At 67.2% G+C, this 55,926-nt stretch carries 56 protein-coding genes (2 of these 56 cut by a window edge); 38 read left to right on the top strand and 18 right to left on the bottom strand.

The genetic code is table 11. From position 1 onward, the window contains the following. From HT579_20575 to HT579_20565, 3 genes are all read left to right on the top strand, one after another. A protein-coding gene (locus HT579_20575) for an ATP-binding protein (GenBank protein QKS31742.1) crosses the window boundary here: on the top strand, positions 1-1,623 show its 3' portion. It extends 219 nt beyond the left edge of the window; the window shows 1,623 of its 1,842 coding nt (coding positions 220-1,842); its start codon lies beyond the left edge, outside the window; the stop codon is at positions 1,621-1,623. Positions 1,624-1,633: 10 nt separating this feature from the next. Further along, the gene (locus tag HT579_20570) at positions 1,634-2,080 is read left to right on the top strand and encodes a TerB family tellurite resistance protein (GenBank protein QKS31107.1); all 447 of its coding nucleotides are present in this window, start codon (positions 1,634-1,636) and stop codon (positions 2,078-2,080) included. Positions 2,081-2,255: 175 nt separating this feature from the next. Further along, positions 2,256-3,008, top strand: coding sequence for a c-type cytochrome (locus HT579_20565; protein QKS31106.1), 753 nt, complete (start codon positions 2,256-2,258; stop codon positions 3,006-3,008). Between the two features lie 122 nt (positions 3,009-3,130). On the opposite strand, the gene HT579_20560 is transcribed toward HT579_20565, so the two are convergent. From HT579_20560 to HT579_20530, 7 genes are all read right to left on the bottom strand, one after another. Next, the gene (locus HT579_20560) at positions 3,131-3,427 is read right to left on the bottom strand and encodes a hypothetical protein (GenBank protein ID QKS31105.1); all 297 of its coding nucleotides are present in this window, start codon (positions 3,425-3,427) and stop codon (positions 3,131-3,133) included. After that, the gene (lnt, locus tag HT579_20555; protein ID QKS31104.1) at positions 3,424-4,986 is read right to left on the bottom strand and encodes an apolipoprotein N-acyltransferase; all 1,563 of its coding nucleotides are present in this window, start codon (positions 4,984-4,986) and stop codon (positions 3,424-3,426) included. The genes HT579_20560 and lnt overlap by 4 nt, the downstream gene beginning before the upstream one ends. Before the next feature lie 46 nt (positions 4,987-5,032). Beyond that, positions 5,033-5,818, bottom strand: coding sequence for a CBS domain-containing protein (locus HT579_20550; protein QKS31741.1), 786 nt, complete (start codon positions 5,816-5,818; stop codon positions 5,033-5,035). Between the two features lie 134 nt (positions 5,819-5,952). Continuing rightward, complete coding sequence (ybeY, locus tag HT579_20545) at positions 5,953-6,423, bottom strand: rRNA maturation RNase YbeY (GenBank protein QKS31103.1); 471 nt, start codon at positions 6,421-6,423, stop codon at positions 5,953-5,955. After that, complete coding sequence (locus HT579_20540; protein QKS31102.1) at positions 6,404-7,435, bottom strand: PhoH family protein; 1,032 nt, start codon at positions 7,433-7,435, stop codon at positions 6,404-6,406. Before HT579_20540 ends, ybeY begins: the two co-directional genes overlap by 20 nt. Then, positions 7,426-8,793, bottom strand: coding sequence for a tRNA (N6-isopentenyl adenosine(37)-C2)-methylthiotransferase MiaB (gene miaB, locus HT579_20535; protein ID QKS31101.1), 1,368 nt, complete (start codon positions 8,791-8,793; stop codon positions 7,426-7,428). Before miaB ends, HT579_20540 begins: the two co-directional genes overlap by 10 nt. A 15-nt stretch (positions 8,794-8,808) precedes the next feature. Beyond that, on the bottom strand, positions 8,809-9,165 hold the full coding sequence (locus HT579_20530; protein ID QKS31100.1) for a hypothetical protein: 357 nt from the start codon (positions 9,163-9,165) through the stop codon (positions 8,809-8,811). A gap of 150 nt (positions 9,166-9,315) precedes the next feature. On the opposite strand from HT579_20530, the gene HT579_20525 reads away from it, so the two are divergent. Next, positions 9,316-11,922 carry a bifunctional aconitate hydratase 2/2-methylisocitrate dehydratase gene (locus tag HT579_20525; protein QKS31099.1) on the top strand — a complete coding sequence of 869 codons (2,607 nt, stop codon included), beginning with the start codon at positions 9,316-9,318 and terminating at the stop codon, positions 11,920-11,922. A gap of 172 nt (positions 11,923-12,094) precedes the next feature. Here the strand turns inward: HT579_20525 and HT579_20520 are convergent, their stop codons facing one another. Further along, a complete protein-coding gene (locus HT579_20520) occupies positions 12,095-12,991 on the bottom strand; it encodes a recombination-associated protein RdgC (protein QKS31098.1) in 897 nt (298 codons plus the stop codon). Between the two features lie 168 nt (positions 12,992-13,159). On the opposite strand from HT579_20520, the gene HT579_20515 reads away from it, so the two are divergent. From HT579_20515 to truB, 12 genes are all read left to right on the top strand, one after another. Next, positions 13,160-13,990 carry a PHP domain-containing protein gene (locus HT579_20515; GenBank protein ID QKS31097.1) on the top strand — a complete coding sequence of 277 codons (831 nt, stop codon included), beginning with the start codon at positions 13,160-13,162 and terminating at the stop codon, positions 13,988-13,990. A 17-nt stretch (positions 13,991-14,007) separates the two neighbouring features. Continuing rightward, a complete protein-coding gene (locus HT579_20510) occupies positions 14,008-14,634 on the top strand; it encodes a threonylcarbamoyl-AMP synthase (GenBank protein ID QKS31096.1) in 627 nt (208 codons plus the stop codon). Positions 14,635-14,643: 9 nt separating this feature from the next. After that, a complete protein-coding gene (locus HT579_20505; GenBank protein QKS31095.1) occupies positions 14,644-15,297 on the top strand; it encodes a site-2 protease family protein in 654 nt (217 codons plus the stop codon). A 15-nt stretch (positions 15,298-15,312) separates the two neighbouring features. After that, positions 15,313-16,515, top strand: a complete 1,203-nt coding sequence (locus tag HT579_20500; protein ID QKS31094.1) for a tryptophan--tRNA ligase — start codon at positions 15,313-15,315, stop codon at positions 16,513-16,515. A 26-nt stretch (positions 16,516-16,541) separates the two neighbouring features. Continuing rightward, positions 16,542-17,384: a segregation/condensation protein A gene (locus HT579_20495; GenBank protein ID QKS31093.1), complete on the top strand. Its 843-nt coding sequence runs from the start codon at positions 16,542-16,544 to the stop codon at positions 17,382-17,384. Then, positions 17,374-17,973: an SMC-Scp complex subunit ScpB gene (scpB, locus tag HT579_20490; protein QKS31092.1), complete on the top strand. Its 600-nt coding sequence runs from the start codon at positions 17,374-17,376 to the stop codon at positions 17,971-17,973. The genes HT579_20495 and scpB overlap by 11 nt, the downstream gene beginning before the upstream one ends. Further along, positions 17,942-18,919, top strand: a complete 978-nt coding sequence (locus HT579_20485) for a pseudouridine synthase (GenBank protein QKS31091.1) — start codon at positions 17,942-17,944, stop codon at positions 18,917-18,919. Before scpB ends, HT579_20485 begins: the two co-directional genes overlap by 32 nt. Before the next feature lie 140 nt (positions 18,920-19,059). Beyond that, the gene (rimP, locus tag HT579_20480; GenBank protein ID QKS31090.1) at positions 19,060-19,527 is read left to right on the top strand and encodes a ribosome maturation factor RimP; all 468 of its coding nucleotides are present in this window, start codon (positions 19,060-19,062) and stop codon (positions 19,525-19,527) included. A 14-nt stretch (positions 19,528-19,541) separates the two neighbouring features. After that, positions 19,542-21,014: a transcription termination/antitermination protein NusA gene (nusA, locus tag HT579_20475; GenBank protein ID QKS31089.1), complete on the top strand. Its 1,473-nt coding sequence runs from the start codon at positions 19,542-19,544 to the stop codon at positions 21,012-21,014. A gap of 19 nt (positions 21,015-21,033) precedes the next feature. Next, the gene (infB, locus tag HT579_20470) at positions 21,034-23,841 is read left to right on the top strand and encodes a translation initiation factor IF-2 (GenBank protein QKS31088.1); all 2,808 of its coding nucleotides are present in this window, start codon (positions 21,034-21,036) and stop codon (positions 23,839-23,841) included. Then, the gene (gene rbfA, locus HT579_20465) at positions 23,842-24,255 is read left to right on the top strand and encodes a 30S ribosome-binding factor RbfA (GenBank protein QKS31087.1); all 414 of its coding nucleotides are present in this window, start codon (positions 23,842-23,844) and stop codon (positions 24,253-24,255) included. Between the two features lies 1 nt (position 24,256). Continuing rightward, positions 24,257-25,156 (top strand): tRNA pseudouridine(55) synthase TruB, encoded by a 900-nt coding sequence (gene truB, locus HT579_20460; GenBank protein ID QKS31086.1) that lies wholly within the window; start codon positions 24,257-24,259, stop codon positions 25,154-25,156. Positions 25,157-25,207: 51 nt separating this feature from the next. Here the strand turns inward: truB and HT579_20455 are convergent, their stop codons facing one another. The 3 genes from HT579_20455 to HT579_20445 are packed head-to-tail and all read right to left on the bottom strand — an operon-like array spanning position 25,208 to position 27,382. Beyond that, complete coding sequence (locus tag HT579_20455; GenBank protein ID QKS31085.1) at positions 25,208-25,858, bottom strand: energy-coupling factor ABC transporter ATP-binding protein; 651 nt, start codon at positions 25,856-25,858, stop codon at positions 25,208-25,210. Beyond that, a complete protein-coding gene (locus HT579_20450) occupies positions 25,855-26,547 on the bottom strand; it encodes an ABC transporter permease (GenBank protein QKS31084.1) in 693 nt (230 codons plus the stop codon). The genes HT579_20455 and HT579_20450 overlap by 4 nt, the downstream gene beginning before the upstream one ends. Positions 26,548-26,557: 10 nt before the next feature. Then, complete coding sequence (locus HT579_20445; protein QKS31083.1) at positions 26,558-27,382, bottom strand: substrate-binding domain-containing protein; 825 nt, start codon at positions 27,380-27,382, stop codon at positions 26,558-26,560. A 299-nt stretch (positions 27,383-27,681) separates the two neighbouring features. Between HT579_20445 and HT579_20440 the strand changes: the two genes are divergently transcribed. The 15 genes from HT579_20440 (at position 27,682) to HT579_20370 (ending at position 40,192) form a co-directional block, all read left to right on the top strand. Continuing rightward, positions 27,682-28,107, top strand: a complete 426-nt coding sequence (locus HT579_20440) for a c-type cytochrome (GenBank protein QKS31082.1) — start codon at positions 27,682-27,684, stop codon at positions 28,105-28,107. A 177-nt stretch (positions 28,108-28,284) separates the two neighbouring features. Next, entirely contained in the window at positions 28,285-28,677 is a 393-nt protein-coding gene (locus HT579_20435; GenBank protein QKS31081.1) for a hypothetical protein, read from the top strand. Further along, positions 28,674-29,144 (top strand): DUF2846 domain-containing protein, encoded by a 471-nt coding sequence (locus HT579_20430; GenBank protein QKS31080.1) that lies wholly within the window; start codon positions 28,674-28,676, stop codon positions 29,142-29,144. Before HT579_20435 ends, HT579_20430 begins: the two co-directional genes overlap by 4 nt. A gap of 285 nt (positions 29,145-29,429) precedes the next feature. Continuing rightward, positions 29,430-30,467: a quinone-dependent dihydroorotate dehydrogenase gene (locus HT579_20425; protein QKS31079.1), complete on the top strand. Its 1,038-nt coding sequence runs from the start codon at positions 29,430-29,432 to the stop codon at positions 30,465-30,467. Positions 30,468-30,564: 97 nt separating this feature from the next. Further along, positions 30,565-31,149, top strand: a complete 585-nt coding sequence (gene rsxA / locus HT579_20420; GenBank protein QKS31078.1) for an electron transport complex subunit RsxA — start codon at positions 30,565-30,567, stop codon at positions 31,147-31,149. Next, positions 31,146-31,688 carry an electron transport complex subunit RsxB gene (gene rsxB, locus HT579_20415; protein QKS31077.1) on the top strand — a complete coding sequence of 181 codons (543 nt, stop codon included), beginning with the start codon at positions 31,146-31,148 and terminating at the stop codon, positions 31,686-31,688. The genes rsxA and rsxB overlap by 4 nt, the downstream gene beginning before the upstream one ends. Before the next feature lie 12 nt (positions 31,689-31,700). After that, positions 31,701-33,446 (top strand): electron transport complex subunit RsxC, encoded by a 1,746-nt coding sequence (gene rsxC / locus HT579_20410; GenBank protein QKS31076.1) that lies wholly within the window; start codon positions 31,701-31,703, stop codon positions 33,444-33,446. Continuing rightward, complete coding sequence (locus HT579_20405; protein QKS31075.1) at positions 33,446-34,465, top strand: RnfABCDGE type electron transport complex subunit D; 1,020 nt, start codon at positions 33,446-33,448, stop codon at positions 34,463-34,465. Before rsxC ends, HT579_20405 begins: the two co-directional genes overlap by 1 nt. Then, entirely contained in the window at positions 34,462-35,130 is a 669-nt protein-coding gene (gene rsxG / locus HT579_20400) for an electron transport complex subunit RsxG (GenBank protein ID QKS31074.1), read from the top strand. Before HT579_20405 ends, rsxG begins: the two co-directional genes overlap by 4 nt. Continuing rightward, entirely contained in the window at positions 35,127-35,825 is a 699-nt protein-coding gene (locus HT579_20395) for an electron transport complex subunit E (protein ID QKS31073.1), read from the top strand. Before rsxG ends, HT579_20395 begins: the two co-directional genes overlap by 4 nt. Then, positions 35,818-36,504, top strand: coding sequence for an endonuclease III (gene nth / locus HT579_20390; protein QKS31072.1), 687 nt, complete (start codon positions 35,818-35,820; stop codon positions 36,502-36,504). Before HT579_20395 ends, nth begins: the two co-directional genes overlap by 8 nt. Further along, positions 36,501-37,634 carry an FIST C-terminal domain-containing protein gene (locus tag HT579_20385; GenBank protein ID QKS31071.1) on the top strand — a complete coding sequence of 378 codons (1,134 nt, stop codon included), beginning with the start codon at positions 36,501-36,503 and terminating at the stop codon, positions 37,632-37,634. The genes nth and HT579_20385 overlap by 4 nt, the downstream gene beginning before the upstream one ends. Then, positions 37,615-38,043, top strand: a complete 429-nt coding sequence (locus tag HT579_20380) for a DUF1841 family protein (protein ID QKS31070.1) — start codon at positions 37,615-37,617, stop codon at positions 38,041-38,043. The genes HT579_20385 and HT579_20380 overlap by 20 nt, the downstream gene beginning before the upstream one ends. Positions 38,044-38,123: 80 nt before the next feature. Beyond that, complete coding sequence (locus tag HT579_20375; protein QKS31069.1) at positions 38,124-38,966, top strand: MoxR family ATPase; 843 nt, start codon at positions 38,124-38,126, stop codon at positions 38,964-38,966. A gap of 56 nt (positions 38,967-39,022) precedes the next feature. Beyond that, on the top strand, positions 39,023-40,192 hold the full coding sequence (locus HT579_20370; GenBank protein QKS31068.1) for a VWA domain-containing protein: 1,170 nt from the start codon (positions 39,023-39,025) through the stop codon (positions 40,190-40,192). A gap of 114 nt (positions 40,193-40,306) precedes the next feature. Here HT579_20370 and HT579_20365 read toward each other — a convergent pair whose 3' ends face one another. Further along, the gene (locus HT579_20365; protein QKS31067.1) at positions 40,307-42,175 is read right to left on the bottom strand and encodes a 5'-nucleotidase C-terminal domain-containing protein; all 1,869 of its coding nucleotides are present in this window, start codon (positions 42,173-42,175) and stop codon (positions 40,307-40,309) included. A gap of 316 nt (positions 42,176-42,491) precedes the next feature. Between HT579_20365 and lysM the strand changes: the two genes are divergently transcribed. Continuing rightward, positions 42,492-43,004 (top strand): peptidoglycan-binding protein LysM, encoded by a 513-nt coding sequence (gene lysM / locus HT579_20360; GenBank protein QKS31066.1) that lies wholly within the window; start codon positions 42,492-42,494, stop codon positions 43,002-43,004. Here the strand turns inward: lysM and HT579_20355 are convergent. Continuing rightward, the gene (locus tag HT579_20355; protein QKS31065.1) at positions 42,977-44,173 is read right to left on the bottom strand and encodes a poly(3-hydroxybutyrate) depolymerase; all 1,197 of its coding nucleotides are present in this window, start codon (positions 44,171-44,173) and stop codon (positions 42,977-42,979) included. The two genes, lysM and HT579_20355, sit on opposite strands and share 28 nt — an antisense overlap. A gap of 175 nt (positions 44,174-44,348) precedes the next feature. Between HT579_20355 and HT579_20350 the strand changes: the two genes are divergently transcribed. After that, positions 44,349-45,506, top strand: a complete 1,158-nt coding sequence (locus tag HT579_20350) for a pyridoxal phosphate-dependent aminotransferase (protein ID QKS31064.1) — start codon at positions 44,349-44,351, stop codon at positions 45,504-45,506. A gap of 376 nt (positions 45,507-45,882) precedes the next feature. Then, positions 45,883-46,323 (top strand): large conductance mechanosensitive channel protein MscL, encoded by a 441-nt coding sequence (gene mscL, locus HT579_20345; protein ID QKS31063.1) that lies wholly within the window; start codon positions 45,883-45,885, stop codon positions 46,321-46,323. Positions 46,324-46,396: 73 nt separating this feature from the next. On the opposite strand, the gene HT579_20340 is transcribed toward mscL, so the two are convergent. Continuing rightward, positions 46,397-49,138: an insulinase family protein gene (locus HT579_20340; GenBank protein QKS31062.1), complete on the bottom strand. Its 2,742-nt coding sequence runs from the start codon at positions 49,136-49,138 to the stop codon at positions 46,397-46,399. 434 nt (positions 49,139-49,572) lie between these two features. Here HT579_20340 and HT579_20335 point away from each other — a divergent pair, with 434 nt between their 5' ends. Then, entirely contained in the window at positions 49,573-49,860 is a 288-nt protein-coding gene (locus HT579_20335; GenBank protein ID QKS31061.1) for a hypothetical protein, read from the top strand. Positions 49,861-50,044: 184 nt separating this feature from the next. On the opposite strand, the gene HT579_20330 is transcribed toward HT579_20335, so the two are convergent. Continuing rightward, positions 50,045-51,814, bottom strand: coding sequence for a SulP family inorganic anion transporter (locus HT579_20330; GenBank protein QKS31740.1), 1,770 nt, complete (start codon positions 51,812-51,814; stop codon positions 50,045-50,047). Positions 51,815-52,021: 207 nt separating this feature from the next. Continuing rightward, positions 52,022-53,185 carry a CoA transferase gene (locus tag HT579_20325; GenBank protein QKS31060.1) on the bottom strand — a complete coding sequence of 388 codons (1,164 nt, stop codon included), beginning with the start codon at positions 53,183-53,185 and terminating at the stop codon, positions 52,022-52,024. 204 nt (positions 53,186-53,389) lie between these two features. Here HT579_20325 and mobA point away from each other — a divergent pair, with 204 nt between their 5' ends. Then, entirely contained in the window at positions 53,390-53,989 is a 600-nt protein-coding gene (mobA, locus tag HT579_20320) for a molybdenum cofactor guanylyltransferase (protein ID QKS31059.1), read from the top strand. A 41-nt stretch (positions 53,990-54,030) separates the two neighbouring features. On the opposite strand, the gene HT579_20315 is transcribed toward mobA, so the two are convergent. Both HT579_20315 and HT579_20310 read right to left on the bottom strand, forming a co-directional pair. Further along, a complete protein-coding gene (locus HT579_20315) occupies positions 54,031-54,510 on the bottom strand; it encodes a DUF456 family protein (GenBank protein QKS31058.1) in 480 nt (159 codons plus the stop codon). 121 nt (positions 54,511-54,631) lie between these two features. Next, positions 54,632-54,988, bottom strand: coding sequence for a hypothetical protein (locus HT579_20310; protein QKS31057.1), 357 nt, complete (start codon positions 54,986-54,988; stop codon positions 54,632-54,634). A gap of 167 nt (positions 54,989-55,155) precedes the next feature. On the opposite strand from HT579_20310, the gene gmk reads away from it, so the two are divergent. Together gmk and HT579_20300 are read left to right on the top strand one after the other, a co-directional pair. Continuing rightward, positions 55,156-55,764, top strand: a complete 609-nt coding sequence (gene gmk / locus HT579_20305; GenBank protein ID QKS31056.1) for a guanylate kinase — start codon at positions 55,156-55,158, stop codon at positions 55,762-55,764. Between the two features lie 16 nt (positions 55,765-55,780). Continuing rightward, positions 55,781-55,926, top strand: partial view of a DNA-directed RNA polymerase subunit omega gene (locus HT579_20300; GenBank protein ID QKS31055.1) — the 5' portion only. It continues 61 nt past the right edge of the window; only the first 146 of its 207 coding nucleotides appear in the window; it begins with the start codon at positions 55,781-55,783; the stop codon falls past the right edge of the window.

The raw sequence follows: 55,926 nt of genomic DNA, 5'->3' as shown, positions 1-55,926 counted from the left end.
GAGCGCGCCGAGCTCTACCGGCATCTCGAAGGCAAGGGGCTGAGCGGCATCTTCGAGTCGCTCGAACGGCAGATGCGTGGGCAGCGATCGAGCGCCCTGCTGATCCCCTACGCCGGGACGATCTTCCCGGCCGCCGAACTGCATTTTCTCTCGCTCGACGAACGCGGCGCGTTCACTGCGCTGCACCGTTGGTCGCTGGACGCGGAGTTCGCCGACCGCGACAACGTTGTCATCCTGGTCAGCGAATCGCTGGCCGACCTCAGCCCGGCGTTGCTCACCAATCCACGCGTCGTTGCCATCGAGCTGCCGATGCCCGACCATGCCGGCCGGCTGGCGGCGATCCGCCATTACGCGCCGGCGATGCCGCCGGCCGAGGCCGCGGAACTGGCGGGCCAGACCGCCGGCCTGCGCCTGATCCAGCTTGCCAGCATCGTCGCCAGCGAGGCGCCGCAGGGGATGAGTCACGGGCAGCGGCGGACGCTCATCGCCGGACTCCTGCAGGGCAGCCCACAGGCCGACGAGCGCGCCGAAAAGCTGGCAGCGATCACTGCCGGCATGACGCCGGCCGAGATTCGCCAGATCGTCGACCCGACGCGCACACTGCCAGCGGCTGACGACCCGGCCGCCGAGGTGCTGGCGGTGGTCCGCCAGCGCAAGCGCGAGTTGATCGAGAAGGAATGCGCCGGCCTGATCGAGTTCATCGAGCCGCGGCACGGGCTCGAAACGGTTGGCGGCAACGAGCACATCAAGGGCGAACTGCTCGACATCGCGCGTCTGATCCAGAGCGGCGACCGCACGCGGGCGCCGATGGGACTGCTGGCGGTGGGTCCGATGGGTGCCGGCAAGACCTTCGTCATCAAGGCCTTTCTCAAGGAGGCAGGGCTGTCAGGAGTCGCGCTGAAGAACTTCCGTTCCAAATGGGTCGGCTCGACCGAGGCCAATCTGGAGCGGGTGCTGGCGACGGTCAAGGCGATGGGTCCGATCGCGCTGGTGATCGATGAAGGTGACCGCAGCTTCGGCCGGCAGGGCGACGATGCCGACGGCGGCACGAGTTCGCGCGTCATCGCCCGTCTCAAGGAGTTCATGTCGGACCCGGAGAATCGCGGCCAGGTGCTCTTCATCCTGATGACCAACCGTCCGGACAAGCTCGACACCGACATCAAGCGTCCGGGCCGTCTCGACCGCAAGATCCCGTTCTTTTACGCCGAGAACGCCGCCGAGCGTGCGGCCGTCATCAGCGCCGTCTGTGCGCGCTACCGGGTACCGCTCGAGGTGCCAGACGACGCGCTGCTGGCTGCCTGTGAGACGCTCGAAGGCTATTCGAACGCCGATCTCGAAGCGCTCGCCCTGCTCGCCGCCGAGTTCGCCGAACGCGGCGCGCGCGTCGCCGACTTTACGCTGCCGCCGGCAGCCGCCGGCGGCGCTGCGGTGACGCCGGCGCTGCTGGCGCAGGCCAGCGAAGACTTCATGCCACCGCAGGAAACGGCGATGGTGCGTTACATGGAGATGCTGGCGGTGGCCGAGACCTCGCGTCGCTCGCTGCTGCCGCAGCGCTTCCGCTCTCTGTCGGCAGTCGAGGTGCAGGAGCGTCTCGCCGAACTGCGGCGTCAGATCCTACCCTGAAGGAGTTCACATGTTCCCCTTGCTCGCAAACGTATCCCTCGACACCGACCAGACGATCGCCGCGACACGTCTGCTGCTGCACATAGCCCATGTCGATGGCGCGCAGACCGCCGAGGAGGTGGCGCTGATCCGCTCGTTTTACGAAGGCGCCGGCGACGGCGCCACTTGGCCGGATTTCGCCGCCCTGCAGCCGGTCCGGGCCGGTGAGTTCAGCCAGACCTTCGCCGAGCCGGCACAGCGCGACCTCGTCGTCGCCTTCTGCCTCATGGTCGCCTATGCCGACGGCACCCTGAGCGCCGACGAACTGTCCGCCGTGGCTGCGGTAGCCGCCGGTATCGGCATGCCGCCGGCGCGCGTCGACGAATTGCTGGCGCTGGTCAAGGACCACATGCTGGCGCAGTTCGCCCGCCTGCCAGACGCCGCTTCGGTGGCGACGGTGGCGCGCGAACTCGGCTGAAGGCCGGGTGCCGACCCCGTCAACGGGTCGGCAGCCTCGCTCCTCGTATGGCTCTGGTGCCGGATCCCGGCGCCACGACCGCGGCCCCGCTTGACCGACACGCAGCAACGACGGATACTGGCCCGCGAAGTCGCTGGGAACTGCACCTTCCAACAACATCGAGGAGGAGACGGGCATGTACAGGGGACTGATCGTTGTCGTCACACTGTCACTGGCTGCCACCCTGTCTCCGGCGGCGCCTCCCGACGACAGGGTTGCCATTGGCGGGAGCAAGGACTACAAGTGGAACGAGAGGAACGCCGAGATGGCCGAGGCCCTCAGACTCAGGGGCGACGTCCAGGCAGGGCAGGAAGACTACAAGGCCTACTGTGAAGCCTGCCATCTGACGAATGGTCGTGGCAATCCGCACGGCAGCATTCCGCAACTGGCCGGCCAGCATCCGACGGTGGTCATCAAGCAACTTGCCGACATTCGCTCGGGGTTGCGCTCCAACCCGACGATGTATCCGTTTGCGATGAAGCTGCGCGATGCGCAGGCTATGGCGAACGTTGCGGCCTATCTCGCCACCCTGTGTGTGCCACGTGATTCTGGGAAGTACGAAGGCCCCAACGCGGCGAAGCTGGTCGCTTCCGGAAAGGTACTGTACAACCGGGAGTGCGCCCAGTGCCACCAGCCGAACGGGGACGGCGCCGCGGAGAAGTTCTACCCGGTGCTCGCCGGCCAGCATTACCGCTACCTGCTGCAGCAGATGGTCGATATTCGTGATGGCAGGCGACGCAACAGCCACCCCGACATGGTCCGGGTGATCGCCAGGTACGACGATGCGCAACTCGTTGCCATCGCCGCCTATCAGGCGATGCTGGTGACACAGCAGCGGCAATGGACGGTCCAGCCGGGCTTCTGCAAGGAAGCGGCCGAGCGACTCTGAGCACGGCGCGCCGGCAGCCCTCCGGGCTCGGCGGACGACCGTCGATCACGGCCGGCGGGCCGCAGGCACCCTGCGGCACCGATCCTGCGCCAGCGTCGATCCGGGGGAGTGCTCGCCAGCGCTCAGAGTGTCGCCGAGGCGCCGACGAGGAACAGTGCCCAGTAAAGGGCGCCAACGGCCATCCAGAAGAAATTGGCGGCGGTGAATCGGTCATTGCTCTGCCCGTCCGGATCGTGGCAACTGACGTTGATGATGACTTGCGCCTTGCGCCAGACGAAAGCCTGGAGGGCGAACAGCGGCATCAGCAACCAGACCAGTTGTGGCGGCCCGACAGACTCCGACGCCAACTTGTCCACCAGGAAGCTCAGCAGCATCAGAATCACCATGAGAGCCGCATGCCGTCCGGCATGCCAGCTCAACTTGCCTTCCTCGGCAAGCGCCTCCTTGACCAGCGCGAACAGGGAATGGACGAGGAACTTCGATCGGCGGGCGCAGATCCGCGTTCAGCCCGGCTCCTGCGGCAGCCGGTCACGGCCACCAGCAGCAGCGCCAGGACGACGACCGGCCAGTTGCCCCAGCGCACGTAGGGCGTCGCCCCGGCGTGGCCGCGGACTTCGCCCCGCAGTGCGCCGCGAGTGAACGGCGGCAGGACCGCGCGTACGCTGCCATCCACATCGACGATGGCGGTCATGCCGGTATTGGTCGCGCGCAGCATCATGCGGCCGCTTTCGAGGGCGCGCATGCGGGCGATCTGCAGGTGCTGCGCCGGTGCCAGCGAGTCGCCGAACCAGGCGACATTGGAGATGTTCACCAGCAGCGTCGCCGCCGGCAGAGAGTCGATGATCTCCTCGCCGAACACGTCCTCGTAGCAGATGTTGATCGCCACCTGCTGGCCGGCAAGCAGGAGCGGCGGCTGCCGTGGCAAGCCGGCGGTGAAGTCCGACATCGGGATGTTGGCCAGCGCCATGAACCAGGCGAAGCCGGGTGGGACGAACTCGCCGAAGGGCACCAGATGCACCTTGTCGTAACGCTGCCTGCCTGAGGCACCAAGGCTCAGGGCGCTGTTGAAGTACTTGCGGTGGCCTTCGCTGACCGCGACCCCGAGCAGCAGATCCCCGTGCTGGCGCTGCGCGAGTTCCTGCAGGGCATCGAGATACTCGACCGGCACCTGGTCAAGGAAGGCGGGCAGGGCGGTTTCGGGCAGGACGGTCAGTTGCGCCGGGTGGTCGCGCGCCAGCTGGTAGTAGATGCGCAACGACTCGGCGAAGCGCTCCGGGCGCCACTTCATCTCCTGTGCGACGTTTCCCTGCAGGAGTGCGACCGAGATCGGCTCGCCGACCGGCTGCGTCCAGCGCAGCTCGTGCAAAATCTGGCCGGCAGCGAGGATCAGGGCGATGCCGGCGATCGGCAGTGCCGGACACCAGCGCGGCCAGCCGCGCGCCGGGCAGCCGTCGATTGCCAGCCAGCGCCGCAACACCTCGCTGAGCAATGCGCCGACCAGCGCTGAAGCCAGCGACACGCCAGGAACTCCGAGCAGCGGGGCGTAGCCCGCGAGCGGACTCGGCGGCGTCTGTGCGTAGCCGGCGGTGAGCCACGGGAAGCCCGTCAGGACCCAGCCGCGCAGCCATTCTCCCAGCGTCCACAGGGCGGCAAAAAGGAGCGCGCGGCGGAGCCAGCCGGTGGCCGCGAGTCGCACGTAGAGCGCGCCGGCGAGCGCCGCGAAGACCGACAGCAGGAGGCAGAAGAGGACGGTGGCCAGCGCGGCGACGGCTGCCGGCATGCCGCCAAAGACGCTGAGGCTGACATGGATCCAGGAGACGCCGGCGAGGAACAGGCCAAAACCATGGCTGGCAGCGACCAGGGCAGCATCGCGGGCGCAGCGGCCTTCGTCGACCGTGCGGCCGAGCAGGACGAAGAGGCCACCGAGGCTCAGCCAGGCGACGATGAACCAGGCAAGCGGCGCGAACGCCGTCACCATCAGGGCGCCGAGAACGAAAGCAGCCAGGCAGCGCTGGCGCAGCGTCCTAGCCAGGCTGATCGGCCTCGGCCGCGCGCCCGACGATGAGGGTGTAGATGCGGCGATTGTCGGCGCGCAGGACCTGGAAGCTCAACCCGGCGATGCTGACCGTTTCATTGAACTGCGGAAGGCGCCCGAAGTGGTGCAGGATCAGTCCGCCAATGGTCTGAAAGCTCTCGTCAGCGAAGTGCGTGCCGAAGGTGGCGTCGAAGTCCTCGAGCGGCGTGTGTGCCTTGACCCGGTAGAGTCCGTTCTGGTCGAGCTGGATGTCGGGGTCGGCCTCGTCGAAGTCGTACTCGTCCTCGATCTCGCCGACGATCTGTTCGAGAACGTCCTCGATCGTGATCAGCCCGGCAATACCGGCGTACTCGTCGATGACGATCGCCATGTGGTTGCGCGAGACGCGGAACTCGCGCAGCAGGACATCGAGTCGCTTGAATTCGGGGATGAACACCGCTGGTCGGGCCCAGTCGCGCAGCGAGAACGGCGCGTCGCGCTCGACGCGCAGGAGGTCCTTGGCGAGCAGGATGCCGATGACGTTGTCGGGGCTGTCACAGATCACCGGGAAGCGCGAGTGGGCCGTGCTGTTCACCCGCTCGATGACCGTCTGCAGCGAGTCGCCGACGTCGACCACTTCCATCAGCGGCCGCGGCACCATGACGTCGCGCACGTGCATCTCCGACGCCGCCAGGGCGCCCTCGATGATGCCGAAAGCGTCGGCGTCGAGCAGCTTGCGCTGATGCGCCGAGTGTAGCAGCTGCATGAGCTGTTCGCGGTCCTCCGGCTCGCGCATGAGCAGCGAGGAAAGACGCTCGAGAAGGCCGGCCTTGCCGCCGGTACTGGCTGTTTCCATGATCACCTTCGTCAGGAATGAGGCGTCAGCGGCGATGCGGCGCCTGCCTGCACGCGCTCAGCGGCGCTGACGTATCATTGCTGCTCGCCGTATGGGTCGGCATGGCCGAGGACGGCGAGGATGCGGCGCTCCTCGGCTTCCATCAGCGCCGCCTGTTGCGCATCTCCCTCGTGGTCGTAACCGAGCAGGTGCAGCATGCCATGCACGACCAGGTGCGCGCAATGAGCGCGCAACGACTTGCCCTGCTCGTTCGCCTCGCGCCTGACGACCGGCGCGCAGAGGACGAGGTCGCCACGCAGCCGCGGTGCATCGTCGTAGGCGAACGAGAGGACGTTGGTTGCCCTGTCGCCGCCGCGATACTCGGCGTTGAGGCGTCGACCCTCGCCGGCGCCGACGAAGCGGACGGTGACCTCGCCGGCCATCGTTTCCCTGTCCGCCAGCGCCGCCCGCAGCCAGCGGCGGACGTGCTTGCGCCGCGGCAGCTGGCGCCGCTTGCCGGCATACTGCACCGTCAGCTGCCAGCCCCTAGCGCCGCTCTTCGCCATTGCCGACCGCTGCGGTGGTGGTGACGGCGAGCGCCGCGGTGTGCGCCTCGTAAGCTGAAACGATGCGTGCCACCAGCGGATGGCGCACGACATCGTCCTTGAGGAACTCGGTGAAGGCGATGCCGCGCACCTCGCGCAGGATCAGCCGTGCCTCGATCAGGCCGCTCTTCTGGCCGCGCTGCAGGTCGATCTGCGTCACGTCGCCGGTGACCACCGCCTTGGCACCGATGCCGATGCGGGTCAGGAACATCTTCATCTGCTCGGGGGTCGTGTTCTGCGCCTCGTCGAGGATGATGAAGGCGTGGTTCAGTGTGCGACCGCGCATGTACGCCAGCGGCGCGATCTCGATCGCGCCGCGCTCGAAAAGCTTGCCGACCCGCTCGAAGCCCATCAGGTCGTAGAGCGCATCGTAGAGCGGCCGCAGGTAGGGATCGACCTTCTGCGCCAGGTCGCCGGGCAGGAAGCCAAGACGCTCGCCGGCCTCGACCGCCGGCCGCGTCAGCACGATCCGCTGCACCAGTTCGCGCTCGAAGGCGTCGACCGCCGAGGCGACCGCGAGGTAGGTCTTGCCCGTGCCTGCCGGCCCGGTGCCGAAGGTGATGTCGTGCTCCTGGATGTTCTTCAGGTACTCGATCTGCCGTGGCGTCCGGCCATGCAGCTCGCTCTTGCGCGTCAGCAGCGCCGGCGAGACGCCGCCTGCCGACGAGATGTTGCGCACCGGGCGGTTGAGCAACTCGATCAGGCCGAGCTGGATTTCGTCCACCGACAGCGTCTCCTTGGCCTGCGCGTAGAAGCGCTGCAGCGCCGCCGAAGCGCGCTCCGTCTGGGCCGCTTCGCCACGCAGCGTGAAGCGCTCGCCGCGACGGGCGATCGACACGTCGAGGGCGGTCTCGATCTGGCGCAGGTTCTCGTCCAGAACTCCGCACAGGTTGGCTAGCTGTCGATTGTTGACCGGCGAGAGGAGGAGTTCGGTGACGCGGTTGCGCGGGGCGGCGCTGCTGTTCACAGGCATTCGGCTCGGTTGGTGATGATCTCGCCGCGCAGCGAGTGCGGCATCGCGGCCGTGATGCGCACGTCGATGAAGCGATCGAGGAGTCTGTCGGCGCTGCCGGCGAAGTTGACGACACGGTTGTTGTCGGTGCGCCCGGCCAGTTCGCTGCTGTCCTTCTTCGCCAACCCCTCGACGAGAACGCGCTGCACGCTGCCGACCATCGCCCGCGAGACTGCCTGCGCCAGTTCGTCGATTCGCTTCTGCAGGCGCAACAGCCGTTCCAGCTTGCGTTCCTGCGGCGTGTCGTCGCCCAGGTCGGCGGCCGGCGTACCGGGCCGCGCGCTGTAGATGAACGAGAACGATGCGTCGAAGCCGACATCGTCGATCAGCTTCATCGTTTTCTCGAAGTCGGCATCGGTTTCACCCGGGAAGCCGACGATGAAGTCGGAGGACAGCGCGAGGTCGGGGCGTGCGGCGCGCAGCCGCCGCACCAGGCTTTTGTACTCGAGAGCGGTGTAGCCCCGCTTCATCGCCGCGAGGACGCGGTCGGAGCCCGATTGCACCGGCAGGTGCAGATGCGAGACCAGCTTCGGCACGCGTGCATAGACCTCGATCAGCCGCGGCGACATCTCGCGCGGATGTGAGGTCGTGTAACGGATGCGTTCGATTCCGGGCATCTCGGCGATGTACTCGATGAGCAATGCCAGGTCGGCCGCGTCCTCGCCCGTCAGTGCCTGTCCGCCGCCCGCGAGGGCACCGCGGTAGGCGTTGACGTTCTGCCCAAGGAGGGTGACCTCCCTGACCCCCTGCGCCGCCAGATCGGCGACTTCGGTGAGGACGTCGTCGAAGGGCCGCGAGACCTCCTCGCCGCGCGTGTAGGGAACGATGCAGAACGAGCAGAACTTGCTGCAGCCCTCCATGATCGAGACGAAGGCCGAGGCGCCGTCGACGCGAGGCGGCGGCAGATGGTCGAACTTCTCGATTTCCGGGAACGAGATGTCGACCTGCGAGCGCCCCCGGCGGCGGCGCTCGGCGATCAGTTGCGGCAGCCGATGCAGGGTCTGTGGTCCGAAGACGACGTCGACGTAGGGGGCGCGGGCGACGATCGCCGCGCCCTCCTGGCTGGCGACGCAGCCGCCGACGCCGATCACCAGATCGGGTCGGGCCAGCTTCAACTGCCGCACCCGGCCGAGGTCGTGGAAGACGCGCTCCTGCGCCTTTTCGCGTACCGAGCAGGTATTGAAGAGGATGATGTCGGCGTCCTCGGCGGTATCGGTCCTGACGATGTCCTCGGACGCGCCGAGCACGTCGGCCATCTTGTCCGAGTCGTACTCGTTCATCTGGCACCCGAAGGTGCGGATGAACAGCTTTCTTGCCATTGTTCCCCGCTTGTTCTAGCGCTGGCGCGCCACCGCCGATTCGGTCGGCGTCAGCATCCAGACGCGGTGGATCGCGCCGTCGGCGTTGGTGACATAGACGACTTCGGTCGCCGTCTCGATCTGCATCGGCAGGACGATCAGGTTCTGCCGGTTGCGGATCTGGGCCGTCGGCGCGAGCGGCCACTGCTGCCCGTTGATGGTCAGGTAGCCGTCACCTGCGGGTGGCTGCATGACTCCCTTTCGCGCTTCGTCCGGCAGCGCGCGCGGCAAGCCGTACGCCTCCTGCGCGGCCGGCTGCTCGGCAGCCGGTTCCAGCGCCGCTTCGGCAACGGCGCTGAGGATTGACAACAGAAGGCTGGTCGGGAGGTCCATCGGGGCATTATAGACAAGGCGGCGCACAGGTGTCAGCTCTTTGTTGCGCCAGTCGCCCGGCTGCCGGCGGCCGTTGCCGCGGTCGCCCGGGCACCCATGCAGTACAATGGCGCTTTCGTTGCCGTACCACCTTTGAGAAAGGACGTCGCCGTGCTGGAAGCCTACCGTGCCCATGTTGCCGAGCGCGCTTTGCTTGGTATTCCGCCTCTGCCGCTGACTGCGAAACAGACCGAGGAACTCGTCGGCCTGCTGCAGAATCCGCCGCCGGGTGAAGAGGAGACCTTGCTCGAGCTGATCACCTACCGCGTCCCGGCCGGTGTCGACGATGCCGCCAAGGTCAAGGCCGAATTCCTCGCCCGCGTCGCCCAGGGCGACGCGGCGTGTGCGCTGATCTCGCCGCTCAAGGCGACCGAACTGCTCGGCACGATGCTCGGTGGCTACAACGTCAAGCCGCTGATCGATCTCCTCGCCGGCCCGACCGGTGAAGCGGCCGCCGCCGGACTGAAGAAGACCCTGCTCGTCTTCGACTATTTCCACGATGTCAAGGAACTCGCCGACCAGGGCAACGCCAACGCCAGGGCCGTGCTGCAGAGCTGGGCCGACGGCGAGTGGTTCACCTCGCGGCCGCCGGTGCCGGCGTCGCAGAAGCTGACGGTGTTCAAGGTCACCGGCGAAACCAACACCGACGACCTGTCGCCGGCCCCCGACGCCTGGTCGCGTCCGGACATCCCGCTGCATGCGCTGGCGATGCTCAAGAATCCGCGCCCCGGGATCGACCCCGACAAGCCGGGTGAGCGCGGCCCGATCAAGCAGCTCGAAGCGCTCGCCAGCAAGGGCAACCTGATCGCCTACGTCGGTGACGTCGTCGGCACGGGTTCGTCGCGCAAGTCGGCGACCAACTCGGTCCTCTGGTTCACCGGCGAGGACATCCCCTTTGTCCCGAACAAGCGTTTCGGCGGTGTCTGCCTCGGTTCGAAGATCGCGCCGATCTTCTTCAACACGATGGAAGACGCCGGTGCGCTGCCGGTGGAGATCGATTGCGGCCAGATGGACATGGGCGACGAGATCGAATTGCGGATCGACGCCGCCACCTCGAAGGTCAGCGCATTGAAGAACGGCACCGTGATCGCCGAGTCGCAACTGAAGACGCCGGTGATTCTCGACGAAGTGCGCGCCGGTGGCCGCATTCCGCTGATCGTCGGCCGCGGCCTCACGACTCGGGCGCGCGAGGCGCTCGGCCTGCCGCCGTCCACGTTGTTCACCCTGCCGCAGAATCCGGCCGACCCGGGCAGGGGCTACTCGCTGGCGCAGAAGATGGTCGGTCGCGCCTGCGGTCTGCCGGAAGGCAAGGGCGTCCTGCCCGGAACCTACTGCGAACCGCGGATGACCACCGTCGGCTCGCAGGACACCACCGGCCCGATGACGCGTGACGAACTGAAGGACCTGGCCTGCCTCGGCTTCTCGGCCGACATGGTGATGCAGTCCTTCTGCCACACCGCCGCCTATCCGAAGCTGGTCGACGTGCGCATGCACCGCGAGCTTCCCGGCTTCATCAGCACCCGCGGCGGCGTCGCGCTGCGTCCCGGCGACGGCGTCATCCACTCCTGGCTCAACCGCCTGCTGCTGCCCGACACCGTCGGCACCGGCGGCGACTCGCATACCCGCTTCCCGATCGGCATCTCGTTCCCCGCCGGTTCCGGTCTCGTCGCCTTCGCTGCCGCCACCGGCGTCATGCCGCTCGACATGCCGGAGTCGGTGCTGGTCCGCTTCAAGGGATCGCTCGCCGAAGCCGGCAAGCGCGGCGTCACGCTGCGCGACCTGGTCAACGCGATTCCTTACTACGCCATCCAGGCCGGCCTGCTGACGGTCGAGAAGAAGGGCAAGAAGAACGTCTTCTCGGGCCGCATCCTGGAGATCGAAGGGCTGCCGGATCTCAAGGTCGAGCAGGCCTTCGAGCTCTCGGATGCCGCCGCCGAGCGTTCCGCCGCTGCCTGCACGGTGGCGCTGAACAAGGAACCGATCATCGAGTACATGCGCTCGAACATCACGCTCATGAAATGGATGATCGCCAATGGCTACCAGGATGCGCGCACGCTCGGCCGCCGCATCAAGGCGATGGAAGCCTGGATCGCCAGCCCCGAGTTGCTGCGCGCCGACGCCGACGCGCAGTACGCGGCGGTGATCGAGATCGACCTCGCCGACGTGCTCGAACCGCTGGTTGCCTGCCCGAACGATCCGGACGACGTCAAGCTGCTCTCCGCGGTCGCCGGCGAGAAGATCGACGAGGTCTTCATCGGTTCGTGCATGACCAACATCGGCCACTTCCGTGCCGCCGGCAAGGTCCTCGAAGGCAAGACCGACATCCCGACCCGCCTGTGGATCGCGCCGCCGACGAAGATGGACGCGATGATCCTCAACGAGGAAGGCTATTACGCGATCCTCGGCAAGTCCGGCGCGCGCATGGAAATGCCTGGCTGTTCGCTGTGCATGGGCAACCAGGCACAGATCCGCAAGGGCAGCACGGCGATGTCGACCTCGACGCGCAACTTCCCGAACCGGCTCGGCATCGACACCAACGTCTACCTCGGTTCGGCCGAGCTCGCCGCCGTCTGCGCGCTGATGGGCCGCATCCCGACCCCAGGCGAGTACCTCGAGCAGGTGCAGGCGGTCAATGCCAAGGCGGCCGACGTCTATCGCTACATGAACTTCGACCAGATCAGGGAGTTCAGCGAGGTGGCGGACACGGTGACGGTGTAGGCGTCAACGCAGCGGCCGATCGAAGCGCCCCGCCGGGAAGACCGGCGGGGCGTCTTCTTTCCTGCGGCGGTGCAGCAGCCGGTTGCGGCGTACCCCGTCGGTGCTTGCGGGGTGCGTCGGCAGACCCTGCGGGCTGGCCGAGGGGCCGCTGCAGGGGGCCGCTGAAGGCGAATCAGGCGGCTGGCACCTCGCCGCCGAGGGCGGTCAGCAGGTCGGCGAGCAGTTGCGCAGCTTCGCCGGTCATCAGTGTGAAGTCGATGTCGAACCGTTCGTCGGCGTCGTCTGCCTGGCTCTCCGACTGCTCCTTGAGGATGTCGAGGAAGGCCAGCCGCTTGATCTGCAGCAGGTCGTTGAGAACGAAGGAGATGCGGTCGTTCCAGGTCATCGCCAGGCGGGTGACGACCTTGCCGTCGGCGATGTGCTGCCGGATCTCTTCGCCCTCGAGCGAGTGGTTGGCGTAGCGAACGCTCGCCTTCTCCGCCGAGCGCAGCTCGAGGTCCTGGTCGAGGGTGAAACCCGCCGGCGCTTCGCCTGCAGCGACCCAGCCGGTCATCGCCGCCGAAGGCGACTGCAGCGGCTTCACCACCTTCGCCGGCAGGCTGTCGAGCGAGCGCCGCAGGTGCTCGAGGACTTCCTCGGCCCTGGCCGGCGAAGCGGCATCTATGACCAGCCAGCCGTTGCCCCGGTCGATCCAGCCGAAGGTCGTGCGGCGGCGGACGAAGGCGCGCGGCAGCAGTTCGAGGGTCATCTGTTCCTGCAGTTCGCGCAGCTCGCGGCGGCCGATGCGACGCCCATCGACTTCCTCGATCTCCTTGGCGCGCTCGCCCGCCAGCCGCTTGACGATCGATGCCGGCAGCAGCTTCTCCTCGACCCCGAGAGCGATCAGCCACTGTTGGTTGACCGCATGCACCAGCGACCCGCCGTCGCGTGGCGCCACCCAGCCCAGGCTGCGCGGATCGGTGGTGCCGCAGCCCTGCAGCGGCAGCCGGGCAAGCTGTTGCTCGAAGCTCTCGGCTTCGACCGCCCAGCCCTGCGGCAGGCGGTAGAGTTGAAGGTTCTTGAACCACATCGGCTTGGGCCTGCAAAAAGCCCGGCATTATAGGTGGAAAGCTGCTGCTACGGCTTTCACCGTGGCGCGGACGAGGCCGGTCGCCGACCGGGCGCGCCTGCCGGCGGGGCGGGGCGGCGGCTGTGCTATCATGCGCAGTTCTTTCGCGCCCCGAGGACCTTTCCCGCCGTGCCCAACTGCGACCTGCACTGCCATTCCACCTGTTCGGACGGCCTTCTGGCGCCGGCGGAAGTGGTGCGTCGGGCAGCGGAGAATGGCGTCGACATGCTGGCCCTGACCGATCACGATGACATCGCCGGGTTGCCGCGGGCCCGCGCGGCGGCGGTCGAGGTCGGCCTGAGCCTGGTCAACGGGGTCGAGATCTCGATCGAGTGGGAGGGTTTGCAGATCCACGTCCTCGGCTTCGCCTTCGACGCCGCAGATGCCGCGCTCAACGCCGGGCTGCAGACGGTTCGCTGCGGCCGCATCGAGCGCGCCCGGCGGATGGCGGCCGAGCTCGGGAAGGTCGGTATCGACGGCTCTTTCGACGGCGCGATGCGCTTGGCCGCCAATCCGAACCTCGTCAGTCGGGCGCATTTCGGCCGCTACCTGGTCGAGCGCGGGGTGTGCAAGGATCTGCGCAGCGTCTTCGAGTCGTACCTGGTTCCCGGGCGGCCGGGCTATGTCGATCATCGCTGGGCCACCCTGGCCGACTCGCTGAAGTGGATTCATGGCGCCGCCGGGGTCGCGACGGTGGCGCATCCGGGGCGCTACAAGCTGTCACGCAGCGACATGCGGCGCTTCCTGGGCGAGTTCCGCGACCTCGGCGGACAGGCGATCGAGGTCATGTCGGGCAGTCACACGCCGGAGCACGTCGATCTCTATTCGCGACTGGCGCGGGAATACGGCTTCGCCGCCTCGCGCGGTTCCGATTTTCATGGCCCGGGCGAGAGCTACGTCGACCTCGGCCGGCTGCCGCCGCTGCCCGAGGGGCTGCGGCCCGTCTGGCAACTGTTCTGAGCGGGCCACATCCGACGATGGCGCAGTACGTCAGGATTCATCCCGACAACCCGCAGCAGCGGCTGCTGCACATGGCGGCCGAGGTCGTCCGTCGCGGCGGCGTGATCGCGCTGCCGACCGATTCGAGCTATGCGCTCGGCTGTCATCTCGGCGACAAGGCGGCCGTCGAGCGCATCCGCAGCCTGCGCGGCGTCGACGAGCGCCACCACCTGACGCTGATGTGCCGTGACCTGTCACAGATCGGCCAGTTCGCGCGCGTCGACAACGCCCGCTACCGTCTGCTCAAGGCGACGACTCCGGGCAGCTACACCTTCATTCTCGAAGGAACGCGCGAGTTGCCGCGGCGCGTGCTGCACCCGAAGCGCAAGACGATCGGCCTGCGCGTGCCGGCGCACACGGTCACCCTGGCACTGCTCGAGGAACTCGGCGAGCCGCTGCTCACCTCGACCCTGATCATTGCCGGCGACGACGGGCCGCTGACCGAGGGCTGGGAGATCCAGGACCGGCTCGAGACGCAGATCGACCTGATTCTCGATGCCGGTCGTTGCGGCGTCGAGCCGACGACCGTCGTCGATCTGACCGCGGCGATGCCGCTGCTGATTCGTGCAGGCCGCGGCGCGCTGGCGCCGTTCGGCCTCGACTGAGAGGAGACCATGGATTCCCTGATCCAGACGATCGCCATTGCCGCCTTGCCGGTGATCCTGGCGATCACGCTGCACGAGGCGGCGCACGGTTATGCCGCCCTGCATTTCGGCGATCCGACGGCGTGGCAGGAGGGCCGCATCACCGCCAACCCGCTGAAGCACATCGACCCGGTGGGGACGATCCTGGTGCCGGCGATCATTCTCCTGCTGTCGACCGGCGGCATCCTGTTCGGCTGGGCGAAGCCGGTGCCGGTGAACTTCGGCCGCCTGCGGCATCCGAAACGCGACATGCTGTGGGTGGCTGCGGCGGGGCCTGCGGCCAACCTCGCCATGCTGCTCTTCTGGGCGGCGCTGCTCAAGCTGGCCTGGCTGTTGCCGTTCAACTTCTTCAGCCTGCCGATGTCGCGCATGGCGGAGGTCGGCATGACGATCAACCTCGTGCTGATGGTGCTCAACCTGTTTCCGCTGCCGCCGCTCGATGGTGGTCGCATCGCCGTCAGCCTGTTGCCGCCGGCGGCCGCCTGGCGCTTTGCGCAGATCGAGCGCTTCGGTTTCCCGATCCTGCTGCTGTTGCTGTTCACCGGCATCCTCAGTTCGTTGCTGACGCCGGTGATGCAGCTCGTCGGCGGACTCGTTGGATTCCTTTTCCAACTTCCCTCCTGAGCGATGGCCGACAGAATGTACGCAGAAAGAGTCCTCTCCGGGATGCGCCCGACGGGCAGCCTGCATCTCGGTCACTACCACGGCGTGTTGAAGAACTGGGTCAGGCTGCAGCACGAGTATCCCTGCCTCTTCTTCGTTGCCGACTGGCACGCGCTGACGACCCAGTACGATGATCCGCACGGGATCGTCGGCGCCGCCCGCGACATGGTCATCGACTGGCTGGCTGCAGGCGTCGACCCGCGGCGGGCGATCATCTTCGTTCAGTCGAAGGTGCCGGAGCACGCCGAACTGCATCTGCTGCTGTCGATGATGACGCCGCTCGGCTGGCTCGAGCGCGTGCCAACCTACAAGGACCAGCAGGAGAAGCTCGAGCACAAGGATCTGTCGACCTATGGCTTCCTTGGCTACCCGCTCCTGCAGGCGGCCGACATTCTCATCTACCGTGCCGGCAAGGTCCCGGTCGGCGAGGATCAGGTGCCGCACATCGAGTTCTCGCGTGAGATCGCGCGCCGCTTCAACCACCTCTACGGTCGTGAGCCCGGTTTCGCGGAGAAGGTGCGCGAGGCACTGCAGAAGCTCGGCGCGAAGCGCGCGCGGCGTTATGAGGAACTGCGCACGCACTATCAGGAGCGCGGCGACCAGGCGGCGATCGAAGCCGCGCGGCGGCTGCTCGACGAGGTGCATGACCTGTCGCATGCCGATCGCGAGCGGCTGTGTGGCCATCTCGAGGGGACCGGCAAGATGATCCTGGTCGAGCCCGGCGCGCTGTTGACGGCGGCGGCCCGCATGCCCGGGCTGGACGGTCAGAAGATGTCCAAGTCCTACGGCAACACCATCACGCTGCGCGAGGATGCGACGTCGGTGACGCACAAGCTGCGCCGCATGCCGACCGATCCCGCGCGCGTCCGGCGCAGCGACCCCGGCGAACCGGACAACTGTCCGGTCTGGCAACTGCACCAGGTATATTCGGATGAAGACTGCCGGGCATGGGTGCAGCAGGGATGTCGCAGCGCTGGCATCGGCTGCCTCGACTGCAAGCAGCCGGTGATCGAGGGTATCCTGCGCGAGCAGGCGCCGATGCGCGAGCGCGCGCAGCCCTATCTCGACGACCCGCATCTGGTCAACGAGATCATTGCCGACGGCAACGGCCGCGCGCGTCATCTCGCCCGCGAAACGATGCGCGACGTGCGGCAGGCGCTGGGGCTGGATTACATCTGAATGGCGCCGCCGGCTCCGGAGCAGCGATGAACGATGCTCTTGTCGTCGCCGAGGGCACGGCCGCGGCAGCGGCGGAGATGGCGAGTCCGCTGGCGAGAATCTACGGCGAGCCGCTGGCGGAACTGCCGCACGACCTCTACATCCCGCCGGATGCGATGGCGGTCATGCTCGACGCCTTCGAGGGGCCGCTCGATCTGCTCCTGTACTTGATCCGCAAGGCCAACGTGAACGTGCTCGACATTCCGATGGCGCCGCTGACCGACCAATATCTGCTCTACGTCGAAGCGATGCGGACACGCAATCTCGAACTGGCCGCCGACTATCTGGTGATGGCGGCGATGCTGATCGAGATCAAGTCGCGCATGCTGCTGCCGCGGCCGAAGGCGCCGGCCGGCGACGAGGTCGAGGATCCGCGTGCCGAACTGGTGCGGCGCCTCATCGAGTACGAGCAGATGAAGCGCGCGGCACATGCCATCAATGAGCTGCCGCAGGCCGAGCGTGATTTCGACTGGGTCGAGGTGTGGGTCGAGAAGAGCCTGCGGCGGCGCCTGCCGGAGGTCAGCGTCACGGACCTGCAGAACGCCTGGCGGGGCATCCTGCAACAGGCGAGACTGCACACGCATCATCTGGTGCAGCGCGAGGAACTCTCGGTGCGCGAACACATGGGAGCCATTCTGCGTCGCCTGCGGGCTGCAGGCGGTTTCGTCGATTTCGTCGATCTCTTCGACGCGACTCTGGGCGCGCCGGTGCTGGTCGTTCATTTCCTCGCCCTGCTCGAGCTGGCGCGTGAGCGCCTGCTGGAAATGACGCAGGCGGAGCCTTTTGCGCCGATCTATCTGCGCTTGGTCGATGTTCACGATGGTGCCTGACAGGGCAGCCGGCGCAGGCCTGCCGGGCACTGCCGAGGAACTCAAGCGGGTGCTCGAGGCGGTCCTGCTGAGTGCCAGGGAGCCGCTCTCGCTGCCCGAGCTGCGCAAGGTCTTCAATGACGAAATCACCGCCGAAATGCTGCGTTCGCTGCTCGACGAACTGCGTCGCGAGTGGCAGGGGCGGCCGCTCGAGCTGCTGTCGGTGGCGAGCGGCTGGCGTTTCCGCACGCGCGCGGAGTTCATGCCCTATCTCGAACGGCTGCATCCGGAGAAGCCACCGCGCTACTCGCGCGCGGTCCTCGAGACGCTGGCGATCATCGCCTACCGGCAGCCGGTGACCCGGGGCGATATCGAGGACATCCGTGGCGTCACGGTCGCGACGCAGGTCATCCGGGTGCTCGAGGAACGCGGCTGGGTCGATGTCGTCGGCCACCGCGATACCCCCGGGAGGCCGGCGCTGCTGGCGACGACGAAGAAGTTCCTCGACGACCTCGGTCTGCGCAGCCTCGCCGAGCTGCCGGCGCTCGAACAGATCAACCCCACTCTGGACCTCTCCGATGCCCAACGACAAACGCCGGCCGCCGGCTGATCCCGCTCGTCCGCCACGCTCTTCACGGGGCGCGGCAGCACCGCGGCGTCCGCTGGCGGCAAGCCCGCAACCGTCGGCCGCCGCGGTTGCTGCCGGCAGTCGGTCGACCGGGAGAGACGCGCGGTCGACCGACGCGCCGCGCCGCAGCCCGGGTGCGGAGCCGGTCGGCAAGCCCGAGCGCCTGCACAAGCTGCTCGCCAACAGCGGTCTGGGGTCGCGGCGCGAGATGGAAGAGTTGATCGCTGCAGGTCGCATCACGGTCAATGGTGAGCCGGCGCAGGTCGGCCAGTCGGTCAGTCCCGGTGATCGCGTCAAGATCGGCGGCAAGCTGGTGCGGCTGCGGTCTGCCGACCGCGTGCCGCGGGTGCTCCTCTATCACAAGCCGGAAGGCGAGATCGTCTCGCGCAACGATCCGCAGCATCGGCCGAGCGTGTTCACTTCGCTGCCGCGAATGGCGGCCGGTCGCTGGGTGGCCGTCGGGCGTCTCGACTTCAACACCAGCGGGCTGCTGTTGTTGACCACTTCCGGCGATCTCGCCAACCGCCTGATGCACCCGCGCTATCAGCTGCTGCGCGAGTACGCCGTGCGCATCCTCGGCGATCTGCCAGACGCGGCAAGGCAACGCCTGCTCGAAGGCGTCGAACTCGAGGATGGGCTGGCAAGGTTCAACAGCTTCCAGGAGGCAGGCGGCGAGGGCGCCAACCGCTGGTACCGCGTTTCCCTCTTCGAGGGTCGCAATCGCGAAGTGCGACGGATGTTCGAGGCCGTCGGCGTGGTCGTCAGTCGCCTGATACGCGTTCGCTACGGTCCCTTCGTGCTGCCGCCCGGCCTAAAGCGCGGCCGGGTGGAGGAACTGGCCGAGCCCCTGGTGCGGCAACTGCTCGTCGATTTCGGCATGGCACCGGCGGGGCCGCGGCGTCCGCCACCGCGGTCGCGGGCAGGCTGATCGATTCTGGTCATTCTCCCGCGGCCGCGGGCCGATTTACCCGCGCTGGTTTTTGCGTTATAATCCAACGGTTTTCCGCTCGCCCCTTCTGGGGGCATCTAACCGGGGATGGGCTTTTCGCCCATTTTTTGTTTGCAGCCATGGATGTGCACGAAATACTTGAGAAGACGGTGACTGGTCTCGGCTACGAGCTGGTCGATATCGAGCGCAGCCCGCGCGGGCGCGTCCTGCGTGTGTTCATCGACAGGCCCGAGAGGCCACGCGGCGTAGATGTCGAGGACTGTGCCCTGGTCAGCAATCACCTCTCGCGCGTGCTGGCGGTCGAGGATGTGGACTACGACCGGCTGGAAGTCTCGTCACCCGGTCTGGACCGGCTGCTGAAGAAGGCGTCCGACTTCGAGCGCTTCGCCGGGGCCGAGATCACGCTGAAGTTGCGCCTGCCGTCGAGCGGCAGGCGCAACTTCAGCGGCACGCTGGGCGGCGTCAGCGACGGCAAGGTCCGCCTGCGGACGGACGCGGGCGACATGGATGTCGAGCTGGACAACATTGACCGGGCACGTCTGGTGCCCAGATTCGAAACAATGAAATCGGGCGGGAAGCCGGTCTAGGAGGTAATGAGGAAATGAGCCGCGAGATCTTGCTGCTGGTCGATGTGCTGGCGCGCGAAAAGAACGTGACCCGGGACATCGTCTTTGGCGCGCTCGAACTGGCGCTGGCGTCGGCGACCAAGAAGCGTGTCCATGACGATGCCAACGTGCGGGTCGCAGTCGACCGCGAGACCGGCGACTTCGAAACCTTTCGTCGTTGGGAAGTCGTGGCTGATGCCGACTTCCTCGACGAGGAGCAGCAGGTGCCGTTGTCGGAAGCCCAGACCCAGGATCCGGAGGTCGAGGTGGGCGACTATCTCGAGGAAGCGCTGGAGCCGATCGACTTCGGCCGCATCGGCGCGCAGGCGGCGAAGCAGGTGATCCTGCAGAAGATTCGCGACGCCGAGCGGGAGCAGATCCTGAGCGACTTCCTGGCGCGCAAGGAGCACCTCGTCTCCGGCACGATCAAGCGCATGGAGCGCGGCAACGCGATCGTCGAAACCGGCAAGATGGAAGCGCTGCTGCCGCGTGACCAGATGATTCCGCGCGAGAACCTGCGCATCGGTGATCGCGTCAAGGCCTTCCTGTTGCGGATCGACCGCTCGGCGCGCGGGCCGCAGCTGATCCTGTCGCGTACGGCACCCGAGTTCATTATCCAGCTCTTTGCACTCGAGGTGCCCGAAGTCGATGACGGGCTGCTCGAGATCAAGGCAGCGGCGCGCGACCCCGGCATGCGCGCCAAGATCGCGGTGAAATCCAACGACCAGCGCATCGATCCGATCGGCACCTGTGTCGGCATGCGTGGCTCGCGGGTGACGGCGGTGACCAACGAGCTGGCGGGTGAACGGGTCGACATCGTCCTCTGGTCGGCGGATCCGGCACAGTTCGTGGTGGGCGCACTGGCGCCGGCCGAGGTCAGCTCGATCGTCGTCGATGAGGAAAAGCACAGCATGGACGTGGTGGTCGACGAACAGAATCTGGCGATCGCCATCGGTCGCGGCGGCCAGAACGTTCGCCTCGCCTCCGAGTTGACCGGCTGGACGATCAACCTGATGACCGAGGAAGAGTCGAAGACCCTGGTCGAGGCCGAGGCGGCAGCGATTCGTGTTCTCTTCATGGAGAAGCTCGATGTCGACGAAGAAGTGGCGAACATCCTCATCGAGGAGGGCTTCTCGACCCTCGAGGAGGTGGCCTACGTGCCTCTGCACGAAATGCTCGAGATCGAGGCATTCGACGAGGCGACGGTGCAGGAACTGCGCGAACGGGCGCGCAACGTCCTGCTGACCGAGGCGATCGCCACCGAGGAGACGCTCGCCGAAGTGGCCGACGATCTGCTCGGTCTCGACGGAATGGACAAGACGCTGGCCGGCAAACTCGCGGGTAGCGGTGTCAAGACGCGCGACGACCTGGCCGACCTGGCCGTCGATGAACTCGTCGAGATCACCGGCATCGACCTGCAGAGGGCCACACAACTGATCACCACGGCGCGTGCGCACTGGTTCGAGTAAGCGGGAAAGAGGAGTACAAATGGCGCAAACAAGTGTTTCCCAATTCGCCAGCCAGCTGCGAATGCCGGCTGGTTCGCTGCTCGAGCAGTTGCAGAAGGCGGGGGTCGCCAAGAAGCATCTGGATGACGTGCTGTCGGAGCAGGACAAGTCGAGACTTCTCGAGTACTTGCGACGTTCGCACGGACCGGTCGAGGCCAAGACCAAGATCACGCTGACGCGCAAGGAAACCTCCGAGATTCGGCAGCAGGACTCGCATGGCAAGTCGCACACGGTGCAGGTCGAGGTGCGCAAGAAGCGCGTCCTGGTCAAGCGCGATGTCGCCGATGCGAGCACCAGGCAGGCGCCGACGGCGGTGGCCGAGCCCGCCGTGCCGGTCGCCGAGCCAGTCGTTGAACCGGTGGCCGAGCGTGTCGTCGAGTTGCCACCGGAGCCGGTCGTCGAGGTGGCGGCCGAGCCGGCGCCGCCGGTGCAGGTTGCCGAGCCGGAGCCGGTGCTGCCTGCGCCGCCGGCAGCACCGGTCGGTGAGCAGCCGAAGGTGGAATCCGTGGCGACGGAAGTCAGGCCGGGTGCCAAGAAGGTGGTGACGCGCGCCTCGATCATTGGCGAGGAGCAGCAGCGGCTGCGCGCCGAGGAGGAGCGTCGGCATGCCGAGTTGCGGGCGCGGCAGGAGGCGGAGTTCAAGAGCAAGCAGCAGCGCAGCGCCGATCTCGTGCGGCTGAAGCAGGAGGCCGAAGAAAAGGCGGTGGCGGCGAAGGCAGCCGGTGCGGCCAAGGTGGCCGCGGCGCAGACAGCGAGCGATCGGCCGCCCGAGGACAAGACCTTGCACAAGCCGGCCGCGAAGGCGGGGACGACCGACAAGAAGGCGGCCGACAAGAAGGCACCGGAGAAGAAGGCGGCCGACAAGAAGGGGCCGTGGAAGAGCGAAGGCGCGAACAAGCGCCCCGGTCTGAAGACTCGCGGTGCGACCGGCGGGACCGGCTGGCGTGACACCAAGCACGGCAAGCGGACCGGCCGTGGCGGCGGCGACGACGATGGCGAGCATTCATTCCAGTTGCCGGTCGAGCCGGTGATCCATCAGGTGTACGTGCCGGAGACCATTTCCGTTGCCGAGCTGGCGCACAAGATGGCGATCAAGGCGACCGAGGTGATCAAGGCGCTGATGAAGATGGGCTCGATGGTGACCATCAACCAGGTTCTCGATCAGGAAACGGCGATGATCATCGTCGAGGAAATGGGTCACAAGGCTTTCGCCGCCAAGCTCGACGACCCGGACGCGTTCCTCGACGAGAGCACGGTCGATCAGAAGGACGTCGCCCTCGAGCCACGCGCGCCGGTGGTCACGGTCATGGGTCATGTGGATCATGGCAAGACGTCGCTGCTCGACTACATCCGCCGCACGCGCGTCGCCAGCGGCGAGGCGGGTGGCATCACGCAGCACATCGGCGCCTATCACGTCGAGACCGAACGTGGCATGGTGACCTTTCTCGATACACCCGGTCACGAGGCCTTCACGGCCATGCGGGCGCGCGGCGCCAAGGCCACCGACCTAGTGATTCTGGTGGTGGCCGCCGACGATGGCGTGATGCCGCAGACTCGCGAGGCGATCAACCATGCCAAGGCGGCCGGCGTACCGATGGTCGTCGCGGTGAACAAGATCGACAAGCCGGGGGCGCAGCCGGACCGGGTGAAACAGGAACTCGTGGCCGAGCAGGTGGTGCCTGAGGAGTACGGCGGCGAGACGCCGTTCGTCGCGGTATCCGCGAAGACCGGTGCCGGCATCGACGAACTGCTCGAGAATGTTCTGCTGCAGGCTGAGGTTCTCGAACTCAAGGCGCCCCGCCAGGCGCCGGCGAAAGGGTTGATCATCGAGGCCCGCCTGGATCGCGGCCGTGGTCCGGTGGCGACGATGCTGGTGCTTTCGGGAACCCTGCACCAGGGCGATGTCCTGCTTGCGGGGCAGGTCTTCGGGCGGGTGCGGGCGATGCTTGACGAGAACGGCAAGGTGATCAAGGAGGCAGGGCCATCGATCCCGGTCGAGATCCTCGGTCTCTCCGATGTCCCGGCTGCGGGACAGGAAGCGGTCGTCCTGGGGGACGAGCGCAAGGCGCGCGAGATCGCTCTGTTCCGCCAGGGCAAGTATCGCGATGTCAAGCTGGCGACCAAGCAGGCAGCCAGCCTCGAGAGCATTCTCGAGCAGATGACCGAGGCCGAGGCGAAGGTCCTGGCGCTGATCATCAAGGCCGATGTCCAGGGTTCGCAGGAGGCGCTGGTGCAGTCGCTGCAGAAGCTGTCGACCGGTGAGGTCAAGGTCAACGTCATCCACGCCGCGGTCGGCGCAATCAGCGAGTCGGACGTACACCTGGCACAGGCGTCGAAGGCGGTGATCATCGGCTTCAACACACGCGCCGATGCCGGTGCCCGCAAGGCGGCGGAAGCCGCCGGGGTCGACATCCGCTACTACAACATCATCTACGATGCGGTGGATGAGGTGAAGGCGGCTCTGTCGGGCATGCTGGCGCCCGAGAAGCGGGAGGAGATCACCGGCCTGATCGAGATCAGGCAGGTATTCCGCGCCACCCGGATCGGCACGATCGCCGGCTGCTACGTTCTCGAGGGCGTCGTCAAGCGGAGTTCGCGTGCGCGCCTGCTGCGCAACCACATCGTCCTCTGGGACGGCGAGATCGAGTCGCTGAAGCGTTTCAAGGAGGATGTCCGGGAGGTGCGCAGCGGCTTCGAGTGCGGTCTGTCGCTGAAGAACTTCAGCGGCTACGTCGAGGGCGACCAGGTCGAGGTCTACGACGTCACGGAAGTCGCGAGGACGCTCTGAGTGGCCGGCAGCAGGAGTTTTTCCCGCCGCGAGCGGGTTGCCGAGCAGATTCGTCGCGAGCTCGCCGACCTGATCCACAGCGAGCTGCGCGATCCGCGGGTCGGCATGGTCAGCCTGACGGAAGTCGCCGTCAGTGCCGATTACGCGCACGCCAAGGTCTACTTCAGCAGTCTGTCCGGAAGCGACCATCTCGACTCGGTGATGGCCGGTCTGGAACATGCGGCCGGCTTCCTGCGCACTGAGCTCGGCAAGCGGATCAGCATCCACATGACGCCGCAGCTGCATTTCGTGTTCGATCAGTCGCTTGAACGCGGCGCGCAGCTCTCGCGCCTGATCAGCGAGGCGGCGGCGATCTCCGACCACGGCGAGCATCCCGAGCAACCAGACCACCCCGAGCGTCCCGAGCGCTCCTGAAGTGACGGCGCGAAAGAGCTGGCGCCGCGTGGACGGCGTGCTGCTGCTCGACAAGCCAACCGGCATGACCTCGAATGCTGCGCTGCAGGCCGCACGCCGCCTCTATTCGGCTGCCAAGGCCGGACATACCGGGACCCTCGACCCGCTCGCCAGCGGCCTGTTGCCGTTGTGCTTCGGAGAGGCGACCAAGTTCTCGACGGATCTGCTGGCAGCCGACAAGAGCTACGAGTGCGAAATCGTTTTCGGCATCAGCACCGACACCGGCGATGCCGACGGCCGCATCCTGACGCGTTCCCCGGTGGGCTTTTCTGCCGCCGACCTCGAGCTTGCCCTGGAAGGATTTCGTGGTCCGATTCGGCAGGTGCCGCCGATGTACTCGGCGTTGAAGCGGGCGGGGCGGCCGCTGCACGAGCTGGCACGTCAGGGTATCGAGGTCGAGCGCGCGCCGCGCGAGGTCTGCATCCACGAGCTGCGACTGGACGATTTTTCGCCTGGTCGCTGCAGCCTGCTGGTTCGCTGCAGCAAGGGAACCTATGTGCGCAGTCTGGCCATGGACCTGGGTGTCGCTCTCGGCTGCGGCGCGCATCTCGGCGCTCTGCGCCGCGTCGCCGTCGGCTCGCTGCAGATTGACGATGCCGTCTCGCTCGATGTGCTGGCAACGCTGGCCGAGGAGAGGCGCCAGGGCTGCCTCCTGCCTGCCGATGCGTTGCTGCAGAGCCTGCCCCGCGTGCTGCTCGACGAGGCCGGTGGCGAGCGCTTCCTGCACGGCAACCGCGTCGCCGTCGGCGCGACGGCCGGCCGCTGTCGGGTTTACTCCGGTAGCCGCCTGCTCGGTCTCGGCGAGGTCGACGCCGACGGCAGCCTGCAGCCGCGGCGTGTGCTGGGCGGACTGGACAAGTAGCCGGCGCTGCCGGCTACCGGCCGACGCGGCGTCCTGGTCGCGTTGCCCGCTTCAGTCGCTGCTGATCCGACCGTCGACCAGGTCGAGCCGCCGCATGGCGGGCAGCTCGATGACGTCGCGGTCGTGACAGGCGATGATCGCCGTCGTCCCGGCGTCGCCGAAGGTGCGCAGCAACTCGATGGTCTGTCGCCGCGAGTCGGCATCGAGGCTGGCCGTCGGTTCGTCGAGCAGCAGCAGCCTCGGCCGCAGCACCCACGCCCGGGCCAGCGCCAGCCGCTGCTTCTCGCCGCCGGAGAGCCGGGCTGGCGGCGTAGCCAGCAGGTGGCACAGGCGGGCCCAGGAGAGTGCCTCATCGACCCGTCGCTCGCGCTCGGCGCGGGGAACGCCACGCGCGCGCAGCCCATAGGTGACGTTGTCGATGACGCTGCTGTGGAAGAGGTAGGGTTGCTGATGCACGTAGGTGACCTGCTTTCGCAGCCAGTCGGGGTAGGGATGCCAGCCAAACGGCCGCCCGTCGAAGCAGCCAGTGCCGCCGTCCGGGGCATCGATGCCGGCAAGAATTCGCAGCAGGGTGGACTTGCCACTGCCGTTCTCACCCGTCAGGACACAGCTTTCGCCAGCCGACAGGCTGAGTTCGTCGATCGCCAGCAGTCGCCGGTGCGCCAGCGACCTGACGAGCGCGCGCACGGTGAGCAGGCTCATCGGCGCGCTTCGCCCTGAAAGAAGGCGAAGGCCGAATTGACTACCAGCGCGACGAGCAGCAGGACGATGCCGAGGGCGATGCCCTGCGCGAAGTCGCCCTTGCTGGTCTCGAGCGCGATGGCGGTCGGCATGTTGCGCGTCACGCCGGCAATGTTGCCACCGACCATCAGCGCGCAGCCGATCTCCGAGACGATGCGGCCGAAGGCGCTGCAGATTGCAGCCATCAGCGCAAAGCGCACCTCGAGCAGCAGCGTCCACGCAATTCGTGGCGCAGAAGCGCCGAGCGCCAGCGCCGTCTCGCGGGCGCGCGGATCGGCGCCCTGGATTGCCGAGAGCGAGAAGGCGATGAGGACTGGCAGCGCGATCAGAACCTGGCCGATGATCATCGCCGTCTGGGTGAACAACAAATGCAACTCGCCGAATACCCCTTGGCGCGACAGCAGCAGGTAGAGGATCAGGCCGACGACGACAGTGGGTGATGCCAGCAGACCCTGGATGAGGACGATCAGCAGCCGCCGGCCGGGAAAGAGAACGGTCGCCAGCAGGTAGCCGGCGGCGATGCCGAGTGGCGTCGCCACCAGCAGCGCCCGCAGAGTCACCGACAGTGACACGCCGACGATGCCCCATAGTTCGGGATCACCAGAGACGAGCAGCAGCAAGGCGGACCGGGTGGCTTCCAGGAGTCCCACGCGGCGACCCTCAGTTGCCGGCCGCGACGAAGAACGACTGCTCGCCCTGCGGGCGGAAAGCGCTGATCGCGGCACGGCCGGCGTGGCCGGTCAGCCACTCGATCAGTGCCAGCGCGCCGGCGTGGTTGACCAGCGGATGGTTGCGCGGGTTGACGGCGATGACGCCGTAGGGATTGAACATCCTGCGGTCACCCTGGAAGACGATGTCGAGACCGGTGCGCGCGCCGTAGGTGGCATGCGTGGCGCGATCCGACAGCGTGTAGGCCTGCATCTCTCCCGCCATCATCAACACCTCGCCCATGCCGAGCCCGGCCGAGACGTACCATGGCCTGCCGCTGACCGGCATCGCCAGAAGCTGCCAGTAGCTCTTCTCCATGCGATCGGTTCCCGAATCGTCGCCGCGCGATACGAAACGGGCCTGGCTGTCGGCGATCCGCCGGAAGGCGTCGAGCACGTCGCCGCTGCGGCGGACGCCCGCCGGATCGCCGCGCGGCCCGAGAAGAACGAAATCGTTGTACATCACATCGCGCCGCCCGACACCGTGGCCGGCGGCAACGAAGGCGTCCTCGGCGCGTCGGTCATGCACGAGGACGACATCGACATCGCCATTCTGCGCCAGCTTGAGCGCCTTGCCGCTGCCGACCGCGATGACGTGGACGCGCATGCCATGCTGGCGCTCGAACTGCGGCAGGATGGCCCGCAGCAGTCCCGAGTTGTCCGTGCTGGTGGTCGTCGCGAGCCGCAGCACGTCGGCCGCAAGAACCGGCAGCCAGCTGCTGGCAAGCAGGCAGCCCGTCAGCAGGAGTCGCAGCACACGCAATGATGTCCGATCCATCTCCGTCGCCCTCAGCCCGGGACACGGCCAGTCGAAGCGGTGGCCGCTTGACCGGCAGTCTAGCGGCAAAGTGGCCGGCGACCAAACCCACGCACGCGTCCGCGCCGTGCCAGGTACCGCGGCGACGAGCCGGCAGCGGCGGCTGTCGCCGTTGCGCAGCCCGGTGAGGCAGCTCTTTCGTTCGCCCGGCGCAGTCGCGACAGCGGTCGCAGAAAGCGCTTGCGCAGCCGGCATCAGGGTCTAGACTGATCTGGGGCAAGGGTTTTCCTCGAGCCCGGAACTGAGCAAGGAGAGCGACGATGAACGGGAAGTGGATTCACATCTGCGTTGCGGCGGCGACTGCCGGAGCACTCGCCGGCAGCGCCATTGCGGCCGAGCGTCTGGATATCGGCAAGCGGGAGTACGAGGCCAATTGTGTCGCCTGTCACGGCCCCAAGGGCAAGGGGGATGGCCCGTTCAACGAGTTCCTGCGCGTGAAAACGCCCGATCTGACCGTACTGACCAGGAACAACGGCGGTCTTTTCCCGGTGAATAGGGTACTCGAGGCGATCGACGGTCGCGCCCTCGTCAAGGGGCATGGAACCCGTGAGATGCCGATCTGGGGAGACGTCTACGATGCCCAGGCGCAGCCGCAGTTCGACGATTACGGGTACAACGCCAAGCTCTTCGTCTGGGCAAGGACGCTGGCGCTGGTCGATTACCTGAGCCGACTGCAGGTCAAGTAAGAGTCGCTGCGCAAGCACGAGGGCCCGGCTCATGCGGAGTTCTGGCGCATGCAGGTTCGGTGACTGACATTCCATTGAGGAAGCGCGGTCGAAGTGTCGCCAGGAAATCGGCCCGAGTGGATCCCGCTGTCAGCAGCGGTTCGGCCGGCTGCGGCCAAACGGGCAGCGGGAGATGGCATGAAGAAAATGTGTGTATGGCTGCTGATGGCATTGGGTCTTGGCGGGTGTGCAAGCGAGGTCACTCGTCACCCGGTTGATTTGTCGCGAGCGAGGCAGCCGCCCGACAAGTCGTTTGTCGCTTCGCAAACGGTCATGCTGCGGCTCGATTCCGGCTACGATCGGAGCATACGAGCTGGTACCGAGTTCGTGGATGTCGGCGGAATTGCGCAGGGAGACATACTGAAACCTACGAACGCCAATTTCACCGTCGAGGGTGCGCACATGCACGAGGCTTACCTCGTCGTGAAGATGGGGCGCATCGTAGGTTTCTATCTCCCGGTCGAGAAGTCGTTTTCGCCGTTATCGACTTCAGTCGCCCTGCCACTTGAGATCAAGGAGTTTCCGAAATGAAGGTAAACCGCCTGTGTGTCAGTCTATTGTTGCCGATCGTATTGGCGGCCTGTGCTACGGGACCCAAGCTCTCGGAAATGGGATCATCGATTCCGACGCTCAGTCCGGAGCAAGGGCGAATCTATTTCTATCGCAGTGGCAGTGCCTTTGGCGCGGCGGTCCAGCCATCGATCCTGTTGAACGGGATCGTGGTCGGTGAATCGAAGCCAGGTGGATTCTTCTTTGTGGACCAGGCTGCCGGCAACAAGGAGGTAAGCACGTCGACCGAGGTTGAGAAGAAGCTGTCCTTCACGCTTGATCCAGGTCAGACAAGGTACGTGCGGACCGTCATTGGCATCGGCCTCTTTGTCGGACGGGTGTACCCGGAACTCGTAGACGACGCGACTGGGCAGAAGGAACTTGAAGAAGCGAGCTACATCGGGCCGCCGCCGGGACAGGGGGCGAAAGCCGAGGCCAAAGCGCAATAGAGATGGCGTGCATTCGTGCTGGACTTCCTGACGGAGCGTGCGAAGGGGGAGGGAGACAACCGGACTTGCCTCCAGGGCAGATGGCCACGAACCATGGGTTTTGGAAGCTTCGAGTGACAGCGTTCCACGCTACGGCGGCTGCTGGCGGTCGCCGTGGCGGCGGCTTGGCCCGTCAACGCCCGACCCGGTGATCCACCACTGCTGGTGCCTTGACAGCACCGGGCAGGACTCGACCCGGCGTGCGCCCTGCAGCGCTCGATACTGCAATGCAGTAGAATCGCCACCATGCTCTATCCGCTCCTACGCCAGTTCCTTTTCGCGCTTGATCCGGAAGTGGCGCACGGCATCGGCATGGCGGGCGTCGACCTGCTGCGGGCAACCGGCACGAGTTGTCTGCTGGCGAATCCGGTGCCACCTGATCCCGTGGCGGTCATGGGACTCAGCTTTCCCAATCCCGTTGGCCTGGCCGCCGGGCTCGACAAGAACGGCGAGCACATCGATGCGCTGGCGGCGCTGGGCTTCGGCTTCATCGAAGTCGGGACGGTCACCCCGCGTCCGCAGCCGGGAAATCCTCGGCCACGGATGTTCCGGATTCCCGAGCGGCAGGCGATCATCAATCGCATGGGTTTCAACAACGATGGCGTCGACAGGCTGCTGGCCAACGTCGCAACGGCGCGCTTCCCGCGCCAGGGGGGGGTCCTCGGCATCAACATCGGCAAGAATTTCGATACGCCGATCGACCGCGCAGCGGATGATTACCTGGTCTGCCTCGAACGGGTCTATGCGGCCGCCAGTTATGTCGCGGTCAACATATCGAGCCCGAATACCGTGAACCTGCGCGCACTGCAGCAGGATACGGCGCTCGATGCGCTGCTCGGCAGCCTCAAGGCGGCACAGTCGAGGCTCGCCGACCAGCATGGCCGCTACGTCCCACTGGCACTGAAGATCGCTCCCGACCTCGACGAGACGCAGGTACGGGCGATTGCCGACCTGCTTCGCAGGCACCGCATCGATGCCGTCATCGCCACCAACACCACGGTGATGCGAGTCGGGGTCGAGGGGATGCCGCATGCCGACGAAACAGGCGGTCTGTCGGGGGCGCCGCTGCTCGCGTTGTCGACCGCCGTCGTCAGGCAACTGACGGTGGCGCTGGCCGGTGAACTGCCGATCATCGGCGTCGGCGGCATCATGAGCGGCGCCGACGCGGCCGCGAGGATCGCCGCCGGCGCCTGCCTGGTGCAGTTCTACACCGGTTTCATCTACCGCGGACCGAAGCTCGTCGGCGAGGCGGCTGCGGCGATTGCCCGGCAACGGCAGGCATGAGCAACGATGACGGCATCGCGCATGTGGTTGAATGCGCTCTGGCGACGGGCGATAATCTCGCGGCTGTCGATTGCGCAGCCTTTCACTCCCCGCAACCGTGACCCACTACCTGTTCCTGCTCGTCGGCGCCGTTCTCGTCAATAACGTCGTCCTGGTCAAGATCCTCGGGCTGTGCCCCTTCATGGGCGTCTCCAAGAAACTGGAGACGGCTTTCGGGATGGGCGCGGCGACGACCTTCGTGCTGACCGTCGCGACCGGTGCCAGCTACATCATCGACCACTACCTGCTGCTGCCCTTCGGCCTGGAGTACCTGCGCACGCTGTCGTTCATCGTCACCATCGCCGCCATCGTCCAGTTGACCGAGATGGTGATCCAGAAGACCAGTCCGTTGCTGCACCAGGTCCTCGGCATCTACCTGCCGTTGATCACCACCAACTGCGCAGTCCTCGGGGTGCCGCTGCTGAACGTCGCCAATCGGCACGACTTCGTCGAGTCGCTGTTGTTCGGCGCCGGCAGTGCCGTCGGTTTCTCGTTCGTGCTGGTGCTTTTCGCCGGCATCCGCGAGCGCGTCGAGGGCGCTGACGTGCCGCTCCACTTCCGTGGCGCGGCGATCGCAATGGTGACCGCCGGTCTGATGAGCCTGGCGTTCATGGGCTTCGCCGGTTTGGACAGGTACCAGTGATCACCGCACTGGCGATCATGGCTCTGGGCGCCATCGTCCTCGGCGCTGCACTCGGCTACGCGTCGATCCGCTTCAAGGTCGAGGGCGACCCCCTGGTCGAGAAGATCGAGGCCATCCTGCCGCAGACGCAGTGCGGACAGTGCGGCTATCCCGGCTGCAAGCCCTACGCGGCGGCGATTTCGGCCGGCGAGGCGGACATCAATCTGTGTCCGCCAGGGGGAATGGACGGTGTGCGCAAGCTTGCCGACCTGCTGGGTCGCGAGGTCAAGCCGCTGGTGGCCGAGGAAAAGCCGAAGCAGATAGCGATCATCGACGAACAGACCTGCATCGGCTGCACACTGTGCATCCAGGCCTGTCCGGTCGATGCGATCGTTGGCGCCGCGAAGCAGATGCATACCATCATCGAGCCGTTGTGTACCGGCTGCGAACTGTGCGTCAAGCCCTGCCCGGTCGAGTGCATCAGCATGCAGCCGATCGCCGAGAACATCGACAACTGGAAGTGGAAGTATCCGGTGTTCGAAATCAAGCGTGCCGCCTGAGAGGCAACGACGGTGCTGGCGCAACTGTTCCGTTTCAAGGGCGGAGTCAAACCACCAACGAACAAGATGATTTCGGTGCAGGAGCCGATCGGCCAGGCACCACTGCCCGCGCGCCTGTTCGTGCCGCTGCACCAGAGCATAGGCGGGGCGCCCAATCCGCTGGTGCAGGCCGGCGACACGGTCCTCAAGGGGCAACTGATCGGCGGTGCCGATGCCTGGGTGTCGGCGGCGGTGCATGCACCGACCTCCGGCCGCGTGCTGGCCGTCGAAGAGCATGTCGCTGCGCATCCATCGGGTCTGCCGACGCTCTGCGTGGTCATCGAACCCGATGGGCGTGACGAGTGGATCGAGCGGCGGCCGGTCGACCATCACAGTCTGCCTCCCGAGCGCGTGCGCGAACTCCTGCGCGATGCCGGTGTCGTCGGTCTTGGCGGTGCCGCCTTTCCGAGCCACGCCAAGCTGACGCCGGCGCGCGCCGTGACGATGGAGCATCTGGTCATCAACGGCGCCGAATGCGAACCGTTCATGACCTGCGACGACATGCTGATGCGCGAGCGCGCCGACGAGATCGTGCGCGGCATCGCCATCTTTCGTGACCTGCTGGCGGCGCGCCAGGTCTTGATCGGCATCGAGGACAACAAGCAGGAAGCGATCGCCGCCATGCAGGAGGCGGTCCTTCGCCTGGCTCCGGATTACCGCGTCGTCGCCGTACCCACGCGCTATCCGGCTGGCGGTGCGAAGCAACTGATTCGCGTCCTCACCGGCAAGGAAGTCCCGGCCAGCCGCCGGTCGACCGAGCTCGGCGTGCAATGCTTCAACGTCGCCACCGTGTACACCGCCTACCGGGCGCTCGCCTGTGGCGAACCGGTACTCTCGCGCATCGTCACGCTGACGGGCAACGTCGAACGGCCTCGCAACTGGGAGGTCTGGCTGGGAACGCCGATGCGCGAGGTGGTGGCCCTTGCCCGGCCTCGGGCCGACAGCAGCAGCTTTCTCATGGGCGGCCCGATGATGGGCTTCGAGCTACCCGACCTCGACGCGCCGGTGGTCAAGGCGACCAACTGCATCATCGCCGGTTCGCCCGGGCTCTTTCCACCGCCGCCGCCGGAAATGCCCTGCATCCGCTGCGGCGCCTGTGCCGAGGTCTGTCCGCACGAGCTGCAACCTTTCGAACTCTACTGGTTTTCCCGCGCGCGGAATTTCGGCAAGACGCAGGAGTACTACATCTTCGACTGCATCGAATGCGGCTGTTGCAGCTACGTCTGCCCGTCGCACATTCCGCTGGTGCAGTATTTCCGTTTCGCCAAGAGCGAAATCTGGGCGCGGGAGCGCGAAAAGCAGGCGGCCGACGCCGCCAAGGAACGCTTCGAGCTGCGCAACGCGCGTGCCGAGCGCGAGCAGGCCGAGAAGGCCGAACGGCTGGCGCGGGCTGCAAGCGCCAGGACGACCGAGAAGAAGGCGCCGCCAGAGCGGCCGCAGGCGGTTGACAGCCCGCCTGCGGCCGCGGTCCGCGAACCGGCGGCAGCGGCGGCGGTCGACGCCGAAGCGATCAGGAAGGCTGCCATCGCAGCGGCCATGGAGCGCGCCCGGGTGCAGCGCGAGCTGGCGCAGCCGAAGAATACCGACCGGTTGAGCGCCGAACAGGCGCGCGAGATCGCCGCTGTCGAGGCGCGTCGGGCGGTGCTGCCGGCGACAGCGGAGCCCGCCGCACCGGCCGCCGGGACCGGGCCGCCGACAGGCTCGCAGCGGGGCGAGTGATGGCCTGGTCAACGCCGCCGTACCTGCTGGCCGAGGTCAGCGTGCGCCGTGTCATGCTGCAGGTTCTGGTCGCGCTTCTGCCGGGGATCGCCGCCTACGTATGGCTGATCGGTCCGAGCATCCTGGTGCAGCTGGCGATCGCCACGCTGGCGGCGCTGCTCGGAGAGGCGCTGATGCTGCGGCTGCGCCGCCGGCCACTGCTCCTCTTTCTCACCGACGGCAGCGCGATCGTCACCGCTTGGCTGGTCGCCCTGGCTTTTCCGCCACTCTCGCCGTGGTGGCTGACCGTCGTCGGCGTCCTCTTCGCCATCGTCGTAGCCAAGCACCTCTACGGGGGGCTGGGCCAGAACCCCTTCAACCCGGCGATGATCGCCTTCGCCGCGTGCATCGTCTCGTTCCCGGCGCTGATGTCGCAATGGCCTGCGCTGGGTCTCAAGCTGAGCCTCGCCGAGCAGTTCGAGATCATCGCCGGACTGGCGCCGCGCATCGATGCGATGGGCGGCGCGACGCCGCTCGATGCGCTGAAGACGGCGCTGAAGCTCGGCGACGGTGCGGTCGACGTGCCGACGCTGCTGGCGACGCAGGAGGTCTTCGGCAATTTCGCCGGCCGCGGCTGGGAGTGGGTCAGCGCCGGCTATCTGCTCGGCGGCCTGTGGTTGTGGCAGCGGAAGATCATCACCTGGCAGGCGCCCGCCGCCTTCGTCGGTGGCCTCTCGCTGCTGGCCGGCATCCTCTGGGCGTGGAACCCGCAACAATTCGCCAATCCGCTGTTCCATCTCTTCTCCGGCGGTTCGCTGCTCGGCGCCTTCTTCATCGTCACCGATCCCGTCTCCGGGTCAACGACCTTCCGCGGCAAGCTGATCTTCGGTTTCCTGGCTGGTGCCATCGCCTACGTCATCCGCGTCTTCGGCGGCTATCCGGACGGCGTCGCCTTCGCCGTGCTGCTGATGAACCTCTGTGTGCCGCTGATCGACATGTACACGCAGCCGCCGATCTTCGGCATGAAGAATCCGAAATGACGCCACCGGTGAGGACGCCGACGGCACCGGCGATGGCCCTGCGAACGGCACTCATCCTGCTGGTCTTCGTCGTTGCGTTCACCAGCCTGCTGGCTGCCGCCCATCTGTGGACGCGGCCAGCGATCGAGGAAGCGGCTGCGACCGAGAAAATGAAACTGATCGGCGAGGTGTTGCCGCCCGATCTGTACGACAATGACCTGCTTGCCGACAGCCGCCGCCTGCAGCCGGCTGCCGGGCTTGGGTTGGAGGAGGAATCGACGGCCTATCTCGCGCGCAAGGGCGACAGGGCGAGCGCGCTGATTTTCGAGGCCGTCGCCGCCGACGGCTATGCGGGTCGCATCCGGCTGCTGCTCGCCGTTGCCGCCGACGGCACCCTGCTCGGGGTGCGGGTAACGCAACACAAGGAGACACCCGGCCTCGGCGACTACATCGATCCGCGCAAGGACCGCAACAAGGAGCGGCCATGGATCAGGCAGTTCGACGGGCTGTCGCTGGCGGCGGTCGCTGACCGCGAGTGGCGCGTGCGCAAGGACGGTGGCCGCTTCGATGCAGTGGCCGGGGCAACGGTGACGCCGCGAGCCGTCATCAAGGCCGTGCACCGGGCGCTGCACTACGTGGCCGAAAACCGGCAGCAGTTGTTCACGGCAGATGGAGCAGCGAAATGATCAGTCGCGATGAACTTGTCCAGATCCGGGACAATGGTCTCTGGAAGCAGAATACGAGCCTGGTGCAGATTCTCGGCCTGTGCCCGCTGCTGGCGGTGACGACCAACGCCGTCAACGGCGTCATGCTGTCGCTGGCGACGATCATCGTCATGGCCGTTGCCAATCTTGCCGTCGCCTCGCTGCGCAACCTGATTCCGCACGAGATCCGCATTCCGGTGTTCATTCTGATCGTCGCCGCTCTGGTGACGGTCGTCGATCTGTTGTTCAACGCACAGTTGCACGAGCTCTACCTGGTCCTCGGCATCTTCATTCCCCTGATCGTCACCAACTGCATCGTTCTCGCACGGGTCGAGGCTTTCGCCAACAAGAACCCGCCGCTGCAAGCTGCCCTTGACGGCGTCTTCATGGGCGTCGGCATGCTGTGGACCCTTGCCCTGCTCGGCGGGCTGCGCGAACTGATCGGCGGTGGCACGCTTTTCGCGGGCATCGACATGGTCTTTCCGGGGTTGCAGCCGCTGCAGTTGCTGTCCGGCGACTACCCCGGACTGCTGCTCGCGATGCTGCCGCCAGGCGCCTTCATCCTGCTCGGCTGCCTCATCGCCTGGAAGAACTGGATCGAGGCACGTGCCGCCGCGCGCCATTCGGCTCAGCGCTCGCTGCCGACGCCGCCAGCGCCAGTGGCGGACCATGCCTGAGTCGCCGCTGGACCGGGACGGGCCGCACGGCGGGCGAGCCGCGGCGATCTTCAGCCGGCTGCGTGCCGGCAATCCGCAGCCGACGACCGAACTCGAGTACGCCACCCCGTTCCAGTTGCTGATCGCGGTCATCCTGTCGGCGCAGGCGACCGACAGGAGCGTCAATCTCGCCACCCGCAGGCTCTTTGCCGACGCGCCGACACCGCAGGCCATGCTGGCGCTCGGCGAGGGCGGGCTGGCGCCCTACATCAACCGCATCGGGCTCTGGCAGGGCAAGGCGAGAAACGTCATCGCCACCTGCCGTCAGTTGCTGGCTCGGCATGCCGGCGAACTGCCGCGGCAGCGCGCCGAACTCGAGGCGCTGCCCGGGGTCGGTCGCAAGACCGCCAACGTGGTTCTCAATACCGCTTTCGGCGAGCCGACGATTGCCGTCGACACACACATCTTCCGCGTCGCCAACCGCACCGGCCTGGCGCCGGGAAAGACGCCGCTGGCAGTCGAAGACGAGTTGCTGCGGGTGGTGCCGCCGGAGTTCAGGCGGTCTGCCCACCACTGGCTTCTCCTGCACGGGCGCTACGTCTGCAAGGCGCGGCAGCCCGAGTGCTGGCGTTGCGGCATCGCCGACCTCTGTGATTATCCGGAGAAAGGCAGCGCGGTGCCCGGCGGCGCTCGCCGATGAGCGTTGGCAGTGCGCTGCTGGCGGGCAACGACGCCGTGCCGGCGCTGGCGGCAGCGGCCGCCAGTGCGGCCCTGGAGAAGATGGGCAATCGTCCCGCGCGCGGTGCCCTGCTGTTTCTCTCGGCCGAGTTCACCGCGCAGGCGCAGGCAGCGGTGACTGCCGTTGCCCGCGCGCTGCGCTGTACCGAGGTCGCCGGTGGCATCGCCGCGGGTGTGTTCAGCGATGCAGGCTGGGTACTCGACCGTCCGGCGGCGGCGGTGATGGTCTTTGCCGGCGACCTGGCGCTGGTGACGCAGCGGCCGGCCGCTGTCGCGGATACCGGGCCGATCCTCAGCTACGGTGGCAGCAGCCTGCCGCGCGCCTGGAGCGATCCCGGCCGTGACCGTTTCGGCGGCTGCTTTGCCGGCCGTCCGGGAAAGTCCGAAGCGATCGCCTGGCAGCACGGTCGCCTGGTGCGACAGTGTGCGGTCGAACTGCAGGGCGCGCGCGTCGATCTCGCCGTTTCCAGGGGCTGGCGACTGCTTGGCCGGCCGACGGTGGTGACCGGCAGCCGGGCGCTCGACCTGCTCGAACTGCAGGGCGAGCCGGCGCTTGCTGATCTGCGGCGCAGCCTGCCGCCACAACAGCGGGGCACCGAGCGACTGCCGCTCGCATCGCTGTGCGCAGTGTTGCTCGACGGTCCGGGCATCGCCAGCGACGATTTGCGACAGCAGGCGTTCGCCGATGGTCTGCTGCGGCCGGTGGCGATCATTGCCGCCAACGCCGACGGATCGCTGACGCTGGCGCAGCATGTCGTTCCCGGCACCCACCTGCTGTGGGCGATACGGCTGCCGGAAGCCAGCGTCGCCGACATGCGCCGCAGCCTGTCCGCTCTCCTGCCGCTCGTGCCGCCGCCGCTGGCGGCGATCGCCTTTTCCTGCATCGGCCGCGGCCCCTATCATTATGGTGGTGCCGACGAGGATCTTGCCTGCCTGCACGAACTCCTGCCGCAGCTGCCGCTGATCGGCGCCTACGGCACCGGGCAGATTGCGCCGGTTCGGCACGGCGGCAACCGGCTGCTGCAGAACGCCGTCGTCACCGCCCTGATCAGGCAACCAGCAAGGAGGAGCGATGTTCAACCCGACCCGTGAACAGGTCCGGCAGTTCTTCTGCCAGGCGTGGCAGAAGCACCGCCAGCGCCTGATCCTCGAAGGCGCGGAGGTGACGGCCGCCGACCTGATCCTCGAGCACCCCGAGTACCATGCGCTGCTCGAAGACCCGGCAACGGCGATCGAACAGGAGTTCAGTCCCGAGAGCGGGCAGATGAACCCTTTCCTGCATCTCTCGCTGCATCTGGCCGTCGCCGAGCAGGTCAGCATCGACCAGCCGCCGGGGATTCGCTCCGCCTACCAGGCGCTACGCGCCCGCGTCGGCGATCACGAGGCGGCGCACGCCATCCTCGAGTGCCTCGGCGAGACGATCTGGCGTGCCGAACGCCATCGCCAGGCGATGGACGCGAACGCCTACCTCGACTGCGTGCGGCGGGCTGCTGCCAGCTGAAGGGGGCCAGCTGCCGCACGGCACAGTCCGCGCGGCGCGATTGCGGGTACAATCGACGGCACTTGCCGAGGAACTTCACCATGCGCTTCTCCGGATCAGCCAGTTACGTCACCACCCGCGACCTCAACCTGGCGGTCAATGCCGCCATCACCCTGCAGCGGCCGCTGCTGATCAAGGGCGAACCGGGCACCGGCAAGACGATGCTGGCCGAGGAAGTGGCGGCCGCGCTCGGCCTGCCGCTCTTCCAGTGGCACATCAAGTCGACCACCAAGGCGCAGCAGGGCCTCTACGAGTACGACGCGGTTTCGCGCCTGCGCGACTCGCAACTGGGCGAGGCGAAGGTTGCCGACATCGGCAGCTACATCGTCAAGGGGGTGCTGTGGCAGGCGTTCGAGTGCGAAACGGCATCGGTGGTGCTGATCGACGAGATCGACAAGGCGGACATCGAGTTTCCCAACGATCTGTTGCGCGAGCTCGACCGCATGGAGTTCTTCGTCTACGAAACGCGGCAGACCGTTCGCGCCCGCCAGCGGCCGGTCGTCGTCATCACCTCGAACAACGAGAAGGAACTGCCCGATGCGTTCCTGCGTCGCTGCTTCTTCCACTACATCCGCTTTCCGGACAAGGAGACGATGAAGTCGATCGTCGACGTCCATTTCCCTGGCCTCAAGCCGGCGTTGTTGCGCGAGGCGCTCGAGGTCTTCTTCGAGCTGCGCGAAATTCCCGGCCTCAAGAAGAAGCCATCGACATCGGAACTGCTCGACTGGCTCAAGCTCCTGCTGGCCGAGGACATTCCGCCCGATGTGTTGCGCAGCAAGGAGCAGAAGGCCGCCATCCCGCCGCTGCATGGTGCCTTGCTGAAGAACGAGCAGGACGTGCACCTTTTCGAGCGCCTGATCTTCATGGCGCGCCACAACCGCTGACGCCACCGTGAAGTCGCCCGTGCCCGCGCCGTGACTGGTGCCGACGACCGCCGACGATGCTGATCGACTTCTTCCTGCACCTCAAGGCGAGCCGCCTGCCGGTGTCGATCAAGGAGTTCCTCACCCTGCTCGACGCGCTGCGGCAGCACGTCATCGAGCACAGCATCGACGACTTCTACCTCCTCTCGCGCGCACTGCTGGTCAAGGACGAGTCCCACTTCGACAAGTTCGACCGGGCTTTTGGCGAGTACTTCAAGGGGGTCGAGGCGCTGCCCGGAATGGAGGTGCTGATCCCGGAAGAATGGCTGCGGCGGGCGGTCAGGAGGCACCTCAGCGACGCCGAACGGGCACGGCTCGAGAAGCTCGGCTGGGAGAAGCTGATGGAGACCTTCAGGCAGCGACTGGCCGAGCAGAAGGAGCGTCACTCCGGCGGCAGCAAGTGGATCGGCAGCGGCGGCAGCTCGCCCTTCGGTCACGGCGGCACCCACCCGGAAGGAATCCGGCTGGGTGGCCGGAGCGAGAACCGGTCGGCGGTCAAGGTCTGGGAGCGGCGTGAGTACCGCAACCTCGACGACAGCGTCGAACTCGGCACGCGCAACATCAAGGTCGCGCTGCGCCGCCTGCGGCGCTTTGCGCGCGAGGGCGCTGCCGAGGAACTCGACCTCGAAGGCACGATCGCCGGCACGGCGCGCAATGCCGGCTGGCTCGACCTGAAACTGCGGCCGGAGCGGCACAACGCCGTCAAGGTGCTGCTGCTGCTCGACATCGGCGGATCGATGGATGATCACATCCGCGTCTGCGAGGAACTCTTTTCCGCCTGCCGCAGCGAGTTCAAGCACCTCGAACCCTACTACTTCCACAACTGCGTCTACGACTACCTCTGGCGCGACAATCGCCGCCGCCACAGCGAGCGGATTGCGACGCACGACGTCCTGCATCGCTACGGCACCGACTACAAGCTGATCATCGTCGGTGACGCCTCGATGAGCCCCTACGAGCTGCTGCAACCCAACGGCAGCATCGAGTTCAACAACGCCGAGCCGGGCGCCGCCTGGCTGCGCCGCCTGGCGGACACCTGGCCACACAGCATCTGGCTCAACCCGGAAGCCGAGCATTCATGGCCTTACCGGCAATCGACCTCGCTGATCCACAACCTGCTCGGCGGCCGCATGTTCCCGTTGACGCTCGACGGGCTCGAGCGGGGGATGCGCCTGCTCAGCAAGTAGCGGCGCGCGTGCCGGCGGCGGTCGCCGCGGGTCGTGCGGCGCCTGCCGGCAGGGCCATCGGCAGATCTGAGCGCGGTCGCTGCTTCGCCCGCGCTGCGGGTGGTGGTTGTCGCTTCACGGCAGCGGCGTGCCGTCGCGCCCGATCACCTGCTGGTGGCTGTAGTCGCCTGCCGGCGGACGAGCGACCGTGCCGCGCGCCTGCAGGTAGTCGACGAAGGTCTGCGTGTAGCTGAGATAGGTGTTCACGCTGCGGCTTGCCTGGTTGATCCGGGCTAGCGTGGCGTAACCGTCACCGCCGGTTGCCAGGTAGTCGCTGGTGACCACCGTATAGGTGCGCTCGGGGTCGATTGCCTGCCAGGCGTCACGATCCCTGGCGCGCACCTCGATCCGGCTGAAGCGGCTGCCGCGCGCTTGTCGCAGGTCGAGGTGCCAGCGCAGCCCGGCAGCATAGGGGTGCGAGCCATCCGAGCCACCGTCGTCGAGGTAGTTGCCGACCGCATCCTCGAGCACGTCGGTGAGCTGGCGACCCGTCACTTGCAGTTCGTAGAGGACATTCGTGTACGGCAGGACGGTGTAGGCCGTGCCATAGGTGACCTCGCCGTGGGGCAGTGGCGTGCGGATGCCGCCGCCATTCTGCAGCGCGACGTCGGCGAGCCTGCTGGCTTGGCGATAGGCTTCGGCAACCGCCTGCGCAACGTCGCTGCCGCGCGCCAGCCGGTTGGCGTTCTCACAGCCACTGACGCCGGCGCTGCGGTTGGTCGCTTCACCCGGGACGCGCACCAGGCAGAGTGGTTCACTGGCAGTGCCGATCCGCTGCCGCTTCATGTCGTCGAGGCGGCTGGCGTAGCGGGCGAGTTCGGCCTGCGCCAGCGGATCGGGAACGACGGGACGGGCGCTCGAGCCCTGCAGCGCAGCCAGTATCCGCTGGCGGGTCGCGGCGTTGACGGCGACGAAGCTGCCACTGCCGTCGGGCTGCCGGAAGTCGTCGCCGAGCGGCAGGGTCAACGAGCCACCGCAGCTCGCCACCGTCCCGCGCTGGTCGAAGCGGACCGCCATCAGGCCGAAGATCTTCGCGTATTCCCAGGCCTGGCCGATGCACACCGGATCGCCGTCGCGGTTGCTGACGACGGTCGGGTAGGGGCCGGCGGCCGAAGCAATGCCGATCGCCGAGAAGTCGCCGAGCAGTGTGTGCGAGTCACCGCCGATGATCACATCGACGTCGCTGAGCCGGGCCGCCATCGCCTTGTCGGCCTCATAGCCCTGGTGGGTGACGAGGACTATGTGCCGAATGCCGCGTTCGCGCAGTGCGTCGATCGTCCTCTGCGCCGTCTCGACCTCGTCGTGGAAGCGGGTGGTCGGCAGCGGGCGCGACGAATTCATCGTCTTGCCGCGCACTTCAATGCCGATGATGCCGACACGGACGTCGCCGAACTGCCGCAACAGGTAAGGCTGCAGGTAGTCGTTGGCGCTCACCGGCGCCAATGGTGAGCCGATCGCCGGCTCGACGTTGGCGGCGAGGACGGTGGTCCGGCACGGTCCCTGGCGCAGGTAATCGAGAAAGCGCCGCAGTCCGGCATCGCCTTCGTCGAACTCGTGGTTGCCGAGTTCGAAGACGTCGAAACAGACGGTGTTCATCAGTGCGGCGTCCGCCTCGCCTTTGTACAGCGTGTGGTAGAGGGTGCCGGTCATGGCATCGCCAGCGTGGATCTTCAGCAGGCTCGGCAGCCCGGAGCTGGCTTTGAAGAGTGCCGCCAGGCGCGGAAAGCCGCCGGTCTCGACGCGGGTCGGCACGCCGTCGAGCCGCAGCTCGAAGTCGGGCTGCGGTTCGAGATTGGAGTGGTGATCGTTGATGTGCGCGATGTGGAGCTCGAGAGCGGTCGCCGGGGCGGGTGCCGGCGGTGGCACGCTCTGGCACGCGGCGAGCACGCAGCCGATGGCGAGCAGACAGGCGGACAGCGACGAGGGGCGGGATGGCTGGCGCATGACGAGGGTGGTCCGGAGGCAGGATCGGTGGGCCGGCAGGGGTCGTTGCGGGATGAGTCCGCAGCATAAACCCTGCGGCCGGCATCTGCCAGTGGTTCGGCAGTCGTGCCGCCAACGGCCGGTGAGGCCGCTGCGGCTTCGCCGCTCCGGCCACGGCCCGGCCGGCGCCTGGCCCAACGACGGGCGCTGTCAGTCAGTCTTGGTGATCGCGCCACCTGCTGTTAGACTCGTTCGTCGCCAGTGGTCAGGCGTGTTCGCACTGGCGGGCCAGTTCACACAGCGCCGGTCGGCGCGGGGCATTCAGGGAGGACCGAAGATGGGATTGTTCGATTTCGTCAAGGCAGCCGGCGAAAAGCTGTTTCGTGCCGGCGACACCGATTCGGCAGCGGCAGCGGCGGCGGCTGCCCCGGATGATCAGGCGGCCAGTGCCCGCCTCGACGAACTGAACCGGACTGCCGGCGATGCGATCGAGGCGTACATCAGGACGCAGAACCTGCCGGTGACCGGTCTCGCGGTGACCTTCGATGGCGCGAGCGGTGCCGCGACGGTTTTCGGCGTTGCCGGCGACCAGGCGAGCAAGGAGAAGATCCTGCTCTGTTGCGGCAACGTCGCCGGCGTGGCGCAGGTCAACGACATGCTGTCGGTCGACCAGGGCGCTCCCGAAGCGACCTTCTACACCGTCGTCGCGGGTGACAACCTGTCGAGGATTGCCAAGGCGCATTATGGCGACGCCAACAGGTACATGCTGATCTTCGAAGCCAACAAGCCGATGCTCAGCCATCCGGACCGGATCTACCCTGGTCAGGTGCTGCGCATTCCTCCCCTGTAGGTGCCGTCACCGGCGGGCTGTACCGCGGGCGTGGTCGCCGGCCCGCCGTTCTTCCGTTCAATTGCGGCAGGGTGCGCGGTGGTCGCCGCTGCCGGTGCCGACTGGGGCTGGCGCGGCTCTGCCAGCCGCTCGAGCATCGCGCGCACCGCCCTGATCTGCAGACCGTCGCGGGTCGGGTAGTCGCTGCCGGTGTAGCCCCACCAGTCCCAGCAGGCGAAGGGGTTGCTGATCCATTTCCACGAGCCGAACGCCGGCCCGTGGCGCGGCGCGGTCTGCGGGTAGAGGACGAGCAGGCGGTTGCTGTCGGCCCAGCGGTTGTAGCCGGCGCCGTCGACGAAGCGCCGGCCGATCTGCACGGCGCTCTGGCGGCAGCCGTGGAAAGCGACATGCACGCGGCACGGGGATTGGCGGCAGGCGGTCGGAACGTAGAGATAGGCTTCGTCGGCGAGTCCGGAATCGACCGCCTGTCCAGTCGCGAAGGCTCGCTGGTCAAAGGTCAGCATCTCGCCGTGGCTGTCGGCCGCCGGAGGCTGCAACGGGCCGAGCATGTGGCCGAGCATTTCCCCGGCAGGATCGAGCTCGCCGCAGCGGTTGATGTAGGGCGATGCCGTGCTGCCGCAGCTCGCGGCCCGGGGGTCGGCGATCGAGATCATTGCGTGCGCTGCCTCGGGCACCCGCACGAAACGGATCGCCGCCGCTGGCAGCCACTGGCCAAGGAAGGCTGCGAGCTGCTCGACGACCGCGGTCGTCACCTTGTCGTCCTTGCCGCCGGAGAGAAGCCACACCTGGTCGTCGCGCAGGTTGTCCGGCGGGTCGATTCGCCCAGCCAGCGCGAGTGCCTCGGCACGCGCGCGCAGTTCGCCAACCACGGGCAGCGGCGCCCACCACGAAGGTGACATGCAGCGCGTGAGCGCCCGCCAAACCGAACCTTCGGCACAATCGTAGGGACCGCCGGCGAGGACGCCCGCGCCGCGCACGAGGCCCGAATGCGCCACCTGGAACTGGACCGCCATGTAGCCGCCTGACGAGACTCCCGACACCGTCAACTGGCCCAGGTCCGCCCCGAGTGCGGGCATCGGCGGGGCGGCGAGCCCCGGCCGGGTGCTGCTGACGATGGCGAGGAGCAGCACGGCGGCGAGGCCGCGCCACGAGCCGGGGTGCGTGTTCATCGAAGTGACTTCCAGAAGGGGGACGATCGCCAGCGGCGAATGCTAGCAGATCGCCCGTGCGCCTGCCGGTGTCCCTGCACCGGCGCGGGTGCCGAACGGCACGCCTTGTTGCCCGGCTGCCGCCCCTTTACACTGTGCGCTCGCTCACTCCTGGCCGCGCCCGGCGCGGATCGTCATGCAGCAGTCTGCCGTTGCCGTGGACTCGAAACTCCCGCAAGTCGGGACCACCATCTTCACCGTCATGTCGCGGCTTGCCGCCGACTGCGGCGCGATCAACCTGTCGCAGGGCTTCCCCGATTTCCAGGCGGAAGCGGCGCTCTTCGAAGCGACCTGCCGTGCGATGCGCGCCGGCAGAAACCAGTATCCGCCGATGTCCGGCATCATCGAACTGCGCACGGCGATTGCCGGCAAGGTGCGTGCGCTCTATGGCGCAGATTACGATGTCGAAGGCGAGATCACCGTCACTGCCGGGGCGACGCAGGCGATCTTCACCGCCATTGCCGCGTTCGTCCGGGCGGGCGACGAGGTGGTCGTCTTCGAGCCGGTCTACGACAGCTACGTACCGGCGATCGAGACGGTCGGCGGCAGGGCGGTCTTCGCCAGCCTGCGTTTTCCCGACTACCGACCGGACTGGGATGAGGTGCGCTCGCTGGTCGGGCCACGCACGCGGATGATCATCATCAACTCGCCGCACAACCCGACCGGCAGCCTGTTGCGCGGCGACGATCTCGATCGACTCGCCGAGCTCACGCGCGGCTCCGACATCGTCGTCCTGGCCGACGAGGTCTACGAGCACATCGTCTTCGACGGTCGCCGGCACGCCAGCGTCGCCGCCCACACCGAACTCGCGGCGCGCAGCATCGTCGTCTCTTCCTTCGGCAAGACCTACCACATCACCGGCTGGAAGGTCGGCTACGTCCTCGCCGCGCAGGAACTGACGAGCGAGTTCCGCAAGGTGCATCAGTTCAACGTGTTCACGGTCAACACGCCGTGCCAGTTCGGCATCGCCGAGTACATGCAGGACGCGTCGCGCCACCTCGGGCTGGCGGGCTTTTACCAGGCGAAACGTGAGTTCTTCCGGCAGCAACTCGCGGCCTCGCGCTTCGAATTGCTTCCCTGTCACGGAACCTACTTCCAGCTTGCCCGTTACGGGGCGATTTCCGACCTCCCCGATCGCGAGTTCGCCTGCTGGTTGACGCGCGAGGCCGGCGTGGCAGCGATCCCGGTCTCGGTCTTCCGGCACGATGGTGTCGATGACCGCGTCGTCCGCTTCTGCTTCGCCAAGCAGGAGGCGACGCTCGCCGCCGCCGGCGAACGTCTGCGCCGCCTGTAGCTGCTGCAGCGCGAGGACGCTTGCTTGCCGTCGTCGCTGGCGATTCGCGGACGGTATGCGGAATTCTTCGATCTTGCACGCTGGCGGCCGCCGGTGAGCCGCAGCGGTAAATTCCTGCAAATTTGCGAGGACGATTCTTCCGCGGCGGTATCGTATCGGCGCCGGCCCGGCCTCTCGACGCGTTGCGACACGCGATCGATCGAGTCTTCGGCAGGCGTCGGGTCGAACGACCGTTCGTCGAACGAGGAGTGCTCTGGCTGCCGGGCAACGCTGCCTGCCCGTCGGTGAGTCGAAGTCAATCAGTAGCCCCGCGGCATCGGTGGATTGTGTAGACTGTCGCCGAACCGTACCTATCACGTGACGAGAAGGAGATGCAATGAGCATGCTGCAGGAGTTCAAGGAATTCGCCATGAAGGGCAACGTCATGGATCTCGCGGTTGGCGTGATCATCGGCGGGGCCTTTGGCAAGATCGTCGAGTCTGTGGTGGCCGACCTGATCATGCCCCTCGTTGCCGGGATCATGGGCGGCAGGCTGGACTTCTCGGGGATGTTCCTGATTCTCGGAACGGTTCCGGAAGGCACGGCAACGACGCTCGATGCGCTGAAGAAGGCGCAGGTTCCGGTCTTCGCCTACGGCAGCTTCCTGACGGTCCTTGTCAACTTCATCATTCTCGCGTTCATCATCTTCATCATGATCAAGCAGATGAACCGTCTCAAGCGGACCGCGCCCGAGTCCGCGGCGCCGCCGGCGGCCGCTCCGGAAGCCGCCGAGGAAGTCCTCCTCCTGCGCGAGATCCGCGACAGCCTGAAGAAGTGACCCCGCCTGGCCCGCCGGACTCGGCGGCGGCTGCAGCCAGCGGGCGAGTCCGGTCAGCGACTCTGCGCCGGGCTCACTTCCCGAGGCCCTTGCTGCTGTCGCCGGCGAGCACCAGGGTCAACCGTTCGGGGTCGATGTACTTGCGGAAGGCGGCACTGGCCTGTTCGGCGCTGACTGCCATGATCCGTTCCTCGAAAGCCTGCGAATCGCGCCAGTCGCGACCGAGATCGAGGAGGGCCGTCCAGCGCGAGGCGATCGTCTCGTCCTGCGAGCGCGCGACCGCGTTCGCCTCGACGATGCCTTTCCTGGCGGCAGCCACTTCGGCGGCGCTGAAACCCTTGTCGCGCGCGTGGCGAATCTCCTCGCCCAGAGCCTGTTCGGCCCGCGCGGCGTTCTGCGGCGCGACCATGGCGGCCACCGTCCACGTCGACAATCGTTGCCGCTGCCCGATCGACAGGCTCGACGCGACGCCGTAACTGAGCCCGTCCTTCTGCCGCAGGCGGTCCATCAGGCGACTGGTCAGGCCGCCGCTGTTGCCGAAAATGTGATTGGCGACGTACAGCGCCGCGGCGTCGGCATCGTCGCGGTGCAGGTCGATGTCGAGCCGTGCCCGCAGGACGGCGTTCTCCTTGTCCGGGGTGTCGATGACGATCCTCGCCGGCGGCACCGGGCGAAACTCCCGATCAAGGCGCTCGTAGGGCGATTGGGATGGGGAGCCGGCGAACAGCCGCCGCAGTTCGTCCTCGATCGCCTGCGCATCGAAGTCGCCGACGATCGCAATCTCGCCACGTGCGGTGCCAACGAGGTCGCGCTGATACTCGATCACCTCTGCCAGGTCGAGCCGCCGCAGTTGCTCGATCCGTTGCGGTAACGGCGTGTGGTGGCGTGGGTCACCCGCTGGGTACGTATTGAAGTGCGCAGCGAGGGCGTCGCCGGCGAGTTGTTCGGGGCTGTCGAGCTGCGCCTGCAGGGCAGTCAGGTACTCGCGCCGCAGTTCCTCGAACTCGGCCGGCGGGAAGCTCGGCTCGCTGAGCAGTTGCGCCGCCAGGGCAAGCGCCTGCGGCAGCCTGTCGCGCGTCGTCTCGAACTGTGTCAGGCCGCCGCGGACCTTCAGCCGCGTCAGTTCGTCGGCGATCTGCTGCCGGCTCAACTGCCGGCTGCCGCGCGGCAGCATGGCGATCGCCAGCGCACCGGCCATCTTGCGGCCCCGGAGCGACTGCTCGTCGCCCCAGCGGAAGCTCATGGCGACGTTGACGGTCTGGCCGCGGTTCCGCTTCGGCAGCAGGGCGACCTGGAGATCGCCAAAGCGGCGCAGCCGCGTCCGCCGGTCGAGGTTTTCGTAGGCCGGGTCGAAAGCCTCGCCGGCGTCTCCGCGCGTCGCGGGGCGATAGTCCGCCAGCAGCTCGGCAGCCGTCGGTGCCTTGGGCAGCACGGCGCGCTGCGGCGCGTCGTCCGGGATGAAGACGCCGACGACGCGGTTGTCGCGAACGAGGTAGCGGGCTGCGGCGGCATCGACCCGTTCGGCCGTCATCTGCTCGAGTTGATCGCGGGCGTGGAAGAAGAGCCGCCAGTCACCAAGCGCGATGTATTCGGACAGCATCACCGCGAACGACTCGGGATCCGTGAGCGCGCGTTCGTATGAGGTCCGCGCTTCCGTCACGGCACGTTCGAGTTCGCTGGCGGTCGTCGGCTGGCGTGCCAGTCCGCCTTCGATGGCCTCGATCATCGCCTCGCGGACGCGGTCGACGGACTCGCTCCTGGCGATGACGGCACCGAAGACGACGAAGCCCGGCTCACGGGTCTCGACCGGCGAGGCGAACACCTGTGTCGCCAGTCCGCTCTGCACCAGGGCGCGGTAGAGGCGACCATTGGGCGTGTCGCCCAGCACCTCGCTGGCGATGGCGATCGCCTCCGAATCGGGGTGCAGGCTCGAAGGCGTGCGGTAGGCAACGGTCAGCAGTTGTACCTCGCCCTTGCGCCGGATGACGAACTGGCGTTCGCCGTCGGCCGTCGGTTCCACCGTCCATTGCTCCGGCAGCAGCCGTGTCGGTCGCGGCAGCTTGCCGAAGCTGGCGACGATCCAGTCGAGCGCCTTCTGCTCGTCGAACTTGCCGGCGACCGTCAGCACGGCGTTGTCCGGCTGGTAGAAGCGGCGATAGAAAGCCCGCAGGTTCTCGATGCGGACGTTCTCGATGTCGCTGCGTGCGCCGATCGTGCTGTTGCCGTAGTTGTGCCAGTCGAAGAGCAGCGACTGCGTGCGCTTGAACATGACGCTCGCCGGCTCGTTCTCGCCCATCTCGAACTCGTTGCGGACGACGCTCATCTCGCTGTCGAGGTCCTTGCGCGCGATGAACGAATTGACCATCGCGTCGCTGCTCCAGTTGAGGGCCCAGCGGAGGTTGTCGTCGCTGGCGGGGAAGGTGAGGTAGTAGTTCGTGCGGTCGAGCCAGGTCGAGCCGTTGATGTCGAAGCCGCGTGCCTGGAACTGTCGCGCCGGGTCAGGGAAGTTCTTCGAGCCCTTGAAGATCAGGTGCTCGAGCAGGTGCGCCATGCCGGTCTCGCCATAGCTCTCGTGCCGCGAGCCGACGAGATAGGTGACATTGACGGTGGCGGTCGGCTTGCCGGCGTCGGGGAAGAGGACGCAGCGCAGCCCGTTGGCCAGCCGGTATTCGCTGATTCCCTCCACCGTCGCGACATGCACGACCCCCGGCGGGATGCGGATCGCCTGCGTCGCTGCGGCGCCGGCGGCAACCGGCAGGAACGCCAGCGTCAGCCACGCCACAAAGCCGCTCACCATGCTGCTCCATCTCTTCATCGCGTGCTCCATGTGGCTCACCGCCACCGCGCTGGCGGCCAGCCTTGGCGCGCACTTGCCGGGGCGGCAGGGAAGAGCCTGGCAGATCGCCGCGGTCGGCCGACGACCGGCTGCCAGAATGGAAAAGGCCCGCACAGAGGGAGGGCTGCGCGGGCCGGGTACTGCATCGCTGCCATACGGAGGAGGGGGGAGGAGAGTCTGGCAGCGACGGAGCGAAGAATAACAATCACCGGCCGGACAGTCTGTTGCCGCTCTGTCCCCTTCTGTAACGGCCTGTGACTCGCCGTCAGCGCGTGTGCGCGCCGGGGCGACCGGGCTCTCTTGCCTTGGGCCGCTGGAAGCTGGCATGATTCGTCGCGCAAGCTTTGTTGATCCCGGCAGACCACTGCGGAACCTCGCCGTTCGTCGCTGCCATGACCCGAGAGGAGGGTGCAATGAGTCAGGAATCCGATAGTCTGGGCCTCGCGACAGTCATTCTGGAGCGGCTGGAAAGGGAGCGTCTGCCACGGGCGCTCGATCTCAAGGCAAAGGTCGATGCCGGTGAGCGGCTCGACGAACTCGACATCGCCTTCCTCGAGTGGGTCTTTGGCGACATGCAGGCGGCGCAGAAAGTCGTCCGGGAGCATCCCGAGTACCAGGAACTGGCGGCCAAGATGGCAAACCTGTACGAGGAGATCACCGCCAAGGGTCTGGAGAACGAGAAGGCCGAGCCGTCCGGCTGATTCGCTCGCGAGAGCACGGCATCGCCGGCTGCCCGGCCGCCGTTGCGCGGCGCGCGCCTGTTGCCGGTCGCCGCCCCCGCATCGGCAGCCGGGCAACGGGCAGGCGACGGAGTCGCGGCGATCGATGCGCAGCGGGCCGGCTGCCGCCGCCCCGGTGCATCGCGCGGCGAAGCCGGAGCCCCGCTCAGGCCCGTTCATTGCCATTCCCGCCAGCCTCGTCGCTTCGCGCCGGGGGCGCCTCGGCAACCGCTTCCCGAGTCGGCGCGGCCGTTTCGGCCTCGCTCTCGGCATCCTCTTCGGCAGCTCCTTCGTCGCGCCCGTGCCATTGCCGTATGGCCTGGCGCATCGTCGGGTAGGCACGCTGCCGCAGCGATTCGTCGGGGTGTCCGGTGACCTGCAGCCAGCGCTCAAACTCGATCTGGCGACCGGCGAGCGTGAGGACGATTCCCTGTACGGCGAGTTCCTCGTCGAGCCGCTCGAGCATGTCGATGCCGGTGATGTCGATGTTGGTCATCGGAATCAGGTCGAGCACGACACGCTCGACGGGCGCCGCCTGACGCGCGATGGCGCGCTGCACCTCGCTGCGGAAATGGCTGGCGTTGAAGAACACGAGCGGCCCGCAGAAGCGCAGCAGGAGGAGCCCGTCGATCGGCCTGGCGTCCGGAAAGAGCAGCCGGTTGTACAGCCCGGGGCGACCACGGACGGTGACCAACTGCTCGAGGTCGGGCCGCGCGACGCGGCGGACGAACATCAGCAGGGCGAGCGTCACCGCCAGCACGATCGCCTTGATGGCGCCGAAGGCGAGGACACCGAGCATGGTGACGGCGCCAAGCAGCAGCGCTGCCCGTTCGACCTGGTGGTAGCGGCGGAACACCTGCAGGTCGAGCAGCGACCACGAGGCGAAGATGAGCACGACTCCGAGCGCCGGAATCGGCAGCCAGGCCAGCCAGTCGGTACCGGCGAGCAGGAGCAGCGCGACGGCGACGGCGGCGACGATGCCGACCATCTGCGTGCGGCCGCCGTTGGCGTCGTTGACCGCGGTGCGCGAGGACGAGCCGGTGACGGCAAAGCCCTGCGACACGGCGGCGACGATGTTGGCGAGGCCGAAGGCAGCGAATTCGCGATCGACGTCGATGTCGTAGCGGTTGCGCTCGGCAAAGCTGCGCGCGGTCAGCATGCCGCTGGTGAACAGCACCAGCGCCAGGCCGGCGGCGGCGCCGGCGAGATCGCCCACCTCGTGCAACTGCAGATCCGGCCACTCGAGCGAGGGCAGGCCGCTGGCGACGGGGCCGATCAGCGCCACGCCCATCTCGTCGAGGCGCAGCAGGTAGGCCGCCAGACCGGCGAGGGCCATCGTCACCAGCGATCCCGGCAGGCGCTGCGAAAGCCGCGGCATCACCGCCATCACCAGGACGCAGGCGAGCGACAGCAGCACCGTCGGCATGTGTGCCTGCAGCACGAGTTCCGGGATTTCCAGCAACTGGCGGATGAGGCGGCTGGCCTGCGGCTTGCTGCCGAGGACCTTGCCGATCTGACCGACCATGATCGACAACGCGATGCCGTTGAGCAGACCAACGAGGATTGGCCGGGCGAGGAAATCGGCCAGCGCGCCGAGGCGCAGGAAGCTGGCGGCCAGGCAGAAGATGCCGGTGAGCAGCGTCAGGGCGATGCTGAACGAGAGGTAGAGGCCGCTGTTGCCCGCCGCCATCGGCGCGACGACGGCGGCGATCATGGCGCAGGTGGCGGCATCGGGGCCGATGATCATCTGCCGCGAGGTTCCGGCGAGTGCGTAGACGATCAGCGGCAGGATCGACGAATAGAGGCCGGCGGAGGGACTGAGCCCGGCGATCTCGGCGTAGGCGATGGCGACCGGGATCGATACGGCGGCAACCGCCAGCCCGGCGCTGATGTCGTGCGGCAGATCGGCGGCACGGTACTTGAGCAGCGGTTGCAGGCCGGGCAGCAGGCGGTTCAGGTAGGCAATGGCGGGCATCTTGCGGCTGGTTTCTCGGGTCGCGGACGGGAAGCGGCGCTGACGGACTGTCGCGCCGGCGGCGCCATCTTACCGGATTGCCTGTCCGTCGTGCCCGGCGCACGCGCCGACGGCCGGCCGGCAGCGCACCGCCGGCGCGAGCTGCGCTTCCTGCCAGCCGCGGCGGTCTCAGATCACCTTCTGCGCGCGCAGGCGGGCGATCTCGTCGCCGCTGAAGCCGCTGGCACGCAGGATTTCGTCGCTGTGCTCGCCGGCCTCGGGGGGTGGCAGGCGGGCCGAGAAAGGCAACTCGCTGATCTTGAACGGCGGCGCGAACTGGCGCACGCCATTGACTTCGACGAGCATGCCGCGGGCCTGCAGGTGTTCGTTCTCCATGCTTTCCTCGAAGCGCAGGACCGGCGTCACGCAACAGTCCACCTGCTCGAACAACGCGCTCCAGTCGGCCAGGCTGCGGCTGGCGAAAGCCGCCTCGAGTTCGCTGCGGATGCGCCGGCCCTCGGCGCCGGTGGCGAAGGCGAAAGGGGCAAGATCGGGACGCCCGATGGCCGCACACAGCATCTGCCAGAACTTCGGTTCCATCGCACTGACCGCCAGATGGCGGCCGTCGCGCGTCGCATAGACGCCATAGCTCGGCATGCCGCCGGAGAGCACGTCTTCGCCGCGTGGCACGGCATGGCCGAGAGCGAGCACGGCGAGCAGCGGAAACAGCGTGTGGGCGAAGACGGCGTCGGTCATCGAAACATCGACGTAGCGACCATGGCCCGTCGCGCGCGCGTCGATGACGGCGGCGAGGACGCCGACGAGCGCACTCAACGAACCGCCGAGCAGGTCGCCGATCTGGAAGTTGGGGATCGCCGGCGCAGCGCCGGCGGTGCCGATCTGGTCGAGCAGACCACAGTAGCCGAGGTAGTTGAGGTCGTGGCCGGCGCGGTCACGGTACGGCCCATCCTGGCCGTAGCCGGTGATGGCGCAGTAGGCGATGCGCGGGTTGATTGCCGCCACCGCCGCATAGCCGATTCCCAGCTTGTCCACCACGCCGGGCCGGAAGCCCTCGAGGATGACGTCGGCAGTCGTCGCCAGACGCATGAAGGTGTCGACGCCGGCTGCCTGCTTGAGGTCGAGCCGGAGGCTGCGCTTGTTGCGATTGACCAGCTGGAAGTAGCTGACGGCGCCGTGAACCGCACCGGCGCTGCGCGCGTAGTCGCCGGCGCCGGTGTCCTCGACCTTGATCACGTCGGCGCCGAGGTCGGCGAGGTGCATGCTGGCAAGCGGACCCGGCAACAGACGCGTCAGGTCGAGCACGCGCAGGCCGGCGAGAGGAGAGGGTCGCATGGGGTTGAGCTTTCTGGTAGAGGGTTGGTACGGCAGAAGCTGGCGGCGCCGGCCTGCACTGGCCGGCAGGCAGCAGCGACGGGCGGACCGCGCGCGGGCGCGACAGCGTCATTCTAGATCCGGCGGATAATCCTTGCCGGACGTCCCGGAGCTGGCGCGGCGGTGCGCCGCCGGTCGGCGGGCAGGTGGCGTAGAATCCGCTGCATGGATCATGGCGGAATCAGTGGCGTCATCCTCGCCGGCGGGTTGGGCCGGCGAATGGGCGGAGTCGACAAGGGGCTGCAGGAACTCGACGGCCGGCCGCTGGTCGCCTGGGTGATCGACCGCCTGGCGCCACAGGTCGACGAACTGCTGATCAACGCCAACCGCAACGGCGAGCGCTACGCCGCGTTCGGTCATGCCGTCGTCCCCGACCGGATCGACGGCTTCGCCGGACCCCTGGCCGGGCTGCACGCAGCGCTGTCGGTCGCCCGCCATCCACTGCTGGCGACGACTCCCTGCGATTCGCCCTTCCTGCCGACCGACCTGGTGGCCCGCCTGCGCGCGGCCCTCGACGAGAGCGGCGCCGAGGTGGCGGTGGCGCGCAGTCTGGGGCGTGTGCAGCCGGTCTTCTGCCTGTGCCGGCGCAGCGCCTTGCCCGCCCTGAGCGCCCATCTCGCGGCTGGCGGGCGACGTGTCGAGCGCTGGTTCTGCTCGCTGCCGCTGATCGAGGTGAGTTTTGAAGATCAGCCGGCGGCCTTTGCCAACATCAACAGCGCCGAAGACCTGCAGGGTGGCGCCCGCATGGCGGTGCCACCCCGGTGAGCGGCAGGCGGCGGCGTCCACCGCGTGGCGGCTGCCCGGCTTCAGGCAAACCAGGCGAAGAGGAAGACGGCGAGCATGGTCACGGCGATGGCCAGTTTGGCGACGGCGGCGACGAGAAAACCGATGCCGGCGGCGAGGCCGGCCCGCGCTGCGCGGCGCTGATCGCGGCGTGCGATGTACTCGCCGCAGACGGCACCTACGATCGGACCGAGAATCAGCCCCGGCAGGCCGCCAAGAATGCCGACGATCGCCCCGGCACCGGCGCCGGCGATCGCCATGCCGCTGGCGCCGGCACGCTTGACGCCCCAGACCGACGCGAGCGTTTCGACCAGCCAGGCCGCCAGCGTCATCACTCCCAGCACGATCAGCGTCGGCACGCCGATGCGCGCAAAGTCATCCAGCCAGGCGGCCAGCAGCATGCCGCCAAAGAGCAGCGGCATGCCGGGCAGCAGCGGCAGGAAGACGCCAAGCAGCCCGAGCAGCATGGCAGCGAAGGCAGCGACCCAGAGGATCTCGGTCATCGGCCGGCTCCGCCCGGCGAGTTGCGCGGTGGGCCCCCGAGCAGGAGGCAGGCCGCCCGCATGCCGATGGTGTAGATGGTTTGCATGAGCCAGATCGCCCGATCAGAAGTCGTCTGCCCACCTACTTGGTGATCGGAGCATTGCGGCCGGAGAGACGGTCGGTGAGCCGCAGGGCCGCATCGCTGAAGCTGCCCTGCGGCTTTTCATTGCAGTGGCGGTCGACGTACTGTTCGACCGTGTTGCTCGAAATGACCGATACCTGCTGGCCTGGATTGGCGTAGTTGTGCCCAGTGAGCACACCCCGGACCCAGGCGACATAGGCCGCGCGCTGTTCGGCATCGCTCTTCGACGCCACCCAGGCGCGGCAGGACATGTCGTCGAAGCCGACGACCTTCAGCGGAACCGCCGCGCTGGCGTTGGTCGTCGCCAGGACGGAAAGCAGCAGGGCGGTCTTCGCCAGCAGGTGGCAGCAGGACATCGGATGGCTCCGTGCAGATTGAAGTAGGTGTAGACAGCGTCATTTTCGTCTCTTGGCGAGGACGAGTCCATGCCTGTCGACGCCAGCCACCGGAAAGTCCACTGGCTTGCTGGCAGACGCCGGCAGCGCGAGTACAATGGGCGGTCTGCATTCATGGAAGCGAGCCCATGACCGGACACCTCTTCATCGTCAGCGCGCCGTCCGGCGCCGGCAAGACGACCTTGGTGCGGCTGCTGCTGGAAAACGACGCGGCGCTCGGCGTCTCGGTCTCGCACTGCACGCGCGCGCCGCGGACGGGTGAGCAGGACGGGCGCGAGTATCACTTCGTCGCTGTCGGCGAGTTTCTCGACCAGGTGGCTGCCGGCGGCTTCCTCGAATGGGCCGAAGTCCACGGCAACTACTACGGCACCGCCAGAAGCGTCGTCGAAGCCGCCCTGCTCGCTGGCCAGGACATGTTGCTGGAGATCGACTGGCAGGGCGCACAACAGGTGCGGAAACTCTTTCCGGCGGCGATCGGTATCTTCATCCTGCCGCCGTCGCTGACGGAACTGGAGCGGCGGCTGCGCGCCCGGGCGACCGACGGCGCCGAAACGATCACGCGTCGACTGGCGGCGGCGCGGGAAGAGTTGCGGCATGTCGCCGAATTCGACTATGTTATCATCAACGAAGACCTGCAACGTGCGCTGCACGATCTGCTGGCGGTGATCAGTGCGGCGCGACTGCGCTATGCCACGCAACGTCAGCGACATTCCACCCTGTTCGCATCTATGCTCTGACACCCTGGAGATCCGCATGGCAAGAGTGACCGTAGACGACTGTCTGAACCGTATTCCAAACCGTTTCCAGATGACGCTGGCTGCGACCTATCGCGCGCGCCAGATCACTGCCGGTGCGTCGCCGCTGATCGATGCCAACCGTGACAAGCCGACCGTCACGGC

It is taken from the genome of Candidatus Accumulibacter similis (genome assembly GCA_013347225.1).
Classification (GTDB): Bacteria; Pseudomonadota; Gammaproteobacteria; order Burkholderiales; family Rhodocyclaceae; genus Accumulibacter; species Accumulibacter similis.
This window is presented reverse-complemented; position numbering and strand designations above follow the sequence as displayed.

Excerpts from the sequence above, each read along its gene's own strand:
- HT579_20495 (QKS31093.1), top strand. The coding sequence starts at position 16,542 with ATGAACGATGCTCTTGTCGTCGCCGAGGGCACGGCCGCGGCAGCGGCG.
- HT579_20565 (QKS31106.1), top strand. The coding sequence starts at position 2,256 with ATGTACAGGGGACTGATCGTTGTCGTCACACTGTCACTGGCTGCCACC.
- HT579_20335 (QKS31061.1), top strand. The coding sequence starts at position 49,573 with ATGAGTCAGGAATCCGATAGTCTGGGCCTCGCGACAGTCATTCTGGAG.
- HT579_20355 (QKS31065.1), bottom strand. The coding sequence starts at position 44,173 with ATGAACACGCACCCCGGCTCGTGGCGCGGCCTCGCCGCCGTGCTGCTC.
- rimP (QKS31090.1), top strand. The coding sequence starts at position 19,060 with ATGGATGTGCACGAAATACTTGAGAAGACGGTGACTGGTCTCGGCTAC.
- HT579_20325 (QKS31060.1), bottom strand. The coding sequence starts at position 53,185 with ATGCGACCCTCTCCTCTCGCCGGCCTGCGCGTGCTCGACCTGACGCGT.
- nth (QKS31072.1), top strand. The coding sequence starts at position 35,818 with ATGCCTGAGTCGCCGCTGGACCGGGACGGGCCGCACGGCGGGCGAGCC.
- HT579_20520 (QKS31098.1), bottom strand. The coding sequence starts at position 12,991 with ATGTGGTTCAAGAACCTTCAACTCTACCGCCTGCCGCAGGGCTGGGCG.
- HT579_20505 (QKS31095.1), top strand. The coding sequence starts at position 14,644 with ATGGATTCCCTGATCCAGACGATCGCCATTGCCGCCTTGCCGGTGATC.
- HT579_20315 (QKS31058.1), bottom strand. The coding sequence starts at position 54,510 with ATGACCGAGATCCTCTGGGTCGCTGCCTTCGCTGCCATGCTGCTCGGG.
- scpB (QKS31092.1), top strand. The coding sequence starts at position 17,374 with ATGGTGCCTGACAGGGCAGCCGGCGCAGGCCTGCCGGGCACTGCCGAG.
- HT579_20430 (QKS31080.1), top strand. The coding sequence starts at position 28,674 with ATGAAGGTAAACCGCCTGTGTGTCAGTCTATTGTTGCCGATCGTATTG.
- HT579_20375 (QKS31069.1), top strand. The coding sequence starts at position 38,124 with ATGCGCTTCTCCGGATCAGCCAGTTACGTCACCACCCGCGACCTCAAC.
- HT579_20435 (QKS31081.1), top strand. The coding sequence starts at position 28,285 with ATGAAGAAAATGTGTGTATGGCTGCTGATGGCATTGGGTCTTGGCGGG.
- HT579_20485 (QKS31091.1), top strand. The coding sequence starts at position 17,942 with ATGCCCAACGACAAACGCCGGCCGCCGGCTGATCCCGCTCGTCCGCCA.
- mscL (QKS31063.1), top strand. The coding sequence starts at position 45,883 with ATGAGCATGCTGCAGGAGTTCAAGGAATTCGCCATGAAGGGCAACGTC.
- HT579_20455 (QKS31085.1), bottom strand. The coding sequence starts at position 25,858 with ATGAGCCTGCTCACCGTGCGCGCGCTCGTCAGGTCGCTGGCGCACCGG.
- HT579_20530 (QKS31100.1), bottom strand. The coding sequence starts at position 9,165 with ATGGACCTCCCGACCAGCCTTCTGTTGTCAATCCTCAGCGCCGTTGCC.
- infB (QKS31088.1), top strand. The coding sequence starts at position 21,034 with ATGGCGCAAACAAGTGTTTCCCAATTCGCCAGCCAGCTGCGAATGCCG.
- HT579_20365 (QKS31067.1), bottom strand. The coding sequence starts at position 42,175 with ATGCGCCAGCCATCCCGCCCCTCGTCGCTGTCCGCCTGTCTGCTCGCC.
- miaB (QKS31101.1), bottom strand. The coding sequence starts at position 8,793 with ATGGCAAGAAAGCTGTTCATCCGCACCTTCGGGTGCCAGATGAACGAG.
- HT579_20425 (QKS31079.1), top strand. The coding sequence starts at position 29,430 with ATGCTCTATCCGCTCCTACGCCAGTTCCTTTTCGCGCTTGATCCGGAA.
- HT579_20350 (QKS31064.1), top strand. The coding sequence starts at position 44,349 with ATGCAGCAGTCTGCCGTTGCCGTGGACTCGAAACTCCCGCAAGTCGGG.
- lysM (QKS31066.1), top strand. The coding sequence starts at position 42,492 with ATGGGATTGTTCGATTTCGTCAAGGCAGCCGGCGAAAAGCTGTTTCGT.
- HT579_20445 (QKS31083.1), bottom strand. The coding sequence starts at position 27,382 with ATGGATCGGACATCATTGCGTGTGCTGCGACTCCTGCTGACGGGCTGC.
- HT579_20395 (QKS31073.1), top strand. The coding sequence starts at position 35,127 with ATGATCAGTCGCGATGAACTTGTCCAGATCCGGGACAATGGTCTCTGG.
- mobA (QKS31059.1), top strand. The coding sequence starts at position 53,390 with ATGGATCATGGCGGAATCAGTGGCGTCATCCTCGCCGGCGGGTTGGGC.
- HT579_20500 (QKS31094.1), top strand. The coding sequence starts at position 15,313 with ATGTACGCAGAAAGAGTCCTCTCCGGGATGCGCCCGACGGGCAGCCTG.
- HT579_20570 (QKS31107.1), top strand. The coding sequence starts at position 1,634 with ATGTTCCCCTTGCTCGCAAACGTATCCCTCGACACCGACCAGACGATC.
- HT579_20385 (QKS31071.1), top strand. The coding sequence starts at position 36,501 with ATGAGCGTTGGCAGTGCGCTGCTGGCGGGCAACGACGCCGTGCCGGCG.
- rsxG (QKS31074.1), top strand. The coding sequence starts at position 34,462 with ATGACGCCACCGGTGAGGACGCCGACGGCACCGGCGATGGCCCTGCGA.
- HT579_20405 (QKS31075.1), top strand. The coding sequence starts at position 33,446 with ATGGCCTGGTCAACGCCGCCGTACCTGCTGGCCGAGGTCAGCGTGCGC.
- gmk (QKS31056.1), top strand. The coding sequence starts at position 55,156 with ATGACCGGACACCTCTTCATCGTCAGCGCGCCGTCCGGCGCCGGCAAG.
- HT579_20440 (QKS31082.1), top strand. The coding sequence starts at position 27,682 with ATGAACGGGAAGTGGATTCACATCTGCGTTGCGGCGGCGACTGCCGGA.
- lnt (QKS31104.1), bottom strand. The coding sequence starts at position 4,986 with ATGGTGACGGCGTTCGCGCCGCTTGCCTGGTTCATCGTCGCCTGGCTG.
- HT579_20510 (QKS31096.1), top strand. The coding sequence starts at position 14,008 with ATGGCGCAGTACGTCAGGATTCATCCCGACAACCCGCAGCAGCGGCTG.
- HT579_20340 (QKS31062.1), bottom strand. The coding sequence starts at position 49,138 with ATGAAGAGATGGAGCAGCATGGTGAGCGGCTTTGTGGCGTGGCTGACG.
- HT579_20380 (QKS31070.1), top strand. The coding sequence starts at position 37,615 with ATGTTCAACCCGACCCGTGAACAGGTCCGGCAGTTCTTCTGCCAGGCG.
- ybeY (QKS31103.1), bottom strand. The coding sequence starts at position 6,423 with ATGGCGAAGAGCGGCGCTAGGGGCTGGCAGCTGACGGTGCAGTATGCC.
- HT579_20550 (QKS31741.1), bottom strand. The coding sequence starts at position 5,818 with ATGCGCGAGCCGGAGGACCGCGAACAGCTCATGCAGCTGCTACACTCG.
- HT579_20540 (QKS31102.1), bottom strand. The coding sequence starts at position 7,435 with ATGCCTGTGAACAGCAGCGCCGCCCCGCGCAACCGCGTCACCGAACTC.
- nusA (QKS31089.1), top strand. The coding sequence starts at position 19,542 with ATGAGCCGCGAGATCTTGCTGCTGGTCGATGTGCTGGCGCGCGAAAAG.
- HT579_20310 (QKS31057.1), bottom strand. The coding sequence starts at position 54,988 with ATGTCCTGCTGCCACCTGCTGGCGAAGACCGCCCTGCTGCTTTCCGTC.
- HT579_20370 (QKS31068.1), top strand. The coding sequence starts at position 39,023 with ATGCTGATCGACTTCTTCCTGCACCTCAAGGCGAGCCGCCTGCCGGTG.